We start from the raw sequence: 56604 nt of genomic DNA, 5'->3' as shown, positions 1-56604 counted from the left end.
TGGATCACCTTGACCACCGGCGCCAGGCAGTTGGTGGTGCAGGACGCGGCGGTGACGATGCGGTGCTGCGCCGGGTCGAACAGGTGCTGGTTGACCCCCATCACTACGTTGAGCGCGCCCTTCTCCTTGACCGGCGCACTGACCACCACCCGCTTCACGCCCTGGTCCAGATAGGCCTGGAGCACGGCAACAGTTTTCATCTTGCCGCTGGCCTCGATCACCAGATCGCAATCAGACCAGTCGGTGTCGGCGATGGCTTTGTTGGCAGTGACCTGGATGCGCTTGCCGCCGATCACCACGTAGTCGCCTTCGGCACTGGCTTCGTGCTGCCAGCGGCCGTGAACCGAATCGAAGTTCAGCAGATGGGCGTGGGTGGCGGCGTCACCCGCGACGTCATTGATGCGGACAAACTCGAACTCCGGCCAGTCCCAGGCAGCGCGCAGCGCCAGGCGACCGATACGACCGAAACCGTTGATACCAATTTTGATGCTCATGCTCGTGTTCTCGAAGAAATGCGTGGATCAGATAGAACGTTTGGGCATCGCTCGACTGGCTGCTCAGCCCGTGCTCAACAGCAGGCAGCGACGCGCTCGGGACGGTCGCCCATGCCTTCCAGGCGCTTCGAGTCGGGGCTCAGCCAGTGCCGGTTGGCGTCCAGCGCCGTAGTCAGCACGCGGTGTACCCAGTCGGGCAGGTTGGGATGCAGGCGGTAGTAGACCCACTGGCCCTGGCGGCGATCCGCCAATAGCCCGCAGGTGCGCAGTTGCGCCAGGTGACGGGAGACCTTCGGCTGGCTCTCATCCAGCGCACAGGTGAGTTCGCAGACACACAACTCGTCCTCGCGGGTGATGAGTAGCATCAGGCGAACGCGGGTTTCGTCAGCCAGGCATTTGAATACGGTGGTGGGGGTCAGATGGTCGGCCATAGCGGTCTCAACGTTTGGTTTTCACCAGAACGAACATCTTGATGCGTTCATGGATTTCGTGAACGGTGTGGCGGAAGGCGCCGGGCCTGCTGCTGGTCACCGGGTCTTGGAAATCATGGCCATTTTTCAGATAGATATGGTTTTTCAAATATATGATTTTTTCGAATATCAGGTAAAGCCATCAAACCGCAACAGCCGATCTAAGCAGTGATCGACTCGCCAGCAAGGTCATTAACCAGCACTGACCCGAGCACTTGTGCTTCCCTACTCCATCCAAAACATCCGGCAAACCGTATATTCGTGCATCGCCATGAACCTGACATGACAAGCGAACCAGGTTCTGTCGCACCTTGATCGCCCCAGGAATCGAGCAATAAGGAAACCCACCTTGAGCGCGCTGTTGCTGACCGGCCTGTTTGGTAGTTAGACGCTACTGCTCGCCAATCACCGCTCAAACTCGACCGGTCCGTGTGTCCGGCGAGCCGTCCCCTTGTCCGCCAGTGGATCACCGCAAGGGCGAATCCATCCGCCCTTCCCGAGTCGATCTCCCTACCCCGCCGCCGATACCGCTGCGCTGCGCGGCTTGCGAGTCATCAGGGCAAATCCGCTGATGGCGGCCAGGGCGAACAGCGACTGCAGGCCGATCATCGGCCAGGCGGTGCCATCCTGCAGGGCGCCGAGCAGGAGGCCGCTGCAGGTGGCGCCGAGCATCTGGGCGAAACCCATCAGGCCGGCGGCGAGACCCGCGCGGTGGGCATTGGGCATGACCACGCCGGCTACCGATGCAGGGATCAGCATGCCACCGCCCAGGGTCACCAGCACCTGCGGCAGCGAGAGGCCGAGCACCGATAACCCGAGCGTGGCATGCACCAGCAAGGTGGCAAGGGCCCCTGTTGCGACGAGGCTCACGCCGATGCCGACGATACGCTGCGGGCCCAGTTGCATGATCTTGCGTTGGGTGAACAACGCCCCGGCGATCAAGCCGGAAATGGTGGCCCCGAAGGCCAGGCCGTACTCGGCCGCGCTCAGCCCCAACAGGCCGATATAGACAGCCGAGGAACCGGCCACGACCGCGAACATTGCCCCGTAGGTGCCCGCCAGGGTGAACGCCAGGGCACGGCTGGAGCGCTGCTTGAGCAGATCGAAGTAGTCCCGCGCCAGGGTTGCCGGATGGCCGGCCTTGGGGTCGAGGCTGGGGTTGGATTCGCGGTAGAAGGCCAACACCGCCAGCAGCGCCAGGCTGCCAATGGTCAGCGAAGCCAGGATGGGCGCGTGCCAGCCGCCCCATTGAGTGAGCAGGCCGCCCAGCATCGGGGCCAGGGCAATGGCGCTGAGCATGCCGATCACGGTCATGGCCAGGGCCGGCGCAGCCTGGGCCTTCCACACATCGCGCACGATGGCCCGCGCCAACACCAGCGCAGCGCAAGCGCCGAGGCCCTGGGCCACGCGCCCGAGAATGAAGCCCGTCATGCTGTCGGCCAGCAGCATCCAGGCCGTGGCGATTAGGTACAGGCTCAGTCCACCGATCAGCACCGGACGACGGCCGATGCGGTCGGACAGCGGACCGAGCAGCAACTGCCCGACGCCAAAGGCGGCGACGAAGGCGGACAACGCGGCCAGGCTGGCACCATGGGCGGCGCCCAGGCCCTGCTCAATGTGGCCCAGGGCGGGAATGATCAGTTGGGTGGATATCTCGCCCATGGCGGTCAGCACCATGAGGATCACCAGCAGCAGACGTGACGGGCTCATGCGCGGACTCCTTCTTCTTCGGCTTCCAGCGCCAGGGCCATTAGTTGCCACTCCAGCGCCTGCCAGTCGTCGTTGCTGACCACGGACGGCGAACCGCAGTCCGCGACGCGTTCTACTACGTACTGTTCGTTGTTCATCGCATGCACCTCCGTTGGTCGCTTCGCCCTTGGGCTGACGATTTAAATTACGAGTGACATATATACACAAAATTAGATTATGCATATCATATTTTCGACCCACGGTATTTCCGCCCTGTGCCGCCGAACCAGAGGATCGCTCCATGAACCGTTCGCACGCCGCCCTTCTCGCCCTGATTCCTGCCGCACTGCTGGCCCTGAGTGGCTGCAACAGTCAGGCCGACACCAGCGTCTCGGCGCCGCAGCCGCGCGCTGTCCTGGTGGCCGAGGTGCAGGCCGCCGCCCAGCAGGACGCCCTCTACACCGGCGTGGTGGCAGCGCGTACCGCCAGCGACCTGGGTTTCCGCGTCGGCGGCAAGGTGATCGCCCGCAAGGTGGACCCGGGCACTCGCGTCAAGCGTGGCGACGTGCTGCTGGTACTGGATAACACCGACTTCGAACTGGCCCTGCGCGCCGCGCGTAACCGCGTTACCGCCGCCGAAGCCGAACTGCGTCAGGCACGCGATGACGAATCCCGCTACCGCCGGCTGGCCGGCACCGGCGCTGTTTCCCGCCAGATATTCGATCAGGCCGCCACACGCCTGCGGGTGGCCCAGGCCGAGCAAGCCGCGGCCACCTCCGAAGCCGCCCAGGTGGAAAACCGCCGCGCCTACTCCACCTTGAAGGCCGACGCCGACGGTGTGATCACCGACGTGCGCGTGGACCGCGGCCAGGTGGTCGCCGAAGGTCAGGTGGTCGCCAGCCTCGCCCATGACGGCGCGCGCGAGGCCGTGATCGACATCCCGGAAACCCAGCGCGCCCTGGCCAGCCACGCGGCCCGCGCCTATCCCTACGGCGCCGCGGCTGAAGCGGTGCCCGCCACCCTGCGCGAACTCTCCGCCGCAGCGGACGCCACCACGCGCACCTTCCGTGCTCGCTACACCCTGGGCGGGGAATCGGCCGCCCTGGCCATCGGCTCCACCGTCACCCTGCGCCTGGATGGCGCGGCCCAGCAAAAGCTGGTGCGCGTGCCGCTGGGCGCCCTGCACGACAAGGGCCAGGGCGCCGGTGTCTGGGTGATTGGCAAGGACAACAAAGTGGAGTTACGCCCGGTACGTGTGGTGCGTCTGGAGCAGGAAGAGGCGGTGCTGGAAGGTGGCGTGCAACCAGGCGAGCGCATCGTCGCCCTCGGTGCCCATCTGCTGAACACCGGCGACAGCATCCGCGAACTGCCGGCGCCGTCGCTGGCCCTGGAGCACTGAGATGAGCCGCTTCAACCTCTCGGCCTTCGCGGTGCAGAACCGCGCCGTCACCCTCTTCCTGATCATCGCCACCCTGGTCGCCGGCGCCATTGCCTTCAGCAAGCTGGGGCGCGCCGAAGACCCGTCCTTCACGGTCAAGACCATGACCATCACCGCCGCCTGGCCCGGCGCCACCGCGCGGGAAATGCAGGAGCAGGTGGCGGACCGCCTGGAAAAGCGCCTGCAGGAACTGGACTTCTACGACCGGGTGGAAACCATCGCCCAACCCGGCTTCGTCTCGATGAAGCTCCAGTACCTCGATTCCACCCGGCCGGGCGACATCCAGGAGCTCTTCTACCAGACCCGCAAGAAGCTCTCCGACGAGGCCAAGCGCCTGCCGCAAGGCGTGATCGGGCCTTTCTTCAACGACGAATACTCCGATGTCTACTTCGCCCTCTATGCCCTCGAAGCCGAGCAACTGCCCCACCGCCAACTGGTGCAGATGGCCGAGGAGCTGCGCCAGGGCCTGCTCAACCTGCCCGGCGTAAAGAAGGTCAACATCCTCGGCGAACAGGCCCAGCGCATCTTCGTCGAGTTCTCCTATGAGCGCCTGGCGACCCTGGGCCTCAAGCCCGAGCAGATATTCGAAGCCCTGGCCAAACAGAACGGCGTGGCTCCGGCCGGCTTCGTCGAAACCGCCGGCCCGCGCGCCTATATCCGCATGGACGGTGCCTTCGACAGCCTGAAGCTGATCGAGAATGTGCCCATCAACGCCAACGGCAAACTGCTGCGCATCGCCGACGTCGCCACGGTAAAGCGCGGCTATGAAGATCCGCCCAGCTACCGCATCCGCCACCAGGGCGAGCCGGCGCTGATGCTCGGCGTGATCATGGAGAAGCACTTCAACGGCCTGGAGCTGGACAAATCCCTGCAGGCCGAGGAAGACCGCATCCACGCCGGGCTGCCGCTTGGCGTGACCTTCGACAAGGTGTCCGACCAGGCCGAAAAGATCCGCATCGCGGTCAACGAGTTCATGCTCAAATTCTTCGTCGCCCTCGGCGTGGTCATGCTCATCAGCCTGCTGGCCCTGGGTTTCCGCGTCGGCCTGGTGGTGGCGGCAGCGGTGCCACTGACCCTGTCCATCGTCTTCGTGGTGATGCTGATGACCGGCCGCGAGTTCGACCGCATCACCCTCGGCGCGCTGATCCTGTCCCTTGGCCTGCTGGTGGACGACGCCATCATCGCCATCGAAATGATGGTGGTGAAACTGGAGGAAGGCCTGGACCGCGTGCAGGCCGCCACCTTCGCCTGGACCTCCACCGCCGCGCCCATGCTCACCGGCACCCTGGTAACCGTGATCGGCTTCCTGCCGGTGGGCTTCGCCAAGTCCGGCGCCGGGGAATACGCCGGCAACATCTTCTGGATCGTCGGCTTCGCCCTGATCGCCTCCTGGGTGGTAGCGGTGTTCTTCACGCCCTACCTGGGGGTGAAACTGCTGCCGAACATCAAACCGGTGCCCGGCGGCCATGAAGCGCTCTACGCCACCCGCCTCTACCAGCGCCTGCGCGCGCTGGTCACCTGGTGCGTCAACCATCGCAAGTCGGTCACCGCGCTGGTGGTGCTGGCCTTCGTGCTCAGCGGCCTGGGCATGGGCGTGGTGAAGAAGCAGTTCTTCCCCAACTCCGACCGCTCCGAGCTGCTGGTCGAGGTCTATATGCCGCCGGGCAGCGCGTTCAAGGCCACCGAAGCCGTGGTCGAGCAGCTGGAAAAGGCCCTGCTGGACGAACCGCAGACCAAGCTGGTTGACGCCTATGTGGGCGGCGGCGCACCGCGTTTCTTCCTGTCCCTGAATCCCGAACTGCCGGACCCGGCCTTCGCCAAGATTATCGTGCAGACGGAGAACTCAGAGGCCCGCGACGCCCTCAAGGCGCGCATGCGTGAGCGCATCGAAGCGGGTGAATTCCCTTCCGCACGCGTACGCGTCACCCAACTGCTGTTCGGCCCGCCGGTGCCCTTCCCAGTCGTGTTCCGCGTTTCCGGCCCGGACCTCGAAACCCTGCGCCAGATCAGCGAAGACGTCCGCGCTGTGGTCGCCGCCAACAGCATGACTCGCGACACCTTTGTCGACTGGGGCGAGCGCAGCAGCGCCTATCGCCTGGTACTGGACCAGGACCGCCTGCGCCTGCTCGGCTTCACCCCCAACGAAGTCAAGAATCAGCTCAACGCCCTGCTCACCGGCAACCCGGTGACCGAAGTGCGCGAGGGCACGCGCACCGTGGCCGTGATGGTTCGGGCACTGAATGCCCAACGGGAAAACCTCGGCGGCATCGAAGGCCTGACCATCACCAACTCAGCCGGCGTCTCGGTGCCGCTGGAACAGGTGGGCCGCTTCCAGCCTGTGATGGAAGAACCCATCCTCAAGCGCCGCGACCGCGAACCCACATTCGAAGTGCGCGCCGACATCGTTGCCGGCACCCAGCCACCGGACGTGGAAAAGGCCGTGTACGCCCAGCTGCAACCGCTGATCGCCAAGCTTCCGGCGGGCTACAAGGTGACCATCGCTGGCCCGGTGGAAGAAAGCGCCAAGGCCAACAAGGCGCTCGCCGTGCTGTTCCCGGTGATGATCCTGCTGACCCTGGTGGTGATCATGTTCCAGGTGCGCTCCTTCGGCGTGATGTTCATGGTCTTTGCCACCGCGCCCCTGGGCCTGATAGGCGCCATCCCGGCGCTGCTGCTGTTCAATCAGCCCTTCGGCTTCAACGCCATCCTGGCCCTGATCGGCATCGGCGGCATCCTGATGCGCAATACCCTGATCTTCACCGACCAGATCGAACAGGAGCTGGCCCACGGCCGCCCCCTGCGCGAAGCCATCATCGAAGCCACCGTCCGCCGCGCCCGCCCGGTACTGCTGACCGCCCTGGCCGCCGCCCTGGCGTTCATCCCGCTGACCTTCTCGGTATTCTGGTCATCCCTGGCCTACGTGCTGATCGGCGGCGTGCTGGTGGGCACCATGCTGACCCTGCTGTTCCTGCCGGCGCTGTGCGCGCTGGTGTTGCGCAAGGAAAAACCGATAGCCACCGCAGTGGCCCTGGCATGAGGCGGTAAACCTCCTGTAGGGGCGAATTCATTCGCCAAGGGCAACGCAGTTGCCCCTGGGGCCAGGCAGAGCAGACCTCTGGCCTGCCTGGCGAATGAGTTGGCTATGTCCGCGTTAGCTGTTGCGAGAGATTTACCATCGGGCCAAGAGCCTTGTAGGAGCTGGCTTGCCAGCGAAACGCCGCCATTCGCTGGCAATGCAGCCGCCTGCAACACGTCATGCAGACATAGCCAATGAATTCGCCCCCACAATTGCGAGAAGCTACTCCGCGCAGCAGCTGTGTACCTTGGAGGGCTCTTCTTCATAGCGGTCGTGGTAGGTCATCCAATCCATGATTTCCGCTTCGTCCCGTCCCTTGGGCAGCAGGTCAAGGAAGTTGTACGCGCCCACCAGCAGGTCCAACCCCCGGGCGTAAGTTGAATAGGTGTGGAAAATCTGCCCCGCCTCGTTGCGGTAGAACACGCTGAGCCCTGGCATGTCCTCGCCTGGGTCCTTGCTGGTGCCGTAGTTGTAACGCGCGGTGCCGGCGTCGATGTCCTCGCGCCGTGCGGCCACGCCGAAGTCCTGGTTGAAGCTGCTGCCCTGGGACGACACCCACTTGAAATTCCAGCCCATGCGCTTGCGGAACGCCTGGAACTCCTGCAAGGGCGCCCGCGACACGCAGAGCAGCGTCACATCGTGGTGTTTGAGGTGCTGGTTGGCACCGTCGATATGGTCAGCGAGGAATGAGCAACCCGGGCAGCCTTCCTTCCAGCCGGGACCGAACATGAAGTGGTAGACCACCAGCGTGCTGCGCCCGTCGAAGAGGTCGGCCAGGGTCTCCCAGCCATCCGGTCCCTCGAAGGCGTAGACCTGCTCGATGCGTACCCAGGGCAGCGCACGGCGCTCGGCACTGAGCGTGTCGCGCTCGCGGGTGAAGGCCTTTTCCTGGCGCAGCAACGCCTCGCGGGCCTTGAGCCATTCTTCGCGGGAAACCACCGGGTGATTGTCGATTTTCATGGTGCGCACTCCTGAACCAGACGTTGATAGGGAACTCGCCCAAGTGGTCGTCCGGCAAAGGGTGCGCTCGACAATGGCGCGAAGCGTTGGCGACGAGCGGTCTCGCCTCAGAAGCTGTGGCCGCGTCTGGCCTCTAGCCGCTGGACAGTGGCGCTCGGTGTTTCGCCGAACAACTTGCGGTACTCGCTGGAGAAGCGCCCGAGGTGATTGAAGCCCCAGGCCATGGCGATCTCGGAGATGTTGCGCTGCGAGCGATCCTCGAGGATGTCCTGGCGCACGGCGGTCAGCCGATGCTTCTTCAAGTACGCCATGGGCGACTGGTCGAAGTACTTCCTGAAGCCCTCGAACAGCTTGAAGCGCGAAACGCCGGCAGCTCGCTCGATATCTTCCAGGCAGATGTCCTCGCGAGCATGGGCCTGGATGAACGAGCGGGCGCGCAGCAGGTAGTGCGGCAGCTTGATCTCCAGGCGCTCGCGCAGCTCGTCCGAATAGTTGTTCGGCTGGGCCAGGATCAGACCCTTGATCAGCGCGCTTTCCAGGTCGCGGGTGAAGAACAGCTGGCCGTAGAGATCACGGCTGCGCTCCAGCTCGTCGATCAGGTGCCGGGCCATGCGCCACCAGGACGCAGCCGCGCCATCCACGGCGTCCATCTCGGCCTGGAAGCATATGGGCAAGTCCACGCTGCGCTGCAGCAGGTCTTCCAGGGTCTGCTGCATGGCCGCACGGGGAATGGCCACCTGCAACTTGTGGCAGTCGCCGCCGATGGTCAGCTCCTGGTGCTCGTGGGGCGAGACGATCACGCCCCAATCGCGATCCGAATGCAGCAGGCGACCGGATTTGGCCAGCTCCTGCTCGCCGCAGAGCGGCAGGCTGACGCTGTAGCAGTTGAGGTTCATCTCTTCACCGACGCCGATGGTGACGTCGGTGCCGTACTCCACATAGCCCAGGGTCGTGGACATCGAGGGCAGGACATTGCCGCTGTGGTGGAACTGGATGCGTTCGGGCTTCGCCACCTTCAAGTGGTGAGGGCCGCAAATGTTCGACATCCAGGAGCGGGCTCCGGCCAGATCGTAGCGATCGGCGGATATGTCTCGAAAATGAAGATGGTTCTTCGTACTCATCACGCGGCACCCAACACGGCAATTGGAGATGCGCGCTCTAGCGGCGCGTCGAGTTGAAGCACGCAAGCTCCATGCCACGCCAGCACGATCCTTCGAAGAGCAGAAAACGAGGATAGCATTGGCCAACTTTCCGGATAGAACCGTTCCTCGCGGCCCCGGACGGGTCACTCCAAAGAACCCGACCGCGCGTCTGGACGCCTCATCCCAGAGCCTTGCTGCCACGTCCTGAAGCACGCGCAGCAACGCTTCGTTGCGCGCGTTGCCTGCCTTCACCGGCGCCACTCGATGGAACACCTCCGGGCAGTCGAAAAGCCCCAGTGTTACCTGACGTGGGAAGGGCGCGCAGGCAAAGGGTTACCCGCGCAGCACCGGCGGATAGTCTTTGCCAATTTTTCGGATAGCGCGCAGCGAGCGAATCGGCTAGCCATCCGCCCTTTTCACGATTTTGCGTTACCTCGGGCCAATCCAGGCCAGGCGATCGTTACCGCGCCCCGCCAACCTGCCGGCAGAGTGGATTCAATTCCCCTTCAGGGCCTTGCCGCTATCCGCTTCCTGGACAAAGGCTATCCGCTTTTTCCGACCGCCCGAAATCCGCCGGAAACCCGGCCCCCTGCGCCTTTCGGCCAGCCGACCGGACACAAAATTTTCGGCGTGTCTTTGCCAACCAAGCGGATAGACCGGGGAAGTCCCGGCTCCTTCTAATGGCCTCCACTGTTTCGCCCGATGTGGAAGGTGCCACCCATGAATACTTCGAATAAAAACGTTGCGCAGTGGAGAGAGTACGTCAGCGGCTGCCTGGACTTCCGTCCGGCCGAAGGCGTGTACCGCATTGCCCGGGACATGTTCACCGAGCCGGAACTGTTCGACCTGGAGATGGAGCTGATCTTCGAGAAGAACTGGATCTACGCCTGCCACGAGAGCGAGATCCCCAACGTCCACGACTTCATGACGATGCGCGCCGGCCGCCAGCCGATGATCATCACCCGCGATGGCAATGGCGAACTGAACGCCCTGATCAACGCCTGCCAGCATCGCGGTGCCACCCTCACCCGCGTGGGCAAGGGCAACCAGTCCACCTTCACCTGCCCCTTCCACGCCTGGTGCTACAAGAGCGACGGCCGCCTGGTGAAGGTCAAGGCACCCGGCGAGTACCCGGAAGGCTTCGACAAGGCCACCCGTGGCCTGAAGAAAGCACGCATCGAAAGCTACAAGGGCTTCGTCTTCATCAGCCTCGACGTCACGGGCACCGACAGCCTGGAAGACTTCCTCGGCGACGCCAAGATGTTCTTCGACATGATGGTGGCCCAGTCGCCCACCGGTGAACTGGAAGTGCTGCCCGGCAAGTCCACCTACACCTTCGACGGCAACTGGAAGCTGCAGAACGAGAACGGCCTGGACGGCTATCACGTCAGCACCGTGCACTACAACTACGTCGCCACCGTGCAGCACCGCCAGCAGGTCAACGCCGCCAAGGGTGGCGCCAGCAGCACGTTGGACTACAGCAAGCTGGGTGCCGGTGATGCCGAGACCGACGATGGCTGGTTCTCCTTCAATAACGGCCACAGCGTGCTGTTCAGCGACATGCCCAACCCCACCGTGCGTCCCGGTTACGCCACCGTGATGCCGCGCCTGGTGGCGGAATACGGCCAGGCCAAGGCGGAGTGGATGATGCACCGCCTGCGCAACCTGAACATCTACCCCAGCCTGTTCTTCATGGACCAGATCAGCTCGCAGCTGCGCATCGTGCGCCCGGTGGCCTGGAACAAGACCGAGATCATCAGCCAGTGCATCGGCGTGAAGGGCGAATCCGACACCGACCGCGAGAGCCGCATCCGCCAGTTCGAGGATTTCTTCAACGTCTCCGGCCTGGGCACCCCCGACGACCTGGTGGAATTCCGCGAACAGCAACGCGGTTTCCAGGGGCGCCTGGAGCGCTGGAGCGACATTTCCCGTGGCTATGGCAAGTGGGTCACCGGCGCCACGCCGAACAGCCAGACCCTGGGCATCGCCCCGGTGATGACCGGTACCGAATTCACCCATGAAGGCCTGTACGTGAACCAGCACAGCAACTGGCAGCGGTTCCTGCTCCAGGGCCTGGACCAGAAAGCCCTGAAACTGCAGGAGGTGCAGGCATGAACCCGCAGCTGCAATACCAGATCGAACAGTTCCTCTATCGCAAGTCCGCCCTGTGCGACGCCCAGGATTGGGACACCTACCTGGAACTGTTCGACGAGCAGTGCGAGTACCACCTGCCGCAGTGGGAGTCCGAGCACCAGTACACCACCGACCCGAAGCGCGGCATGTCGCTGATCTACTACAGCAACCGCTCCGGCCTGGAAGACCGCGTGTACCGCATCCGCACCGGCAAGGCCGCCTCGACCGTGCCGATGCCTCGCACCCTGCACCAGATCAGCAACGTGCGCATCACCGAGCGTGACGACGGCCAGCTGGAAGTGAAGGCCAATTGGCACACCCTGTACTACCGGCTGGGCCAGAGCGAGCAGTTCTTCGGCCATGCGACCTACTACCTCAAGCCGGCAGGTGAGAGCTGGAAGATCACCCGCAAGCACATGGTCCTGCTCAACGACACCATCAACTCGGTGCTCGATTTCTACCACCTCTGATCCACCGGAAGTACGCGCCATGAACCACAAGGTCGCCTTCAGTTTTGCCGACGGCAAAACCCTGTTCTTCCCCGTGCAGGGCAATGAAATCCTGCTCGACGCCGCCCTGCGCAACGGCATCAACATTCCTCTGGACTGCCGCGAGGGCGTCTGCGGCACCTGCATGGGCCGCTGCGAGTCCGGCCGCTACGCCATGGACTACGTGGACGAAGAGGCACTGTCGGAGCAGGACCTGGCGCAGCGAAAAATGCTCACCTGCCAGACCCGCGTGCAGTCCGACGCTTCCTTCTATTTCGACTTCGACTCCGCACTCTGCGGTGCGTCGAAGACCGTGCAGGAACGCGGCATCGTCACCTTTGTGGAACAGGTATCGCCCACCACCGCCGTCCTCCACCTGGATGCCGGCGTCGACGGCCAGCGCCTGGACTTCCTGCCCGGCCAGTACGCACGGCTGCAGGTGCCGGGCACGGACTCGAAACGCTCGTACTCCTTCGCCAACCAGCCGAATGCCCAGAACCAGCTGCAGTTCCTCATCCGCCTGCTGCCGGATGGGGTCATGAGCAACTACATCCGCGAACGCTGCAAGGTGGGTGACGAGATCCGCTTCGAAGCCCCACTGGGTGCCTTCTACATGCGCCATATCGAAAAGCCGCTGCTGCTGGTGGCCGGCGGCACCGGCCTCTCGGCCTTCCTCGGCATGCTCGACGAGATCGCCGAGCGTGGCGGTTGCGGCCAGCCGGTGCACCTCTACTACGGCGTGCGCCAGGTGGCCGACCTCTGCGAGCTGGAGCGCATCCGGGGCTACACCGAGCGCATCCCCGGTTTCAGCTTCACCCCGGTGATCAGCGACGACGGCCAGGACTGGAATGGCAAGCGCGGCTACGTACCCGAGCACTTCGACGCTGCCGCCCTGCGCGAAGCCCCCTTCGACATGTACCTGTGCGGCCCGCCGCCGATGGTCGAGTCGGTGAAGACCTGGCTCACGGAAAACCGCATCGACAACGGCCACCTGTATTTCGAGAAGTTCACCGAGAGCAATACCTGAGCGGCACACCGCCGCCCCTGTAGGAGCGAGCTTGCTCGCGAACGCACCGCGCATTCGCCAGCAAGCTGGCTCCTACAGCCATAACAACACATTAGCGCCACCTGCTTCACCAACTGCCCACACAACAACTAGCAGGCCGGGTCACGACGGCACTGCGCAACCAAGGCGGTAACCATGAAAACGACTCTGAACCTTGCGATGCTCGGGGCCGCACTGGCCTCTTCCCTTCCCGCTCTGGCACAGGACCCTGTGCGCATCGGCTTCATCACCACCCTCTCCACCCCCGCCGGCTACCTCGGCGAGGACGCCCGCGATGCCTTCCGCCTGGCCATGGACCAGGAAGGTGGCAAGCTCGGCGGCGTGCCGGTGGAACTGGTGGTCGAGGACGACGGCCTGCAACCCGCCAAGGGCAAGCAGATCATCGACCGCATGAGCCTGGACGGCATCTCGCTCTATACCGGCGTGATGTTCTCCAACGTGCTGGCCGCCGTGGTCAACGGCGCCACCCAAGGCGACAGCTTCTACATCAGCACCAACGCCGCACCGTCCAACCTTGCCGGCGCGCAGTGCAAGCCGAACTACTTCGCTGCCTCCTACCAGAACGACGTGCCCCATGAGATGGCCGGCGTTGCCGCCAACGACCTGGGCTACAAGAAGATGGTCATTCTGGCACCCAACTACCAGGCCGGTCGCGATGCGCTGGCCGGGTTCAAGCGCACCTTCAAGGGCGAAGTCACCGAGATCTACACCAAGCTCAACCAGCTGGACTTCTCCGTGGAGCTGGCGCGCATCCGCTCGCTGAAGCCGGACGCCGTCTTCCAGTTCCATCCTGGTGGTGCCGGCATCAACTTCGCCAAGCAGTACGGCAGCTCGGGCCTGGCGAAGAGCATTCCGATGGTGGTGCCGGTGTTCTCCATGGATGAACGCATGCTTGCGGCTACCGGCAACGTGGCCGAGGGCGTGAACGTGGTCAGCGGCTGGAACCCGCAGTCCGACAACCCGGCCAACCAGGCCTTCATCAAGGCCTTTACCGAGAAGTACAACCGCGCGCCGACCATGTATGCCGCCCAGGGCTACGACACCGCGCGGTTGATCGGCTCCGCCCTCAAAGCCACCAACGGCAACCTCAAGGACGCCGATGCCTTCCGCGCCGCCTTGCGCGATGCCCGCTTCGACTCGGTACGAGGCGACTTCCGCTTCGGCAGCAACCAGCACGCGGTGATCGACTGGCACCTGCTCAAGGTCCAGGCCGGCGCCGACGGCAAGCTCGCCGAAGTGCCCGTGAAGACCATCGCCAAGGCCCAGGTGGACAGCTACGCGACCCAGTGCGCGCTCTGATCCCCACCTGATATCGCCAGCCCGCCGGCCGCACCGGCGGGCCACCACCGCAGGACTTCGCCATGCTGTTGCTCGAACAATTGCTCAACGGCCTGCAGTACAGCGCGCTGCTGTTCCTGCTCGCCTCCGGCCTGACGCTGATCTTCGGCATCATGGGCGTCATCAACCTCGCCCATGGCGCCTTCTACATGGTCGGCGCCTTCTGTGCCGCCTATACCGCCATCGCCAGCGGCTCGTTCTGGCTCGGCGGCCTCGCCGCCCTGGCGGGTGCCGCGCTCTACGGCCTGGTGATCGAAACCGGGATCATCCGCCGCCTTTACAACCGCGACCATCTGGACCAGGTGCTGGCCACCCTCGCGGTGGTGTTCTTCACCAACGAGGCGATCACCCTGCTGTTCGGCCGCAGCCCGCCGGCCATGCCGACGCCGGACTGGTACAACGCCTTCGTCGAAGTACTCCCCGGCCTGATGTACCCGGTCAGCCGCCTGCTATTCATCGGCGCCGGCCTGCTGGTGGCACTGGGCATGTGGCTGCTGATCAACCACACCCGCCTGGGGATGCTGATCCGCGCCGGCGCCGATGACCACGAGATGGTCGGCGCCCTGGGGGTGAACATCAGCCGCCTCTACACCCTCGTGTTCGTCTTCGGCTGCATGCTCTGCGGCCTGGCCGGGTTCATGGCCGCGCCACTGCTCTCGGTGGAGATCGGCATGGGCGAGAAGGTGCTGATCACCACTTTCGTGGTTATCGTCGTCGGCGGCGTTGGCTCGGTGCGCGGTGCCCTGGTGGGCGCCCTGCTGATCGGCATGGTCGACAGCCTGGGCCGCGCCTACATCCCCCAATTGCTGGACCAGCTACTGCCGGCCGAGGTCAGCGGTGCCCTGAGCGCCGGGCTGATTTCCGCCAGTGCGTACATCGTCATGGCCCTGGTGCTGCTGGTGCGCCCGCGCGGCCTGCTGCCCGCCCGCGCCTGAGGAGAACCCCATGTCCCGACGCCTCGTTATCGACCTGGCCTGCCTGGCCACCTTCGCGCTGATGCCCCTGGTGGCGGCGCTGTTCGACGAACCCTTTCTGGTCAGCCTGTTCACGCGCCTGGCCATCTACGGCATGGCCGCCGCCAGCCTGGACCTGCTGATCGGCTACGGCGCCCTGGTCAGCTTCGGCCACGCGGCCTTCTTCGGCCTGGGCGGCTATGTGGTCGGCATCATCGCCTTCCATAGCTCGCAGATGATGCCCCTGTGGGGCTGGGAGGGCAGCAACAGCGCACTCATCGTCTGGCCGCTGGCCCTGCTCTGCTGCGCCCTGCTCGGCCTGGTGATGGGCTACCTGTCGCTGCGCACCAGCGGCGTGCAGTTCATCATGATCACCCTCGCCTTCAGCCAGATGCTCTATTTCATCCTCGGCTCGCTGTCGCTCTACGGCGGCGACGACGGCATCCTGATGAACGAACGCAACGCCCTGCCCGGCCTCGACCTGAACGACGCCAACCAGTTCTATTACCTCTGCGTGGCCCTGCTGGTGGCCTGGCTGCTGTTCTGCCGCCGCCTGGTGGGCTCGCGCTTCGGCTTCGTCCTGCGCGGCCTCAAGCAGAGCGAGCGGCGCACCGTCAGCCTCGGCCTCAAACCCCTGCGCTACCGCCTCACCACTTTCGTCATCGCCGGCCTCGGCGCCGGCCTGGCTGGGGTGCTCTGGGCCAACTACGCGCTGTTCGTCAGCCCCGACATGGCCTCCTGGCAGAAATCCGGCGAGCTGATGGCCATGGTCATCCTCGGCGGCGTCGGCAGCCTGCTCGGCCCGGTGCTGGGCGCCGCCGTCTACCTCGGCCTGGAGCAGCTGCTGAGCCTGTGGACTGAACACTGGCTGCTGATCTTCGGCCCACTGTTGCTGCTGGTGGTGCTGTTCGGCCGCCAGGGTGTCTACGGCTTGCTGATGGCCGGCCGCAAGGTGCGCAAGGCATCCGGTAAAGCCAGCCCGATCGCCACCACCCGTGAGGTGCACCCATGAGCGCACAACTGTCCATCCGCGGCCTGGAGAAGACCTTCGGCGCGGTGAAGGCCACCAACGGCGCCAACCTGGAGCTGGCCGCCGGCGAGCTGCACGCCATCATCGGCCCCAACGGCGCGGGCAAGTCGACGCTGATCTCGCAGATCGCCGGGGAGATCCGACCGGACAAGGGGCAGATCCTCTTCGCCGGCCAGGACATCACCGCCGTGCCGGCCCATGAACGGCCGCGCCTGGGCCTGGCGCGCTCCTTCCAGGTCAGCCAGCTGTACCCGGACTTCACGCTGCTGGAAAACGTCGCCGTGGCCATCGCCGCCCGCGAAGGCAAGACCTTCGGCATGTGGAACCCGCTGTCCCGCGACCGCCGCCTGCTCGATCCGGCGCGCACCTACCTGGACCAGGTCGGCCTCGGCCCGCGCGCCGAGAACCTGGTCAGCGAGTTGTCCCACGGCGAACGCCGCCAGCTGGAACTGGCCCTGGCACTGGCCCAGGAAGCGTCGGTCCTGCTGCTGGACGAACCCATGGCCGGCATGGGCGCGGAAGAATCCGCGCGCATGACCGAGCTGCTGCAGTCGCTCAAGGGCCGATACGCCATCCTGCTGGTGGAGCACGACATGGATGCCGTGTTCGCCCTGGCCGACCGCATCACCGTACTGGTGTATGGCCAGACCATCCTCACCGGCACCGTCGAAGAAGTCCGCAGCAACGCGCAGGTCCGCGCCGCCTACCTGGGGGAAGAACATGCTTGAAGTCAGTGGATTGCAGGCCGGCTACGGCCTTAGCCAAGTGCTGTTCGACATGCACCTGAGCATCGAACAGGGTCAGGTGGTCTCGCTGATCGGCCGCAACGGCATGGGCAAGACCACCACCGTGAAATCCATCATGGGCCTGCTGAAACCCAGCGCCGGGAGCGTCCGCATCCACGGCCAGGAGATGCGCGGCGCCTTGCCCTACCGCATCGCCCAGGCGGGTCTCGGCCTGGTGCCGGAGGGCCGCCGCGCCTTCGGCAGCCTGAGTGTGAAGGAGAACCTGCTGGCCACCGCCACCAAGAGTGGCAAGTGGGACTTGGCGCGCATCTACGCGCTGTTCCCGCGCCTGGAAGAGCGCCAGGACCAGCTGTCGAAGACCCTCTCCGGCGGCGAGCAGCAGATGCTGGTGGTGGGCCGCGCGCTGATGACCAACCCGCAACTGCTGATCCTCGACGAAGCCACCGAAGGCCTGGCCCCGGTGATCCGCGAGACCATCTGGAGTTGCCTCGCGACCCTCAAGGCCGAGGGCGAAACCATCCTGGTCATCGACAAGAACCTCAAGGAGATGGCGCGGGTGGTGGACCGCCACCACATCATCGAGAAGGGCCGACAGGTCTGGCAGGGCACGCCGGATCAACTCGCCGCGACACCGGAGTTGTCGCACCGATACCTGGGCGTCTAGCTCGCCCTTGAATCCGGCCCGTAGTCACGACGGGCCGGACACCCCGATGCAACCAGCCTCCCATCGGCGCCCTCGAAGGCCGGCGGCGGACGGTTGCGCCCAGAAAAACCAGAAGAAGAAGAGCCTTGCGATGATCTACAAGTCCCGTGCGTTCCCGATCCTTTTGAGCACCCTCCCGCTTTCCGCCCTGGCTGCAGAATCCGGCTTCATCGCGGATTCCACCGCCACCCTGCAACTGCGCAACTACTACTTCAGCCGCGACTTCTCCGACATCGTCGGCCCGAACCAGCAGTCCAAGGCCGAGGAATGGGCCCAGGGCTTCATCCTCAACTTCAAGTCCGGCTATACCCCTGGCCCGGTGGGCTTCGGCATCGATGCCATCGGCACCCTCGGCATCAAGCTCGACAGCAGCCCCGACCGCGTCAACACCGGCCTGCTGCCGGTGCAGGAAGATGGCGAGGCCGCAGACGACTACAGCCGCCTCGGCGTGGCCGGCAAGATGCGCGTGTCGAAGACCGAGCTGAAAGTCGGCGAGCTGCAACCCAACCTGCCGGTGCTGATGTTCAGCGACATCCGCCTGCTGCCGCCCAGCTACCAGGGCGCCAGCCTCATCTCCAACGAGATCGCCGGCCTGACCCTGCAGGGTGGCCACCTGACCGGCACCCACCTGCGCAACGAGGCCGGCGACGACAAGCTCCAGGCCCAGATCGGCTACCAACCGCAGCGCCAGGCCGCAAGCGATGCCTTCAACTACGCCGGCGCCGACTACGCCTTCAATGGCAATCGCACCACCGTGGGCGCCTGGTACGCGCAACTGGAAGACATCTACGACCAGCGCCTGATCAGCCTCAAACACGCCGAGCCGGTGGGCGACTGGGTACTGGGCGCCAACATGGGCTTCTACGATTCTTCCGAGGACGGCAAGAAACTGATCGGCGAAGTCGACAACCAGGCCTTTTATTCGCTGCTCTCGGCCAAGCGCGGCGGCCACACCTTCTTCGTCGGCTACCAGGGCATGTACGGCGACCAGGGCTTCCCCAAGGTGTTCGCCAACATCACCCCGCTGGGCAACGAGGTGCCGACCTACGAGTTCGCCTCGGCCGACGAGCGCTCATGGCAGGTGCGCCATGACTACGACTTCGCCGCCCTCGGCATCCCCGGCCTGACCACCACTGTGCGCTATATCAAGGGCGACAACGTCGACACCGGCAAGGGCTTCGAAGGCGAGGACTGGGAGCGCGACCTGGACATCGGCTACGTGATCCAGAGCGGCTCCCTCAAGGGCCTGGGCGTGCGCATCCGCAATGTCACCGCCCGCTCCAACTACCGCACCGACATCGACGAGAATCGCCTGATCCTCAACTACACCCTGGCGCTGTTCTGACCCATCCGACACCTATGGCTCTCGAACGGAGCGCCTCGGTGGGTCACCGGCACGGCCGGCTTTACCTGTAGGGGCGAATTCATTGGCTATGTCTGCTTTAGCTGTTGCGATGTGAGGCGGACGGCTCTAGCACGGGGTGTGCAGACCTTCGTGCCAGCCTGAGGCATCCCTCTTCCGAACGCGGCCCGCCCCGACCCCTCGCCCGCAGGCGGGAGAGGGGTTACGCGCGCCGGCGAGCGCCAAACAGTCATGAAGCCCACAGCGGCCTGAAACTGAGCAAAGACGGTGGGGCAACGACTCTGCCCCTTCAGGAGGCCGAGCGTAATCGTTGCAGAGGGGGACGAGCGGCATGGATGCCGCGAGAGGCGTGCGGGGCCATGGATGGCCCCTCACGCCGGCCCCCCCGGCGCGACGATGGAGCGAAGGGACTCGCCCGGGAGGGCGAAACCAGAAACATCCACAAAACTCGACAATCAACCGGACTCAAACCGTCCTGGCAACACTTAACGCAGACAGAGCGAATTCATTCGCCAAGGGCAGCGCAGCTGCACCGGCACGCTTCACAGGGCAGACCTTCGGCCTGCTTGGCGAATGAATCCGCACCTACAACGGTGGGAACGACCTAGGCGCTCAACCCCATCACCTCCAGCACCGCCCGATACAACGGCGTACCTGGCTGGCCCAGCTCCAGCACCACATCGAAATGATTCTTGCCCGGCGCAGCCACGAAGCGCCCGGACAACCCGCGTGCGGTCCAGGCGTCGAGGAACTCGTGGGACTGGCGGGCGAACTCCGCCGTCTCCAGCGCGCCGTAGCTGACCACCAGCTCGGCCCCTCTTGTCGGCAGGTGGAAGGCCGGGCTGTTGCGCCACGCCGCCGCGTCGTCCATGGCCATCCAGCCGTTGATGTGGGTGTCCAGAAGCGGCCGCAGGTCGAACAGCCCGCTAACCGGCAACGCGCCACGCAGCACCGTATCCGGCACGCCATAGCTCGCATGCCAGCCGCCGGACAGCAGCATGCCGGTCAGGTGTCCGCCGGCCGAGCTGCCGCTGGCGTACAACCGCTGCGGGTCGCCGCCGAACTCGCCGATGTGCCGATGCAGCCAGGCCAGGGCACGGCGGGTCTGGTCGACTATATGGTCCAGGGTCACGGCCGGCGCCAGGTCGTAGTCCAGCACCACCACGCAGGCACCGGCGGCGGTCAGCGCTGGCGCCATGAACGCCGAGTCGGCCTTGGACAGGGCCCGCCAATAGCCACCGTGGATGAACAGCAGCACCGGGGCATCCGGGCGGCTGGCGGGGAAGATATCCAGCCGCTCCCCCGCGCCCGGACCATAGGCCACATCCTTGAAACACGGCAGGCTCGCGTGGGCCTGGTCACTCAGGGCGCGGTACTGGCGCGGGTACTGGTCGAAGTCCTCGACGCTGGCGCGGGCGTTGTATTGCACGTCGTAGTAGGCGGCCAGTTCGGCCGGGTCGTTGGGGCGGGTCATGGGCACCTCCGTTGGTCGTCCGTGGATTAGGCGGCAATCGGTGGCGCGGGGATATCCGGATAGTCGGGGATGGTTATCCGGGGAGTTGGAGTAGTTGTTCGTGGCAAGACCGAGCTCGGGACCCATGACCCTCACCCCTGCCTTCTCCCTGAGGGAGAGGGGGTTGTCCGTGCAGGATTGGTAGTGAGTGCCCGGCGCAAGTCACCCCTCTCCCTTCTCGAGAGGGGACGGGGGGTGAGGGAAGCAGAGTTCGGCATGGTTCCGAAACCAACTGCCCATAAAAAAGCCGGCCAAACGGCCGGCTCAAATGGCGGAGGAACCAGCCTCCCCCACCAATTCGGTGACTCAGGCTTCGGCGCGTACGCGGTCGCGGATCGCTTCCTGCTCCGGAGTCAAAGCGGGTTGCAGCTCGAAGTTGAACTCGATCTCCGCGAAGCGATCCTTGGCGCCACGGGCAGCGGCGGCAGCGGCGTCTTCGGTGAAGCGCACTTCACCCACCAGGCCGTCACGGGTGGCGTAGGCGAAGTCGTCCCACAGGTACTCGTCGCCGGACAGGTTGATCTGGGTGGTCAGGTGGCGGTAGCCGGGCGCGGAGATGAAGAAGTGGATGTGCGCCGGACGATTGCCGTGGCGGCCCAGCAGGTTCAGCACTTCCTGGGTGGTGCCATCCGGCGGGCAGCCGTAGCCGGACGGCACGATGCTGCGGGCGCGGTAGCGGCCCTCACTGTCGGTGACGATGCGGCGGCGCAGGTTGTAGTCCGACTGGGTGGTGTCGAAGTAGGAGTAGGTGCCCTTGGTGTTGGCGTGCCAAAGGTCGACCACCGCACCAGCAATGGGCTGGCCTTCGGTATCGAGCACGCGGCCTTCGAGGAACATCACGGTGCCCGGGTCGGTGCCGTCGTCCATGCGGGTTTCGCCTTCGGACAGCGGCGCGCCGGCCACGTACAGCGGGCCTTCGATGGTACGCGGGGTGCCACCGCTCAGACCGGCCTGCTCGTCCTGGGCATCCAGCAGCAGGTCGAGGTAGTGCTCAAGGCCCAGGCCCGCCACCAGCAGGCCGGCTTCACCGCGAGCACCCATACGGTTGAAGTAATCCACCGCCTTCCAGAATTCCTCGGTGGTGACTTCCAGGTCTTCGATGATCTTGATGGTGTCGACCAGGATGCGGTTGACCAGCTTCTTCATGCGCTGGTTGCCCTGATCGTTGTTGAAGCCGCTGGCTTCCTGGAAGAACTTCTGGACGCTTTCGGTGCTGGACAGTTTGATAGTCATGGCTATTTCCTCATCTTGTTGTTATCGGCGCGAAACGATCAGCGATCGTCTTCGTGAATCGACGACGGGTGGCGGCAGAGACCGTCCACCTCGATCTCCATGTAGGGGAACAACGGCAGCTGCATCAGGGTGTCGTGTAGCTCCTCGACGCTGGCGAGGTCGAAGACGCTGTAGTTGGCGTAGTGCCCGGCGATGCGCCACAGGTGGCGCCACTTGCCTTCGCGCTGCAGGCGCTGGGCCAGTTCTTTCTCATCGGCCTTGAGCTTGGCGGCCTTGGCCGGGTCCATGTCGACCGGTAGCTTCACGGTCATTTTTACGTGGAACAGCATGGGATCGAACTCCTGTTTACTTGCGGCGGAAGAACGCCAGGCGCTCTTCGTCCAGGGCGAGGCCAAGGCCGGGGGTGCGCGGCACATGAAGCTGGAAGTCGCGGTAGACCGGCGCTTCGCTGACGATTTCCTCGGTCAGCAGCAGCGGGCCGAACAGCTCGGTGTGCCAGGTCAGTTGCTTGAGGGTGACGAAGGCATGGGCCGACGCCAGGGTGCCGATGGAGCCTTCCAGCATGGTGCCGCCATACAGGGCGATACCGGCCGCCTCGGCGATCTGCGCGGTGCGCAGCACGGCACGCGGGCCACCGTTCTTGGCGATCTTCAGGGCGAAGATGCTAGCAGCGCCGTCGGCGGCCAGGCTGAAGGCGTCTTCGACGCTTTCGATGGATTCGTCGGCCATGATCGGCGCCGGACTGCGCTGGTTCAGGCGCACCTGGCCGGAACGGTTGATGCGCGAGATGGGCTGCTCGATCAGGTCGATGCCGTTGTCGCCGAGGATGCGGCAGGCACGCAGGGCGACGGATTCGTCCCAGGCCTGGTTGACGTCGACACGCACGCTGGCGTTGTCGCCCAGGGCCTGTTTGATGGCGATCACGTGCTTGAGGTCGCGGTTCACATCGCCCGCGCCGATCTTCAACTTGAAGATGCGGTGACGGCGGATTTCCAGCATGTGCTCGGCTTCGGCGATGTCCTTGGCGGTGTCGCCGCTGGCCAGGGTCCAGGCCACTTCCAGGCCATCCCGAACACGGCCGCCGAGCAGCTCGCTGACCGGCAGGCCGAGGCGTTTGCCCTGGGCATCCAGCAGCGCGCTTTCCAGGCCGGACTTGGCGAAGGTGTTGCCCTTGGCGGCCTTGTCCAGGCGCAGCATGGCGGCGTTGATGTTGCTGGCGTCCTGACCGATCAGCAGCGGCGCGAGGTGGCTGTCGATGTTCTGCTTGATGCTCTCGGGGCTCTCATTGCCGTACGCCAGGCCACCGATGGTGGTGGACTCGCCAAGACCTTCGACGCCATCGGAACAGCGCAGGCGGATCACCACCAGCGTCTGGTTCTGCATGGTGTGCATGGCCAGCTTGTGCGGGCGGATGGTCGGCAGGTCGACGATGATCGTCTCGACGCTTTCGATCAGAACTTGGCTCACTTCAATACCCATCAGGTTCGCTTCATCTGGTCCCGATAGTGGCCGCGACAAATCGCGAGGTCCAATATAGAGTTTGTCTAGCTCGATACCTCCAGGGTATCGAACAACCTGAAACGCTATCGCCCCGGAGTCACCATGGAGCTTCGCCACCTGCGCTACTTCCAGGCGCTCGCCGAAACCCTCAACTTCACCCGCGCGGCCGAACGCCTGCATATCGCCCAGCCGCCGCTGAGCCGGCAGATCCAGCAGCTCGAAGAGGAACTGGGCGTGGCCCTGCTGGAGCGTGGCAGACCCCTGCGCCTGACCGAAGCGGGGCGCTTCTTCCATGAGCATTCCAGCACCCTTCTCGAACAGCTGACCAAGGTCTGTGACAATACCCGCCGCATTGGGTCAGGTGAAAAAGCCTGGCTCGGCATCGGCTTCGCACCTTCCACGCTCTACGGTGTGCTGCCCGATCTGATCCGTCGTTTGCGCAGCGATGCGGGCCTGGAATTGGGCTTGTCGGAAATGACCACCCTGCAGCAGGTGGATTCGCTCAAGGCCGGGCGCATCGACGTAGGCTTCGGCCGCATTCACATCACTGACCCCGCCATCCAGCAGCAGGTGCTGACTCTGGACCCGCTGGTCGCCGCCCTGCCCGCCGGGCATCCGTTGTTGCCCGGCCCGGTGAGCCTGACCGACCTGGCGCAGGAGCCTTTCGTGCTCTATCCGGGCAACCCGCGGCCGAGCTATGCCGACCACGTGCTCGCGCTGTTCGCCGCCTACGGCCTGCAGATAGAAGTGGCGCAGTGGACCAACGAACTGCAGACCGCCATCGGCCTGGTCGCCGCCGGCATCGGCATCACCCTGGTGCCGGCCTCGGTGCAGGTGCTGCACCGCGCCGATATCGGCTACGCCACCCTGCAGGAAGCCCAAGCCACCTCCCCCATCATCATCAGCCGTCGCGTGGGCGACGCTTCGCCGGCGCTGACCCACTGCCTGGCGCTGATCGAAGAGCTGTCGGAGGGGCATATCGGTTAGCCAAACCGCAAGAAAAAAAAGCCCGCAAAGGAGTGGAACGGGCCGAGGTAAAGCGTGAAAAAATCTGCTATCGCAGTGGCGAGAACGTAGCCGGCAGGTAAATCGTGGAGTGCATTTCGCGCAACTGTGGCCCGGAGTTCTCCGGCGGCCAGACACCGTCCTCGACCGCTCGCGTGCGGACGTCCAGCCGCTGCTCCAGGGTGGCGTAAGGCCAGATGTGCAGGTAGCGCGGCGTGCGTCCGTCGGTGGCGTAGAAGGCCGCGTAGACCTGTGAATAACCCTCGCCTGTACGCGGCCCGACGGCCTTCTTCCAGCCCTCCAGGGTGGGGGTCAGGCCGGAGGGAATCAGGTTGTATTCCCGCAGTTCGTAGAAGGGACCGTGGGCGCCCGGCGCGAGGGGTTCGAGGAAGGGGAACAGGCTGTAGTTCTCCACCTTCATGTCGAGCATGAATTCCTCGATACCGAATGCATCCCGCGCCAGCAGGTAGCGCTCGCGCTCGGTCTGGCGCGCCTGTTCGTCGCTGAAGCCGCGCAGCACGGCGACCTGGTTCAGTGGGCCGATATCCGAAGACCAGCAGCCGACCAGGCTGCAGCCCGGCGCCGCCTCGGCGAGGGTCCGTTCCAGGCGTGCCAGTGCCGCGGCCGGCGTGCGTACCCGGAGGGTGAAGGTGATGAGTTCGTAGAGTCGCATCAAAGATCTCGCTGCCAGGGCCCGAGGCGGGGCCGACCGTTTCCGGCCGGCCCCGTGCGGCTCAGAACTTGAAGGTGTAGGTGGTGATCAGGCGGTTCTCCTGGTAGTCCGGGCCCGAGGCGCTGCCATTGCCATAGCGGGTTTTCACGTCGATGTTGCGCCACTCGACGCCGACGCCCTTGAGCGGGCCGCTCTGCACCACGTAGCTGAGGAAGAAGTTGCGTTCGCTCTCGACGTTCTGGTCCAGGGCGTTGTTGCCACGGTCGATGCCGGTGCCGCGCAGGTAGCGGGTCATCAGCTTGAGGCCGGGCACGCCGTAGGCGGCGAAATCGAGGTCGTAGCGCAACTGCCAGGAGCTTTCGTTGGGCTTGACGAAGCCGACGGTGGACCAGTTCACCAGGTAGGGCTGCGGCGCGTACCCGTTCAGGGTCGGGAAGGTGCTCTCGCCGAGCATGCGCTGGTAGCCGACGCCGATGGCGTGGGCGCCCTTGCGCAAGGTGGTCATGGCACCGTAGGACTGGTTATCGATGTCGCCGTAGAGTGCCTTGCCGTCTTCGCTGTTGTCGAAGTAGCGCAAGTCGGTCTTCAGGCCGTAGCCGTTGCCGAGGTCGGTGTTGTGGGTCAGGCCGGCGTAATGCTGCTGGTAGATGTCTTCGAGCTGGCCATAGAAGTAGGTGGCGGAGAGGCTCGGATTGAAGGCGTAGGTCGCCCCACCGAAGTTCAGCCCATCACTGGTGCGACGTGGGCCATTGGGGCCGGTGAACAGGTACATCTTTTCGCGGTTGGACGACTCGCGACTGCTGATTTCGGTGAAGCGGCCGGCGGTGAAGGTCAGTTTGTCCAGTTCACGGGATTCGAGCAGGAAGCCGTGGTAAGTGGTGATCAACTGACGGCTGTCGTCGTAGAAGGCAACCGGCAGCATCGGGCGGTGTTCGCCCACCTTCAGCTCGGTCTTGGAATAGCGCATCTTGCCAGTCAGTGCGGCGCGACCGTAATCACGCGCCTGCTCACCCTTGCTGTCGTCGTAGGGAATGATGCTATCCGGGCCGCGTCCACCGCCGCCGTCCAGGCGATAGGCATATTGCCCGGAAAGGTCCAGCCCGAACTGCAACGGGCCTTCGGTATATCCGGAGATAGCGCGAAAATCAAAACCCTGAGTCCAACTACCGATTCGTGACTGCGGAGCATTGTCTTGTTTGAAGTCACGGTCGATATAAAAGTTACGCAGCCCGAGACTGATCTGCCGATCCTTCACGAAATCCGCCTGGGCGGACATCGGCACGAGCATTCCCATCAGGCCCGCGGCAGCTACGCCGCTGGCCAGCCAGCTTTTCTGAAACATGGACGTGATCCTTTATTACATGTGCACGCAAAGCACATTGAGTGGGAGCAGATTAATGAGCGAAAGAGCAACTCAGGCAGTTAATCCGCAGTGTTGTTTTTATGACCACTTACTGCAAAAAGGCGTAACAAGGCCCGTTACCCGAACATGTACGGGCGCCCTCGATTTCTAGTTATGGATACAACTTGTAACTGGATGAATAGAAACTTCACCCAGTATTTCGGCATCAGCCGAAATCCTTTCCCGCATCGCGAATGAATTCGCTCCTACACCCAGCCGAGGCACGTTCGCCGTAGGAGCCAGCTTGCTGGCGAACCTCCCCCTTCACGGTTTTTCGCGAGCAAGCTCGCTCCTACGAAAATGCGCAGGACATCGGAATCAGCACGCCGAGCGCGAGGCATCTCCCAGGCGGTGGTAGGCGCGGTTGAAGTACACCAGGCCTTCCTGGCTCTTGCCGTGACGAATGCCCAGCACTTCGCAGTAGAAAATGGTGTGGGAACCCACCTCATGGGCTTGGGCGATGCGGCAGTCGAAGCTCACCAGGGCGTCGTCCAGCAGCGGCGAACCGCTCTCCAGGGTGCTCCAGCTGGCGCGGGCGAAGCGCTCGTCGGGGCTCAGTTCGCGGTTGGCGAACACGGCGGAGATCTCCTTCAGTTCGGCGGTCAGCACGTTCACGCTGAGCACGCCGTTCTGCTTGAAATGGCCATTGGCGAACGAGGAGCGATTCATGCACACCAGCAGCGTCGGCGGCTGGTCGGTGACGCTGCACACTGCCGAAGCGGTGAAGCCGAAGCGGCCTGCAGCACCATCGGTGGTGATGACTGAAACGGCGCCGCCCAACAGCGCCATGGCATTACGGAATCCAGTGGTATCGACCATGGTCTTGCCCCTCGGGTGTCAGATGTCCAGCACCAGTTTTTGTGACTTGGCCCGCGAGCAGCAGACCAGGATCTGGTCGTTGGCGGCCTTTTCTTCATCGGTCAGGTAGACGTCGCGGTGGTCCGGCTCGCCTTCCAGCACGTCGCACAGGCAGGTACCGCAGACGCCCTGCTCGCAGGAGATCTCGATCTTGATGCCGACGCCGGCCAGCGCGTCGACGATGCTCTGCCCCTCAGCCACCTGCACGGTCTTGCCGCTGCGCGAGGCGACCACTTCGAAGCCGTCACCACTGGCGTCCACTTCGACCTGGAAGTACTCGCGGTGGATGTGATCGTCGGCGTAACCGGCCTTGCCGGCTTCGGCAATCACCCAGTCCATGAACCCGGCCGGGCCGCAGACATAGACATGAACGTCGTCGCCCGGCTTACCCAGCACGGTGGGCAGGTCGAGCTTCTGCTCGGCGCCCTCGTCGTCGAAGTGAGTGTGCACACAGGCAGCGAAGTCAGCGTTTTCCAGCTCTTCGAGGAAGGCCGTGCGGTTGCGCGAACGACCACAGTAGTGCAGCTCGAAGGCGCGGTCCTGCGCGGTGAGCTCGTGGGCCATGGCGATCATCGGGGTAATGCCGATGCCGCCGCCAATCAGGATCGAACGGCCGGCGTCGGCAGCCAGCGGGAAGAGGTTGCGCGGTGCGCCGATGGCTACCTCGCTGCCTTCCTGCAGCAGTTCGTGGACGGCAATCGAACCACCACGGGAAGCCGGGTCACGCAGCACCCCGAGGCGGTAGACGGAGGCATTCGCCGGGTCGCCACAGAGGGAGTACTGGCGCACCAGCCCGGGCTTGAGGTGGATATCCACATGGGCGCCGGCCTCGAACGCCGGCAGGGGTTTGCCCGTCGGGTCGGCGAGGTCGAGGATCACCACGCCCTCGCCCTGCTCCACCCGCTTGCGGACCACCAGATTCAACACTTGCTCACTCATACCGGCCTTCCCGCACCTTTGAGGTGCTGCTTGTTCTCGTTCGTTGTTACCCACCGCACTGCACGCACGGCCTTGCTTTGTCGCGTCAAGCACTTAGCGCATGAACAGTCCACCGTTCACATCCCAGGTCGCCCCGGTCGTGAAATAGGCTTCCGGACGCGCCAGCTGCACCACCAGGTCGCCGAGGAAATCCGCATCGCCCAGGCGCTTGACCGGAATACTGGCGAGCAGGCCTTCCATGCGTTCGGCCGGCACCGCCGCACGTACCGCGGGCGATTCGATCGGCCCCGGCGCGATGGCGTTGACGGTCACGCCTCCAGCCGCCAGCTCCTTGGCGAAGATCTTGGTCAGGGTGACGATGGCGCCCTTGGAGGCGGCGTAGTGCGCGCCCGTGGCGGTGCCACCGTTCTGCCCGGCAAGGGAGGCCATGTTGACGATCCGCCCGTAGCCGGCCGCCGCCATGTGCGCGCCGAACACCTGGCAGCCGACGAAGACGCTGCGGGTGTTCAGGCTGAGGACACGGTCGAATTCTTCCGGGCTGATCTGCATCACAGGCGTGGTCATGGTCATGGCGGCGTTGTTCACCACCACGTGCAGCGCACCGAAGCGCTCCAGCACCGCCGCCAGCGCCGCCTCGAAGTCGGCCTTGGCGGCCACGTCGAGCTTCAGCGCCAGGCTGCGCTGGCCACTGGGGTCGAGCCCGTCGGCGGCGGCCTGGGCACGCTCCAGCGACAGGTCGCTGATCACCACGGCGTAGCCGGCGGCGAACAAGCGGCTGGCGATGGCGAGGCCGAGGCCCTGGGCGGCGCCGGTAACCAGTGCTACTTGGGTCATGGCCGGCGCCTCAGAGGATGTAGCCGATGCCCGCGAGGGTATCGGTGGAGTTGATCAGCTGGATCAGCTTGCGCTGGATCTTGAAGCACTCGCCTTCGCGCTTGAGCTGGAAGGTGATGTCGGCGGTGTAGTGTTTGAGCACGTCCTTGCGGAACTCCCGCAGGTTCTGCGCGCAGCGCACGGTGACCACGCCATCTTCCTCGCCGAGCACGCGGAAACGCGACAGGGCGCGCACGGTGCGGGCACGCGGGCTGGTGGAGATGGACTCGCCGCCGATCAGGCGCTGCACGCGTAGCTGGCGCATGTGGTGGTCGTCGTAGGCGTAGTTCAGGGTGTTCTCGAAATCGGTTTCGTTGGGGTCGATGGGGATGATGTAGGTCCCCTTGTCGGTCCACAGGTTCAGCCAGGCGTCGAACTCGCCGTGGTCGAGCATGTCCGCTTCCTGCCAGATGAAGGCGCTAACGTGATTAAGCAATTCAAGGTTCATCGTTCTGTTCTCTTAAAAAGTGCGTTGCGTAGCGACGCCAACCCTTTTCCTTCTCCCGCTTGCGGGAGAAGGTGGCGCGAAGCGCCGGATGAGGGTCACACCGACATCATCTTTTTCCACTGCTGATAAGCCGCGCGCATGCCAGTTTCGGCGCTCACGTCGCTGATCAGGCCGTCCTCGCTCGGCTTCTCGCCGGGCAGGCCGCGGTTGAGCATGATCCAGAGGTCGGTGCCCGCCTGGGCGCCCTTCTGTACGCGCTCCCAGGCCTCGGAATCGTCCGGGGTGCCGAAGCCCATGGGGCCCTGGAAGTGTTCGTGCAGGCGCAGACGGTAGCGGTTGGCCACGGCCGGGCCGCCGTCCATGGTGATCACCGCGTGGTGGATTTCGGTCTCGTTCACCGAGACCGGCTGCAGCACACGGAAGAAGGCCATGGAGCAGGCCACGTTGGGGAACAGGTTGAGGTTGAAGCCGGAACCGCCGACCGCGCGGACGATGCGGCGCACCTGCTGCTCCTCGATGCCTTCGCTACGCAGTTCGTCGGCCAGGGCCTCGAAGCGCTCGGGGATCGGCTTGTCCAGGTCGGCTTCCAGGTCCACCAGGTCGGGGATCATCACCATCACGCTGTGGCCGTTTCCGAGGTCTTCGACGTAGCCCGGGCCTTTGACGAAGTCGAAGAGTTCCAGGGTCTGCTCGTCCACCGAGGACAGGAACGACTTGTGCACCAGCGGGAAGTGGTAGGCGTCGGTGGTGTTTTCCAGCTGGATCTTCCAGTTGCCGGGGAAGCGGAAACGGTGCTCGCCGGAGATCTTCACGCCGTAGCCGGCGCCCTGCTTCATGAACAGGTCGATCCATTTCTTCGCCGGGCCGAGGAAGTCCACCAGCGGCTCGATATCGTCCTTGAAGGTGGCGAAGATCATGCCGTTGTATTGCTCGACACGCAGGCTCACCAGCGGCAGCTCGCCCTTGTCCAGGCAGTCGGCGTAGCTCTCCGGGTGCGGCACGCCGCGCAGGCTGCCGTCCAGGGCGTAGCTCCAGCCGTGGTAGGGGCAGACGAAGCTGTTGGTCTTGCCCTTCTTGTGCTCGCAGACGGTGGCACCACGGTGGCGGCAGCGGTTGAGCAGGACGTGCACGTCCTTCTTGCGGTCACGCACGACGATCACCGGCTGCTTGCCGATGTAGGTGCTCTTGTAGCTGCCGCCTTCCGGAATCTCGCTGGCGTGGGCGACCCAGATCCAGGTGCTGTAGAACACCTTCTCCAGCTCTTCGTCAAAGAGGCGGGCATCGGTGTAGAGGGAGGTGTGCACGCGGTCGTGCAGCACCAGGTCGGCCGGCGAGCTGGCCAGGTTCACGGTTTCGATCAGGTTGGTCACGATCACTCCTCGTCGGCGCAACACGCCGACTCACAGAAATTTCTTGTTAACGGCATTCGTAGGAGCGAGCTTGCTCGCGAATGGGGCTTACCCGCGGGTTCGCGAGCAAGAACTCGGCGTCCCCCTCGCTCCTACAAAGGCGATGCCAGTCGGCTGGTTCATCGTTATTTGCCCGGCACCGGCAGGTGCGCGGAGTCGTTCCAGGCTTCCACCGGGCGGCTGAACAGGTTCTCGGTCTGGAAATGCGCCATGCGCCAGGCCCCCTCCTCCTCGCGGAACTTCACCGTCAGGCGCGCCGCATTGAGGTGCGAGGCGCCGCTGGTGAAGGTGGAGGTCTGCAACATCACCCAGCTGCCATCTGCGTTGTCGCCGTTCACACGGATCAACTCGGAGCAGAGGAAGTGCACGTTCAGGGCGAAGTGCGCCGGCTCCACCATGTAGGTGGCGAACATGGCGCGGATCGCCTCACGGCCCTGGTAGCCACCGAAGCTCTTGGCGTACTTGGCACCCTTGCCTTCCCAGACGGCATCGGCGGTAAAAAGGCCGGCCAGCTCATCCAGTGGCGTACGGGCATCCAGCGCGTCACACAGCTCCATGTAGCGGTTCATGCAGGCGCGTACGGCGTGCTCGCTTTCCAGTTGGCGCAGGCGTTGCTCAAGGGCTTGGCTCATGGCGGTCACGCGCGCTGGATGATCAGTTCGCGGCCGGTGCGGGCCTCGACCTTGGCGTAGCGCCAGAGCTTGTAGGTGCCGTCGCCCACCGCCGTGGTGCGGAACAGGTTGCAGGCGGCGTGGACGGTTTCGATGTCCGGCACGTCGGCCAGCAGGTAGGTAGTCCAGGGGTAGCCACTGGAAGGGCCGACCATGCTCTGGTCGTCGTCCATGTTGCCGAACACCTTCACGCCGGGCAGGTCGTGGATGCCGTTCCACATTTCGCTGAAGGCGGCCCACACCTGCAGTTGTTCCTCGCGCGGGGCGTCGAAGAAGTTCTGGTTGATACCCATGCAGAACAGGACGCGCAGGGCTTTTCTCTCGCTCATCGAAATCACCGATCAGTCAGTTGGAATTCACAGGTAGCCGGGCAGCGGCTTGTTGCCGAAGAAGATCGCGCCAGCGTTCTGGTAGGTCATGTCGCCCATGAAGGCGTGCTGAGTGATCACCAGGGTGTCGTTGACGAAGCGCGACAGCGGGTTGTCGCGGTACACACCCGTCATGCCGGAGAGCATCTGCGCACTGCGCGCCACTTCGGCAGACACGCGTGTGGCGTGGGTCGAGGACAGGCGCAGCAGGTTAGTCTGCTCCACGCTCACGGCGTCGCCGGCCAGCACGGTTGCCCAGGCGCTTTCCATTGCCTCGTAGAACCAGGCGCGGGCGGCGCGCAGCTCGGCTTCGGCCTTGGCCATTTGCATCTGCGCCAGGGGGCGGTCGGCCAAGGCGGGAGCACCGGTCACGGAGAAACGGCCGCTGGCCATGCCGCTGAGGTAGTCCAGCGCGGCGCGGGCAACGCCCAGGCCGACCACGGACAGCACCTGGGTGGCGAACGACAGCGAGGGGTAGCGGAACATCGGCTCGTCGAGGTTGGCCGGACCGCCGCGAACGAAGGTCCAGTCCTCGGGGACTACCACGCCCTCGATCACCACGTCATGGCTGCCAGTGCCGATCAGGCCGACGACGTCCCAGGTCTCCTCGATCTTCACTTTCTCGCGCGGCATCACCGCCAGACGCGGCAGGCCGACGGTGTCGCCATTCTTCGGGCTGATGCCGACACCGATCAGGGTGGCGCCCATGCAGCCGCTGGAGAACTTCCAGCGCCCGTTCACTTCCAGCCCGCCTTCGACGAAGGCAGCCGGCTGCGGCGGGAAGATGCCACCGGCGAAGACCACGTCCGGGCCGTTGGCGTAGACCTTTTCCAGGGTCGCCAGGGGCAGCGCCGCCAGGTACACCGGGTTCATGCCGAAGCTGGCGACCCAGCCGGCGGAACCGTCGGCGGCGGAGATGTCCTCCACCATCTGGCAGAACTCCATGGGCGAGCGCTGGTCACCGCCGAAGCGGGTGGGCACCAGCGCGCGATAGACGCCAAGTGCCTTGAAGCGCTCGATCACGTCCTGGGAAATGAATTTCTGCCGGTCGAATTCCTCGTGCCGGGCACGCTCGCGGATGTCGGCGAGCAGCGCCTGGAATCCTTCACTCGCGGTAATCGGGGCGGGGTGCTGGTAATCCAGCGCGCTTAGCGAAGACATGGGGCTCTCCAGGTGGGCTTTGTGGTTATTGTTCGAGGCGCCGCACAAGCTCGCGGGCGACTGCGCAGAGCAGTTCATCCGCGCCCTTGGCGGCAACGAGTTGCAGGCCCACAGGCAGTTTCGAGGCGCCCTCGAAGGGGATGCTCAGTGCCGGGTGGCCAGTGAGGTTGAACGGCCGCACGAAAGCGGTCATGCCGATGGCCGCGCGGGTGTCAAAGGCCTCCGCCACCAGGGCCGGGTAGTTCGGCATGGTCGGCAGGGCGAGGATCGGGCAGCGCGCCAGGGCGGCGTCGACCTCGGCGGTGAAGGCGGCGCGAATGGCTTCTGCATCAGCGAGGGTGGCGTCTGTGGTGCTCTGGGCAGCCAGCAGGCGGGCCGCGACATCGGCGCCCACCAGGCCGGTTTCCACCAGGTGGCCGCAGGCGTTCCAGGTTTCCCGATTGATGACGGCCAGGCCCGCGTCATAAGCGGCTTGCATACCGGGCAGCGGGGCGCTGTGCAACTCGAAATCCGAGGCTTCCAGCACGGCGTCCAGGGCCGCCTGCACTTCCGGGTTGGCCTCGACCGGCACTACGCCGATGCAAATGCCGCTGACGTCGGGCAGCGCCCTGAAGGACGGGTCGATGACCGCCATGGCTTCGATCACCAGATCAATGCTGGCGGCGAAGGGACCGACGCAGTCCAGGGAGGTTTGTGCAGGCATCACACCGGCGCGGCTGACGCGGCCGAAGGTGGGCTTGAGGCCGAACACGCCGCAACAGGCGGCGGGTACGCGCACCGAACCGCCGGTGTCGGTACCCAGCGAAAAGTCGCAGAGGCCCGCGGCGACGGCAGCGGCCGAACCACTGGAGGAACCACCGGGAATGCGGCCGGGATAGCGCGGGTTCTCTGCGGTACCGGTCCAGACATTCAGGCCGGTGGTGCCGAACGCCAGTTCATGCAGGCTGGTCTTGCCGGTGATGCGGGAGCCCGCGTCCAGCAGCGCCTGGACCACATCGGCATGACGCTCAGCGTCCGGCGCTTCTTCCAGCGCACGACTGGAGGCACGGGTCGGGTGGCCGGCGATATCGATGGTGTCCTTCACCATCACGGTTCGCCCCGCCCCCCCCAACTCCAGCTTCTCGACCACTATCGTCATTTGCTTCACCCATTGGCGTTCTTGTTGGTGCTCGATCGAGCCCCTGTCCGGGGTGTCGATCGCGTAAATCTAAAATCGGAAGAATTACGTGAAATGTCAATTGAATTATCACAGGAAAAAGAGTGTGTATTTTCGGTGCATTCTTGAGTACCCAAGCACCAGTAACGTGCAGTTCTGTAACAGAGGCAAAATGGAAAATTCACGCAGCACAATCACATAAATCGTTATTTTTCAGTTATTTATTATTTTAATGAGATTGATTCTTACCTTTTTAAAGGAAACACCCATCTTTTTTCGCATCTACAGATGTGCGTTTATCGAACGGAATGTTTGCACTTCGTCGCAAAAAAACCAGTAAAAAAACAGAGCTTTTAAAGCCATAAATTTCACTGATTTAAACGCAAAAAGCGCTATGCAAAAGACTGCTGCAAGGCCGATTGCCACTGGTGCGAGAGGGGTTTTTCGGAAGTGTCCGATGGAGGCACCAGAAAGCGCTGACTTGATGGAAAAACAGGCAGGGCGAGCAGGTCCCCGCCATCACCGCACCGGCACGGAGCAGGTTTTCTGGCACGGGAGCTGCACTTTGGTTTCCCGCCGAGCGGGATACCCGTCGGTAGCGCCTCGTGGCGCCAGAACAACAAGAAGGCGGCAAGCCATCCGCGCATCGGTCCCTAGCAGCCGGCGCGCACTGCGGGTCCTTGCCTCTCCAATAGCCTTGCAACCCCGGAGTACGTCATGCACTTCAAACAAGCCGTGTCCACCCTGCTCCTCAGCGCCGCCTGCCTGTCGTTCGCACAGGCCGAAGTGAAGGTCGGCGTCATCACCTCCTCCACCGGTCCCATCGCCCTCGTCGGGCTGCCGCAGAAGAATTCCGTGCCGCTGCTGCCCACCCAGGCCGGCGACCAGCCGGTGAAGTACATCGCCCTGGATGACGGCAGCGACCCCACCGCCACCGTCAAGGCACTTAAAAAGCTGATCAGCGAGGAAAACGTGGACGCCATCATCGGCCCGAGCGGCTCGCCCAACGCCATGGGCGTGATCCAGTTCGTCGCCGAAGCAGGCGTACCCTTGTTGGCCCCGGTGGGCACCGCCGCTGTGGTGCTGCCGATGAACGAGCAGAAGAAGTGGGTGTTCAAGACCACCCAGAACGACGACCTGATCGCCAAGGCCCTGGTGGAGGACATGACCACCCGTGGCGTGAAGACCCTGGGCTTCATTGGCACCGCCGACCCCTACGGCGAGAACTGGTCCAAGGTGATGGGCGCCATGGCGGCCGAGCACGGCATCAAGCTGGTGGCCAATGAGCGCTTCCAGCGCCAGGACACCTCGGTCACCGGCCAGAGCCTGAAAGTGCTCGCCTCCCGCCCGGACGCCGTACTGGTGGCCGCCCCCGGCAGCGCCGCGGTACTGCCGCAGACCACACTGTTCGACCAGGGCTATCGCGGCCAGATGTACCAGACCCACGGCGCCGCCCTGCCGGACTTCCTCAAGCTCGGTGGCAAGAAGGTGGAAGGCACCATCCTGGCTGCGAGCCTGATGCTGGTGCTCGACCAGATGCCGGACAGTCACCCGTCCAAGACCATCGCAGGCGAGTACGTGACCGCCTACGAAAAGCTCAACGGCAGCAAGCCGGCCACCTTCGGTGCCAACACCTTCGACGCCGGCCTGCTGCTGCAGAAGGCCATCCCGCTGGCCGCCGCCAAGGCCGCGCCGGGCACCCCGGAGTTCCGCGCCGCCCTGCGCGATGCGCTGGAGGCAAGCCACGAGGTCCCCGCTACCCAGGGCGTCTACAACATGACGCCGGATGACCACAGCGGCTTCGACGAGCGCGGTCGCGAACTGATCCAGGTAAAGAACGGCACCTGGACCCTGCTCGGCCGCAACTGATCGCAGCCCGCACGGCTATCCACACTGCAACAAGAGTTCCCACCATGAATTTCCAGATTGCCCTGCTGCTCGGCCAGGACGGCATCACCAACGGCGCCATCTATGCGCTGTTGGCGCTGTCGATCCTGCTGGTCTTCACCGTGACGCGCATCCTGCTGATCCCCCAGGGCGAGTTCGTCACCTACGGCGCGCTGACCATGGCCGCCCTGCAGGCTGGCCAGCCCACCGCACTGGTCTGGCTGCTGCTCGCCCTCACCCTGGCCGACTGCGCCATGGACCTGTATGACGCCACCCGCGCCAGCCGCGGCTTCCGCTTCCCCAGGCGGATCGTCCTCAAGCTCGCCTACGCCCTGGCCATGGTGGGTCTGATCCGTGGCCTGCCCCTGGCGGACCTGCCCATGGCGATCCAGGCACTGTTGACCCTGGCGCTGGTGGTGCCCCTCGGACCGCAGCTCTATCGCCTGGTGTTCCAGCCCCTGGCCTCGGCCAGCGCCCTGGTGCTGTTGATCGTCTCCATCGCCGTGCATGTGTCCATGGTGGGCATCGGCCTGCTGATGTTCGGCCCGGAAGGCGCGCGCACCGCGCCCTTCTCCGAGGCTGGCCTGACCGTAGGCCCTGTGACCTTCAACAGCCAGACGCTCTGGGTGATCGCCGTGTCCCTGGCGCTGATCATCAGCCTGTTCCTGTTCTTCGAGCGCAGCCTTTATGGCAAGGCCCTGCGTGCCACCGCAGTGAACCGCCTGGGCGCACGGCTGATGGGCATCTCGCCGACGCTGGCCGGCAAATCCACCTTCGCCCTGGCCACCTTCATCGGCGCGCTGTCGGGCATCCTCATCGCCCCCATCACTACCCTCTATTTCGACTCGGGTTTCGTCATCAGCCTCAAGGGTTTCGTCGGCGCCATCATCGGCGGCCTGGTGAGCTACCCGGTGGCCGCCCTGGGCGCCCTGGGCGTGGGCCTGATCGAGGCGTTCTCGATGTTCTGGGCCAGCACCTACAAGGAGATCATCGTCTTCACCCTGATCATCCCCTTCCTGCTCTGGCGCTCCCTCACCAGCCGTCATGTGGAGGACGATGAATGAAACCGCGCACCCTGATCCTCGCCCTGGTGGCCGTGCTCGGCGTCGCGCCGCTGCTGCTGCCGCCCTTCTACGTCACCCTGCTGAACTACATCGGGCTCTACACGCTGGTGGTCCTCGGCCTGGTGCTGCTCACCGGCGTCGGCGGCATGACCAGCTTCGGCCAGGCCGCGTTCGTCGGCCTCGGTGCCTATACCAGCGCCTACCTGACCACGGTGCAGGACCTGCCGGGCTGGCTGGCCTGGGCCAGCGCCTCACCCTGGCTGACCCTGCTGGTGGGGCTGGTCCTGACCGGCGCGGTGGCCCTGCTGCTCGGCGCCCTGACCCTCAAGCTGTCCGGTCATTACCTGCCATTGGGCACCATCGCCTGGGGGCTGTCGCTCTACTACCTGTTCGGCACGATGGAGTCCCTTGGCGGCCACACCGGCGTCAGCGGCCTGCCCTCCATCTCCCTATTCGGCTGGGAGCTGAACAAGGGCGAGGAAATCTACTACCTGATCTGGGCGGTGCTGCTCTGCGCCATGCTGGTCACCCAGAACCTCCTGGACTCCCGCGAAGGCCGCGCCATCCGCGCCCTCAAGGGCGGCCAACTGATGGCCGAGTCGATGGGGGTGAACACCTTCCGCTCCAAGCTGGTGATCTTCGTCATCTCCGCCCTCTTCGCCGCCGTCTCGGGCTGGCTCTATGCCCACACCCAGCGCTTCGTGAACCCCACGCCCTTCGGTCTGCACATGGGCATCGACTACCTGTTCATGGCGCTGATCGGCGGCGTCGCCAGCGTCTGGGGCGCACTGCTCGGCTCCGGTGTGCTGACCCTGCTCAAGCAGTGGCTGCAGGACCTGCTGCCGCAACTCTTCGGCAGCACCGGCAACTACGAGGTGATCGTCTTCGGGCTGATCATCATCCTGCTCATGCAACGTGCGCCCGGCGGCCTCTGGCCCCTGCTGCTGCGCCTGGTGCCGGCGTCCTGGAAACCACGCAAGGTGATCAGCGTCGGGGCCGCCGCCGAGCTGCCGCGCCGCGATCTGCCTGGGGCCGGTGAAGTGCTGCTGGAAGCCCGCAATGTGACCCGTCGCTTCGGTGGCCTGGTGGCCAACAACGACATGAACCTGGACGTGCGCGCCGGGGAAATCCTCGCATTGATCGGCCCCAATGGCGCCGGCAAGAGCACCCTGTTCAACCAACTCTCCGGTGTGGATACGCCCACCTCCGGCGAGGTGCTGTTCCGCGGTCAGCGCATCAACGGCATCCCTTCGCGCAACATCGCCGCCATGGGCATGAGCCGCACCTTCCAGCATGTGAAGTTGCTGCCGGAAATGAGCGTGCTGGAGAACGTCGCCATCGGCGCCCACCTGCGCGGCCACAAGGGCGTGCTCAGCGCCGCGCTGCGCCTGGACCGCGCCGAGGAAGCCGAGCTGTTGGCCGAAGCCCGCCGCCAGCTGGAGCGCGTCGGCCTGGGCGACTACCTCGATGCCGAAGCTGGAAGCCTGGCCCTCGGCCAGCAGCGCATCCTCGAAATCGCCCGCGCGCTCTGCGCCAACCCCTGCCTGCTACTGCTCGACGAGCCCGCCGCCGGCTTGCGCCACAAAGAGAAGGAAGCCCTCGGCATGCTGCTCAGCCGTCTGCGCAGCGAAGGCATGGCGATCCTGCTGGTGGAGCACGACATGGACTTCGTCATGGGCCTGGTGGACCGGGTGGTGGTGATGGAGTTCGGCCAGCGCATCGCCCACGGGCTGCCGGCCGACGTACAAAAAGACCCGGCCGTGCTGGAAGCCTATCTCGGAGGAGCCGAGTGATGAACATGCCGATTCAAGACCTGAAGCAGCCGCAAAACCTCGTGGCCAACGCTGTGCTGGAGGTCCGTGATCTCAGCGTCGCCTACGGCAAGGTGGAGGCGCTTGGCAGCGCCAGCCTCACCGTCGGCCAGGGGCAGATCGTTACCGTGATCGGCCCAAACGGCGCCGGCAAGACCACCCTGCTCTCGGCCATCATGGGTGTGCTCGGCTCCCGTGGCCGGGTCGAGTTCGACGGCAGCCTGGAAGCGGTGCCGGAAGTGGAAGTGATGGTGTCGCGCGGCCTCGGCCTGGTGCCAGAGAAGCGCGAGCTGTTCGGCAGCATGACCGTCGCCGACAACCTGCTGCTCGGCGCCTTCCAGCGCCACCGCAGCGGCAAGCGCGACCACGGCGAAACCCTGAAGGAGGTCTACGACCTCTTCCCGCGCCTGCGGGAGCGCCGCGACCAGTTGGCCGCCACCCTCTCCGGCGGTGAGCGGCAGATGCTCGCCGTGGGCCGCGCGTTGATGGCAAAGCCCAAGCTGCTGATGCTCGACGAACCCAGCCTGGGCCTGGCGCCGCTGATCACCCGCGAGATCTTCCGCATCATCACCACCCTGCGCCAGCAGGGGGTGTCCATCCTGTTGGTGGAGCAGAACGCCCGCGCCGCGCTGCGGGTGGCCGACTACGCCTACGTGCTGGAAACCGGACAGATCGCCATGCAGGGCCCGGCCGCCCAGTTGGCCGACGACCCGCGCGTGATCGAGGCCTACCTCGGCCTGGCGAGCAAGCACCAGGAGATGCTCGCCAGCTGACGCACCGGCCCGGCCGCCATGGCCGGGCCTTCAAGGAGGAACCATGAACCACTCACCCCGTATCTGCATCGCCGGGGCGGGCGCCATCGGCTGCACCCTGGCCGCACGCCTGGCCGACACCGGCAACGCGGTCTCCGTCCTGGCCCGGGGCGCCACCCTGGCAGCCATCCGCGCGAACGGCATCCACCTGGACGACCTCGACGGCCACCACTTCGTCCGCGTCCCTGCCAGCGACCGCGCCGACGACCTCGGCCCCCAGGACATCGTCTTCCTCTGCGCCAAGGCCGACGCCCTGCCCGCCCTCGCCGCCGACATCCAGCCGCTGCTGCACGCCGACAGTCTGGTGGTACCGGTGGTCAACGGCCTGCCCTGGTGGTACTTCCACGGCCTGGAAGGCCGCTTCGCCGGCCAGCACATCCGCGCCGTGGACCCGCAAGGCCTGCTCGCCGAACGCATCGACCTTGTCCGGGTGATCGGCTGCGTGGCCTTCATCACCGCGCAATGCCCGGCTCCCGCCGTGGCCGAGGCGCAAAACCCGCACCTGATGATCTTCGGCGAGCCCGATAACCGCCTCACATCCCGCCTGGAACAGCTGCGGACGGTGGTGGCGGGATCGGGAATCGAAGCCCGCGCCAGCGAGCGCATCCGCGATTCGGTCTGGACCAAGGCCATCGCTAACCTCAGCTCCAACCCGTTGTCGGTGATTACCGGCGCCACCCTGGAACAGATCTATGGCCAGGCCGACCTGCGTCAGCTCGCCGGCGACTGCCTGCACGAGACGTTGCTGACAGCGGCGGCCTATGGCGCACGCATCGAGTTCGATCCGCAAACCTTCCTCGACCTGGGCGCCGGCATGGGCGCGGTGCGCACATCGATGCTCCAGGACTATGACAAAGGCCGCCCCCTGGAGCTGGCCGCCATCGGTGACTCGGTACTGGAACTGGCCGAGCGCCTTGAACTGCCGATGCCCATCACTCGCCATCTGGTCGCCCTGGCGCGCTTTCGCGCCGACCAGCCACGCCCCTGACCGGAGCCTTCCATGAACGCCATCGCCCCCATCACCCAGCCCAGCCACTGCAGCGACGAAGAGTGGGCCCTGCGCGTCCAGCTCGCCCACTGCTATCACCTGGTGGACTACTTCGGCTGGACCGAAACCATCTTCAACCACATCTCCGCGCGCCTGCCCGGCCCGGCCCACCACTACCTGGTGAACCCCTTCGGCCTCAACTACACCGAGGTCACGCCGGCCAACCTGCTCAAGGTGGACCTGCACGGCCGCAAGCTGGAGGAGTCCCCCTTCGATGCCAACCCCGCCGGCTTCGCCCTGCACAGCGCGGTGCATGGTGCGCGGGACGATATCCATTGCCTCATTCACACGCACACCACGCCCATCTCCGCGATCGTCCAGAAGCAGTCCGGGTTCTCCCACGACAACTTCTACGGCGCCCAGCTCCACGGCCGCATCGGCTACCACGAGTTCGAGGGCATCACCCTGTTCGATGACGAAAAGGTTCGGATGATCAAGAGCCTCGGGGACAAGCACATCCTGGTGCTGCGCAATCACGGTATCGCCGTGGGCGAGAGCAGCATCGCAAACACCTTCTTCCTGCTCTGGACCGTGCAGCGCGCGGCGGAGATCCAGTGTGCAGCCGGCGCCCTCGGCGGCGAGGACCACCCGCTGCCCGTGGCCATCCAGGCGAAATGCACCGACCTCACCGCCATGCTGATCCGCGAAAGCGGCTTCGCCACCAAGTTCTTCGATGCCATGGTGCGCAAGATGCACACCAGTCGCGGCCCAAGCTGGTAAGCAGGAGCTGCGGATGAACACCCAGGACTTCATCGAACCGCCGATCTCGCGACTGGACCCGCACGGTCGCCTGCTCCAGTGCAACGACGCTTACCTGGCGCTGTGCGGCTACCGCCGGGACCAGTTGCTGAACCAGGCCTTCACCCGCATCAACCACCCGGGCATGCCCGAACAGGTGATCGAGCGGATGTGGCGCACCCTGCGCGCCGGCGTGCCCTGGAACGGCCCGCTGATGGGCCAGCACCAGGAGGGCGGCACCTTCTGGAGCGACCTCTACGTGGTGCCGTTGTTCGACGGCGGCCAACTGGTGGCACTCGGCACCGTCTACCACCCCATGGAACGGGAGACCTGCCGACGCGCCGATGCCCTCTACGCCCGACTGCGCCGGGGCTTGAGCGCCGAAGCCCCCTGGCAACGCGGCCTGCGCCTGGCCCGGGAGCACAGCCTGGCGCTGCTGGCCGCCCTCGGCGTCGGCTCGGTCACCGTCGCCGGCGCCCTGTCGTCCCCGGAGGCGCTGGGACTGCTGGCGGGCATCAGTGCCATCACCCTGCAGGCGGCCCACAATCGCCGGCGCGGTACCCGGGGCGGCCTGGCGCGTTATCCACAGGTCTACAGCGACCCGCTGCTGGCTTCGGCCTACAGCAAGCGCGGTGGCATCGACGCCGAACTGGACATGGCCCTGGGCAACCTGCAGCTACGCCTGCGCACGGTAATGGCGCGCATCCACATCAACGGCGACATCCTGCGCAGCCGCGCCGGGGAATCGTCGGCACTGGTCGCCGGCGAAGCCGGACAACTGGAACGCCAACTGGAGGAAACCGAGCAGTCCGCCGCTGCGGTGCAGCAGATGAGCAGCACCATCCAGGAACTGTCGCGCAACCTCCAGGACAGCGCCGAGGCGACCCAGGCCGTCGATCGCCTGGCCTGCGACGGCGACCGGCTGGCAGCCGACAGCCAGGCCTCCATGAAGACCCTGAGCGGCTCGGTGGAAGCCATCGGTGACGCGGTGGGCCAACTCGCCGAGTCCATCGAATCCATCAGCGGCATCGCTGAGGTGATCCAGAGCATCGCCGATCAGACCAACCTGCTCGCCCTGAACGCCGCGATCGAGGCGGCCCGGGCGGGGGAATCGGGCCGGGGCTTCGCCGTGGTGGCCGATGAGGTACGCACCCTCGCCTCCCGGACCCGCGACTCCACCGGGCAGATCCAGCAGTCCATCGAACGCCTGCGCAACGGCAGCGCCGACGCCCTGGCCACCGCCCGGCGCGGCGAGGCGGCGGCTCAGCAATCCAGCCGCGACGTGGCAGAAGTGCGCGAGGCGCTGCGGCGCATCAGCGGCGAGGTCGGACAGATCAGCGGCATGAGCCTGCAGATGGCCAGCGCGGTGGAGGAACAGGGTCAGGTAGCCGAAGAAATCAACCGCCAGATCGCCCGCATCGCCGGCCTCGCCCAGCAGAGCGCCGGCCAGGCGCAACGCAGCACCCAGATCGGCCAGGAGCTGCACCAACTGGCCCACTCCCAACTCGACCTGGCGCAGCGTTTCCTGCAGGGCTGAAGCCGAGGGATGCCCGCGGGAGCATCAGACACCTGGGGAATTGTCGGTACAGGAAAACCGGTGCCGGCATTACCAACTGCTGACTAGAACTTTGCGGCCATGATCTTGCGGACCTGCACCCTGTAATGCCTGCAGCGGCGGCTGAACAAGGGGGGACTTCGCGGCGATCAAAGCCACCTACGACAGCCTGCGGGAACAGCGCTGCATCGCCCTCGGCAACGGCCTCAATGCCTCGGAACTGGTGACCAGATACACAAGCCCTGACGACTACATCGCCTGGGCGGGGGAATACCTTAACGTCAAGGAGTGACGCTGCGGCCTCGTCTGAACGAGCCTCCGGTGAGCCATGTGCATCGAGCGGCGCCACAGCGTCAGGAAGATGAAACGTCACCAAGCCGGAGCGGTTGATAATCCCGCTCGCACTCTTCCGCATCTCTCCGGGGCGGCCCGTAACGCCAATCAGGATCAAGCCGGGCACAGATCACTGTCGACAGCCCACGCGCAACCCCCTATAACTCTTCCCCTGTCAGCCGGAACCTTTGCCCCACGTCGCATGATCACCCCGAAGAAGCGCCTCAACCGTTACAACCCCGCCAGTGACGATTTCAAGAAGGAGGAATTCCCCTTCTACTGGATCGCCCGCGTCTATGGCCGCTACAACATGGCCATGGAAAAGACCCTGAAGAAGATCGACCTGGACATCCCGCGCTGGCGAATCCTCTTCATCCTCAAGGAGAACGGCCAGTCGAGCATCTCGGAGATCTCCGAGCACGCCATCGCCAAGCTCTCCACCGTCACCAAGATCGTCTACCGCATGAAGGAGGACGGCCTGGTGGACACCGCCCCCTGCAGCAACGACGGCCGCGTCACCCAGGTGACCATTACCGAGAAGGGCCGGCACATGGTGGAAGAAATCCAGGTCAACACTGCGCATATCTTCACTAACAGCTTCAAGGACCTCAGCGCAGCCCAGATCGCCAAGCTCAACGGCACGCTGGAGAAGATCTACGCGAATCTGCCGGAGGATTGAGTCTCCAGTGGGGAAATCCCTGTGGGGGCGAATTTGTTCGCCAAGGGGTACGCAGTGCCCCATTGGTCCTTGAAGGGCAGACCTTCGGCCTGCTTGGCGATTGAAATCGCCCCTACAAGGATTCCCTCAGCCCCGCGCGAATGCCGCTGCTTTCGCAATCAGCTCAGCCTCCGGCCGCACGCCGGTGTAGAGCACGAACTGCTCCACCGCTTGCAGCACGATCACTTCGGCGCCGGTGATTACGGGCTTGCCCAACTCTCGGGCCAGTTGGATCAGCGGGGTTTCCACCGGCAGGGCCACCACGTCGAAAATCCAGTCGGCCGCGTGCACCTGCTCGCGGGTGAAGGCCAGGGCCGTGGCTTCGGGGCCGCCTTCCATCCCGAGCGGGGTCACGTTGACCAGCATCTGCGGCTTTTCATCACCCAGTTCCGCCCGCCATTCATAGCCACAGCCTCGGGCCAGCGCAGGGCCGGTGTCCGGGTTGCGGGCAACGATGGTGCCGTGGCGCAAACCACTGTCGCGAAAGGCGCTGGCCACGGCCTTGGCCATGCCGCCACTGCCGCGCAGGGCGAAGTGGATGTCTTTCGGCACGGCGTGGCTCGCCAGCAGGCTGGCCACCGCGCTGTAGTCGGTGTTGTAGCCCTTCAGCCAGCCGTTGTCGGCGACGATGGTGTTCACTGACTGAATGGCTGCGGCCGAGGCGTCCAGCTCATCCAGCAGCGGGATGCAGGCTTCCTTGAACGGCATGGACACCGCCGAGCCGCGAATGCCGAGGGCGCGGATACCGCCGATGGCGGCCGGCAGGTCGCGAGTGGTAAAGGCCTTGTAGACGAAGTCCAGGCCCAGGGCTTGGTAGAGGTAGTTCTGAAAGCGCGTGCCAAAGTTGCCGGGACGGCCGGACAGCGACATGCAGAGTTGGGTGTCCCGGCTGATGGTGCGGGGCATTGGAATCTCCGTTAACCGAATTCGAGCAGGGCACCTGCTGGGATGGTCAGAAAATGTAATCCGTGGTCAGGAAGTTCGATTCGCGGTTGCGGATGACCTCGCTGACCAGTTCCTTGTTGTCCGCCTGGAATTTGGTGGCCACCAAGGTGCGGATCGAGAACACGCGCAGGGCGTCATGTACCGACAGCGTGCCCTCGGCTGAGTTCTTCCGCCCGTTGAAGGGGAAGGTGTCCGGGCCGCGCTGGCACTGGGCGTTGATGTTGATGCGACCCACCTGGTTGGCGAAGGCGTCCACCAGACGACCGACCTGCGCCGAGTCGTTACCGAACAGGCTGAGTTGCTGGCCGTAGTCGGAATGCAGGACGTAGTCGATCACCTCTTCCAGTTCACGGTAAGGCACCACAGGGATCAGCGGGCCGAACTGTTCTTCGTTGTAGAGGCGCATGGCCGGGCTCACCGGGCTCAGCACAGCGGGATAGAAAAAGCTCTGCCGGTGGCTGCCGCCGCCCGGGTTGACCACCTTGGCGCCCTTGGTCACGGCATCCGCCAGCAGAGTGTTGAGGTAATCGACCTTGCCCGGTTCGGGCAGCGGGGTCAGGGCAACGCCGTCTTCCCAGGGCATGCCCGGCTTGAGCGCGGCCAGCTTGGCGCAGAACTTGTCGAGGAAGGGTTCGAGCACATCCTCGTGGACGAAGAGGATTTTCAGCGCCGTGCAGCGTTGGCCATTGAACGACAGCGCACCGGTTATGGCTTCGCTGACGGCGTTGTCCAGGTCCACCTTGGGTAACACGATGCCGGGGTTCTTCGCATCCAGGCCCAGGGCCGCGCGCAGACGGTGGGGGCGCGGGTGAAGTCTCTTCAGGTCGGCGGCGCCAGAGTGGGTGCCAATGAAGGCGAACACGTCGACCTTGCCGCTGGCCATGATGGCGCTGACGGTTTCCCGGCCACGGCCGTAGATGATGTTGATGACGCCGGCCGGGAAGCTGTCGCGGAAGGCCTCCAGCAGCGGGCGGATCAGCAGCACACCGAACTTGGCCGGCTTGAACACCACGGTGTTACCCATGATCAGTGCCGGGATCAGCGTGGTGAAGGTCTCGTTCAGCGGGTAGTTGTAGGGGCCCATGCACAGCGCCACGCCCAGGGGCACGCGACGGATCTGGCCAAGCGTGCCCTGCTCCAGTTCGAAGCGGCTGGAGCGGCGGTCGAGCTCCTTGAGCGCCTCGATGGTGTCGACGATGTAGTCGCAGGTGCGGTCGAACTCCTTCTCGGAATCCTTGAGGTTCTTGCCGATCTCCCACATCAGCAACTTGACCACCGCGTCGCGCTGCTCACGCATGCGGGCGAGGAACTTCTCCACATGCTGGATGCGCTCGGCCACGCGCATCGTCGGCCACAGCCCCTGACCATGGTCATAGGCGTCAACGGCGGCCTCCAGGGCTGCCAGCGCGGCGTCGGCGTCCAGCAGCGGCGTGCTGCCCAGCACCACCTGTTCATCACCCTTTTCGGTGGCCAGGAAGATCGGGCTGCGCACAGCGGCCAGGGGGCCATCCCAACGAATCAGCTCGCCGTTGACGAGGTATTCGCGCTGTTCGATCGGCGCACCGGGGCGGTAGCGCTCGGGAATCTGGTCGGCAGTGGGGAACAGGGCTTCGAGCTTGTTGTTGTGGGTCATTGCACTTTCCTCTGGATCGGAACCACTGGAAGTCGGTTTTAACGCGGTTTTTTGATTAGGTAAATCGTTTCAGCAAACCGTTTGGCGGAATCCGTTCCCAGATGGGAATCGGGTTCGACGGGGGTTACGGAGCTACCGGGGTGAAGAACCCTGTAGGGGCGATTTCAATCGCCAAGCAGGCCGAAGGTCTGCCCTGCAAAGCCCATGGGGGCACTGCGTGCCCCTTGGCGAATGAATTCGCCCCTACAAAAAAACTTCGCCCCCAAGAAAGCCTGAGCGGGCCTCAGTGCAACAACTCCAACGCCGCGGCCGTGGCTTCCTGGATGCGCAGCCAGTCGCCATTGCGTATCCAGTCCTTGTCCATCATCCAGGTGCCGCCCACGCACATCACATTGGGCAGGGCCATGTAGTCGTGCAGGTTGTCGGGGTTGACCCCGCCAGTTGGGCAGAAGCGGATGCCGGGGAAGGGTCCGCCGAAGGCTTTCAGGGCTTTCACGCCGCCGCAGATTTCCGCCGGGAACAGCTTGAAGCGACGATAACCGAGGGCGTAGCCGAGCATGATTTCTGACGCGCTACTGATGCCAGGCAGCAGCGGCAGCGGGCTGTAGACGCCGGCACGCAACAGCTCGGCGGTGCAGCCGGGCGTGACGATGAACTGCGAGCCAGCGGCCTCGGCTTCGGCCAGCATCCATTCATCCAGCACGGTGCCGGCACCGACACAGAGTTCCGGGCGCTGTTCGCGCAGGGTGCGGATGGCGGAGAGGCCATGCTCGGAGCGTAGGGTCACTTCCAGGGTGCGCAGGCCTCCGGCGGCCAGGGCATCGGCCAGGGGCAGGACGTCCTGCTCGCGCTCAATGGTGATCACCGGGAGGATGCGCGCCGCACCGCAGAGGATATCGATCAGGGCCGCCTTGTCGGCCATGCTCGGCACGGCTTCGCGACTGGCGGCCCGATGGGTGGGGAGACTGGTCATAGGCGTTCCTTCGGGCTCAGGGGCACCAGTGGATTTCCAGGGGACGGCGGAGAAAGGCGCGAATCGGCATGGCCGCCACGTCATCACCCGCCAGCGCGTCGGCCAGGGTGGCCAGCTTGGCCTGGCCTTGTACGGCCAGCAGGGTCAGGTGTGCGCTGGCCAGCAACGGCAGCGTCAGGGTCAGGCGCTGGCGCGGTACGCTGGGCGCCTGCATCGGCAAGCAGCGTTGTGCGCAGTCGGCATTCAGCGCCTGATCCAGATTCGGGCTGGACGGGAACAGCGAGGCGGTGTGGCCGTCCTCGCCCATGCCCAGCACCAGCACGTCGATAGCGCCCAGCCGGGCCAGGGCCGCGTCGGCGAGGCGGGCAGACTCTTCCAGACTCGGCGCACTGTGATAGAGGCCGACGAAGCGTGCGTTGGAGGCCACGCCCTGCAGCAAATGGCGGCGTACGAGACCTTCGTTGCTGTCGGGGTGGCTGACCGGCACGAAGCGCTCGTCGGCCAAGCTGACAGTCACCTTCGACCAGTCCAGCGCCTGCGCGCAGAGCCGCTCGAAGAAAGCTACCGGGCTGCGCCCACCGGATACCACCAGCACGGCCGAGCCGCGGGTTTCGATGGCCGCGCGCAGGGCGTTGGCCACGGTGATGGCCAGTTCACCAGCCAGTTGTTCAGGGCTGCCGAGGCTGAGCCCGGTGACCTGCTTCGGCAGGTCGAGATTACAGATCGCCATACCAGCTCCTGCCATCACGGGTGATCAATGCGATGGAGGCCACCGGCCCCCAGGTTCCCGCCGCGTAGGGCTTGGGTGCGTCGCCCTGCTGGCGCCATCCGGCGATCAGCTGGTCGCACCACTTCCAGGCGTACTCGATTTCATCCTTGCGCACGAAGAGGTTCTGGTTGCCCTTCATCACTTCCAGCAGCAACCGCTCGTAGGCATCTGGAATCCGCGCGCTGCGGTAGGTGTTGGAGAAACTCAGCTGCAGCGGGTCGCTGCGCAGCTGCATGCCCTTGTCCAAGCCCTGGTCCTTGGTCATCACCTGCAGGGAAATGCCTTCGTCCGGCTGCAGGCGGATGATCAGGCGGTTGCTGATCAGCGGCCGCTGCTCGGGGGCGAAGATGTAGTGCGGCGGCTCTTTGAAGTGTATGACGATCTGCGAAAGCTTCTGCGGCATGCGCTTGCCGGTACGCAAGTAGAAGGGCACGCCGGACCAGCGCCAGTTGCGGATTTCGGCGCGCAGGGCAACGAAGGTCTCGGTGTCGCTGTGGGTGTTGGCGTTGTCTTCTTCGAGGTAGCCGGGCACCGTCTTGCCGAGGATGTTGCCGGTCACGTACTGGCCGCGTACCACTTGCTGGCCAAGCTGCTCCTGGGCGATGGGCGCCAGGGCTTTCAGCACCTTCACCTTCTCGTCGCGGATGCTGTCGGCGGAGAGGTCGCTGGGCGGGTCCATGGCGATCAGGCAGAGCAGTTGCAGCAGGTGGTTCTGGATCATGTCGCGCAGCTGGCCGGCCTGGTCGAAGTAGCCCCAGCGACCTTCGATGCCCACTTGCTCGGCCACGGTGATTTCCACGTGGGAGATGTGGTGCTGGTTCCACTGGGTCTCGAACAGGCTATTGGCAAAACGCAGGGCAATCAGGTTCTGCACCGTCTCCTTGCCCAGGTAATGGTCGATCCGGTAGGTGCGGTTTTCCGGGAAGTGCGCCGCCACGGCGTCATTCACTGCACGGGAGGACTCCAGGTCATGGCCGATGGGCTTCTCCAGCACGACGCGGGTGCGCTCGGCCAGTCCCGTGGCGGCCAGGCCCGCGCAGATGGCGCCGTACACGGCGGCCGGCGTAGCGAAGTAGGCGATCAGCCGGGCAACCGGCCCCAGCTTGTCGGCCAGGGCCGGATAGGCGCTGGCGTCGAGGAAGTCCATGGTCAGGTAATCGAGCCGCGCCAGGAAGCGCTGTACCGCGCCCTCCTCCACTTCAGTAGCCGACACGTAGCGGCGCAGGTGATCGCCGATGGCGGTGATATGCGAGGCGGGTTCGCCGTTCTCGCGGCCCAGGGCGAGGATGCGCGTGTCGGCCGGCAGCAAGCTGGCGCGGTCCAGTTGATAGAGCGCGGGAAACAGTTTGCGCAGGGCCAGATCACCCAGGCCGCCGAAGAGGACCAGGGTGCAGGGTTCGACAGGTTGCGAGGTCATGGTATTTGTTCTTCTATCAAACATAAGCGTATGAATACACCCAGTTAAGCGTTACATCAAGACAAAATGTAGTAATAAAACTACATTTTCCGACATACGAGATTGCGGTGGCTCAGCCTGGATGCGCTCAGTACGATAAGCCACCGATTGCAGGCCCCTTCCCAGGAATCCCAATGGACCGCGTGCACAACCTGCTGGAACAGATCCAGAACCGCCTCGACGAACTCAACAAGGCCGAGCGCAAGGTCGCCGAAGTCATCCTGCGCGACCCGCAGCAGGCCACGCGCTACAGCATTGCCGCGCTGGCCCAGGCCGCGCAGGTCAGCGAGCCGACGGTGAACCGCTTCTGCCGCTCCTTCGGCGTCAACGGCTACCCCGAACTCAAGATGCAACTGGCCCAGAGCCTGGCCAGCGGTGCCGCTTACGTGAGCCAGGCGGTGTCCGCCGACGACGGCCCCGAGGCCTACACGCGGAAGATCTTCGGCAGTGCCATCGCCTCCCTGGATAGCGCCCTGCAGAGCCTCGACCCGCAACTGATCAGCCGCGCGGTGGACCTGATGATCCAGGCCCGGCAGATCCACTTCTTCGGCCTGGGTGCCTCGGCCTCGGTGGCCCTGGACGCCCAGCACAAGTTCTTCCGCTTCAACCTCGCGGTGTCGGCCCATTCCGACGTGTTGATGCAACGGATGCTGGCTTCGGTGGCACATACCGGCGACCTCTTCGTGATCATTTCCTACACCGGCCGCACCCGTGAGCTGGTGGAAGCGGCACGCCTGGCACGGCAGAACGGCGCATCGGTACTCGGCCTCACAGCAGCCAACTCGCCGCTGGCCAAGGCCAGTACCCTGAGCCTGGACATTCCCCTGCCGGAAGACACCGACATCTACATGCCGATGACCTCGCGCATCATCCAGCTCACTGTGCTCGATGTGCTCGCCACCGGCATGACCCTGCGCCGCGGCGTCGACTTCCAGCCGCATCTGCGCAAGATCAAGGAGAGCCTGAACGCCAGCCGCTATCCGGCGGATGAGGAGCCGTCCTGAGGCAACCCTCACCCCCGCCCCCTCTCCCAGAGGGGGGAGACAAGCGGCCCGCGCAGGCTTCAATCACAGCACGGACAGCTCCCTCTCCCGCTTGCGGGAGAGGGCTGGGGTGAGGGCAACGGAGCCCAGCCCCGCACATCATCCAACCCACGCCTTCAAACCCAATCGCGCTTCCTTCCCTGCCACCAGTTGCACGCTGTCCTCGCCGCAGGCCGCGCCCTGCACGGAAAGAAAGCCCAATCCTTCGGCCCAGCTCACTTCGGAAAGCGGCCGGCTGCCGGGATGCCAGACTACGGTGTTCGGATTCGTCACGCCCTCGATGCACAGGCGCCGCTGCCAACCGGCATCCTGGATCTTCACGCGGCCGCCCTGCTGGAACACCCGGTGGCAGCCATCGATCACCCGTAGCTCACCGTCCTGCCGGCACGCCTCGCGGTTCAGCAGGTCGCGACCTTCGGCGCCGTCCAGCCCCAGCAACCCGACCCGCGCCACATCGCTGACTCGCCAATAGGCGTGCAGGGCGTGGCTGAGCACGCAGGGCTCGCTGTCACGGTGTCGGGTGACCAATTGCAGGCTCATACGCTCGCCCAACTCGGCCACCAGCTCCACCTGCCAGTCGTGCAGGTCGAGACGCCAGTTCAGGCGTACGCCGTCGGTGTCGGCCTCCTTGTGGATAAGTCGCCAATCCGACAGCCTCGCCCAACCGTGGTGCGGCCAGCCACCTTCCATGGGGTGACGACCGAACCACGGCCAGCAGACCGGCACGCCACCACGAATGGCACCGATGCGCGGCCAACGCGCCGCACACCAGAGCAACGGACGTTCGCCGGATGGCTGGAAGTGCAGCAACTGGCCGCCCTGGCGGCTGAACACCGCCGAACAGCGCGGGTGCTCCACCAGCAGCAGCTCGCGCCCCTGATGCTCGGCCCAGCGAAACGGTTGCCCATTCGCCGGACGCAACAGGCCGGCAAGGGGATGGTCAGCCCCCTCCCCCGCCTTCACCAGGCACGGCCCGCGACGGCGGATTTCACCGGCGGCCATCGTCGTTCCCGGTCATTTCCACCAGTACTCCAGTTGCACACCGAAGTTGGAGCCGTGCAGCGCATCGCCGAAGGCGCCGGTATCCGACAGCGCCGAGCCCGCTGCCAGTTCGCTGGCCGCGCGCTGGGCGGCTTCGTTCCAGCTGGCGTAGGTGTAGTAGAGGCGGATTTCCGGACGCTCCCAAAAACCAGGACCGGCCGGCGACCAGGTGGGCGCGACGGTGAACTTGGTCAGCTTGCGGGTGCCGCCCGGGGCTTCAACCTGATCGCGGCCCAGTTCGGTGACCAGCTTGAACTGCTCGGTGATCGCATAGCTCGGACGCACGCCGATGGACAACCAGTTCTGGTCGTCGCCATCGGGGCGCTTGTCCTTCTGGTAGATCACCTCGAACTGGCCACCGAAGCGCGGGGTCACCTGCCAGTCGAAGAACTCCACCACGCGCCAGCTCTGGTTGGCGTTGTCCAGGGTCGGATCGCCGGTGTAGCCCAGGGCAGTACCCGGACCACGCCCGTATTGCAGGGCGAAAGTGTTCACCCCGCCGAGGAATTCCTTCTGCTTGTGCTGCGCCGCCACCGACCAGCCGCTGTGGGCGTCCGTGCTGTCGGGCTTGGAGAGGTAGCTGACGCCCAGCTCCACTTCGCCGCCAGCGTTGGTCTGGAAGCCCGCGACGTTGAAGTCATGACGGTTGATGTAAGGGTCCTGGTCGTAGTTGTCCTTGCGCGAGAACACATAGCTGTACCTGAGGTCGCCGATGGCCACTTCGTCGAAGCCGAAGCCGGTCGCGCTCTGGTTCCAGTAGTAGAAGTCGGAGATGTGGATGTCGTTGCGCTTGTAGAAACGGCGCCCCGCCCAGAAGGAGCCGCCGCCCAGCACCGGCATGTTGCTCCACTCGGTGTACATCTGGTTCATCCGTGCGAAGCCGTGGTCGCCGGTGAACTCGGGTGTATGGCCATATTCGTTGTAGAGCTGCGCCATGCCTTCGACGCTGACCACCGAACCGTCATCGAGCTTGAGCAGGTCCTGGCGCAGGTCCAGTTCGATGTACTGCTCGCATTCGTTCCCCAGACGGTACTTCGATTGCGCCCCCGGCAGCTGGAAGCAGGATTGTGTGCCGCCCTCGCTGGAACCGCCGGCGCCGCTGCGCATGTAGCCAGTGAATTCCACCGCCTGCGCCACACCGGAAACCGCGAAAAGCGCGCAGGGCAGTACCCACAAACCTTTGATCGTCGTGCTCATGTCCACTCCAGATTTTTATTGTTGTACGTCGTTGGATCGTCTTTCCCGGTAGCCCGGATGCAATCCGGGAAGGCCGTCCCAGCCAATCCCCGGATTTCATCCGGGCTACGGTTCAACGCCCCTTGAGCTGCGCCACCTTGGCGCGCTCAGGGCTGCGGACCTTTCCCGGCGCGCACAGCCGCTCGCCACTCTGCGCGTCGAACAGCAGCACCTTGTCGGGCGCGAACTGCAGGTCGAGGGTGTCGCCCACTCCCACCGGCGCATCGGGGGCCAGGCGGCAGCAGGCCTTGGTCTGGTTGATCTCGACGAAAGCCAGCAGGTCCGGCCCGGTGGGCTCCAGGACCTGCACTTCGGCACGAATGGCGGGCAGGTCGCTGGCGCCGACCAGGATCTGCTCCGGGCGGATGCCGAGGATCAGTTCGCGTCCTTCCAGCTCGCCATCGGCGTCGCCCAGGGGCAGTTCGCAGTGGCCGTCGGCGCTATCCAGCAGACCGACCAGGCGGCCGTCGCGACGCTGCAGGCGCAGGGGGATGAAGTTCATCGGCGGCGAGCCCATGAAGCCGGCGACGAAGAGGTTGGCCGGGTCGTTGTAGATCTCTCGCGGGGTGCCGAACTGCTGGATGATGCCGTCCTTCATCACCGCCACCTTGTCGCCCAGCGTCATGGCCTCGATCTGGTCATGGGTGACATAGACGGTGGTGGTCTTCAGCCGCTGGTGCATCAGCTTGATCTCGGTGCGCATCTCCACCCGCAGCTTGGCGTCGAGGTTCGACAGCGGCTCGTCGAACAGGTAGATCTTCGGCCGCCGCGCCAGCGCCCGACCCATGGCCACGCGCTGCTGCTGGCCACCGGAGAGCTGACCCGGCTTGCGATGCAGCAGGTGCTCGATCTGCAGCAGCTTGGCCACGCGCGAAACCTCGGCGTCGATATCGGCCTCCGGCATCTTGCGGATCTTCAGGCCGAAGGCGATGTTCTCGCGCACGTTCATGGTCGGGTACAGGGCGTAGGACTGAAACACCATGGCGATGTCCCGATCCTTGGGGCTCATGCCGCTGATGTCCTGGCCATCGACCATGATTGCGCCACCGCTGATGCTCTCCAGCCCGGCGATGCAGTTCATCAGGGTGGATTTGCCGCAGCCCGAGGGACCGACGAGGATCAGGAACTCGCCGGAGTCGATGGACAGCTCGATGTTCTTCAGGGTGTCCGCCAGGCCGCTGCCGTAGGACTTGTTGACGTTGCGCAGTTCGAGGGTTGCCATGTCACTCTCCACTTTTTGAAAGCGTCGCGAGCGAAGGTCAGGCAAGGCGGAATCAGGCGAGGAAGCGGAGTTTAGGCCGCCAAATGAGCGTTCCGAGCCTGATTCCAACGCAGCATGACCGAGCGCAGCAGCTTTCAACCTTTGACGGCGCCGGCAGTGAGCCCGCGCAGGAAGTATTTGCCGGCCAGCACGTAGACCAGCAGGGTGGGCAGGCCGGCGATCATCGCGGCGGCCATGTCGACGTTGTATTCCTTAGCTCCGGTGCTGGTGTTCACCAGGTTGTTCAGGGCCACGGTGATGGGTTGGGTATCACCGCTGGCGAACACCACGCCGAAGAGGAAGTCGTTCCAGATCTGGGTGAACTGCCAGATCAGGCAGACCATGATGGTCGGCACCGACATGGGCAGCAGGATGCGCCCGAAGATGGTGAAGAACCCCGCCCCGTCGAGCCGTGCCGCGCTCACCAGGGCGTTCGGGATGCTCACGTAGAAGTTGCGGAAGAACAGCGTGGTGAAGGCCAGGCCGTAGACCACATGCACCAGCACCAGGCCACCGGTGGTGTTGGCCAGGCCGAACTGGCCGAGGGTGAAGGACGCCGGCAGCAGCACCACCTGGAACGGCAGGAAGCAGCCGAACAGCAGCAGTCCGAAGAACAGCTGCGATCCGCGGAAACGCCACATGGACAGCACGTAGCCATTCAGCGCGCCGAGCAGGGTGGAGATGATCACTGCCGGCACGGTGATCTTCACCGAGTTCCAGAAGTAACCGCCAACGCTGGCCCAGGCCTTGGCCCAGCCCACCAGGGTGAACACGTCGGGCAGCGACAGCAGGTTGCCGGTGCGGATATCGTCCGGCGTCTTGAAGCTGGTCAGCAGCATCACCACCAGCGGCACCAGGTAGACGGCACAGGCAACGAACAGCGTGGCGTGGATGGCCAGGCGGCTGAAACTGAAGGTGGGTTTTCCGGCCAGGCTAGTCATGGCGCTTGTTCCTCAGTTCGGAGTACAGGTAGGGCACCAGGATCGCCAGCACCGCGCCGAGCATGAGCATCGCGCTGGCGGCGCCGAGGCCCATCTGGCCGCGGGTGAAGGTGTGGGCGTACATGAACATCGCCGGCAGGTCGGAGGCGTAGCCGGGGCCGCCGGCGGTCATCGCCGCCACCAGGTCGAAGCTTTTGATGGCGATGTGAGCGAGGATCATCAGCGCACTGAAGAACACCGGACGCAGGCTCGGCAGGACGATGCGCAGGTAGATGGTCGGCAGGCTCGCCCCATCCACCTGGGCGGCGCGGATGATCGACTGATCCACCCCGCGCAGGCCGGCGAGGAACAGCGCCATGACGAAGCCCGAGGACTGCCACACGGCGGCGATCACCAGGCAATAGACGACCCGGTCCGGGTCCACCAACCAGTCCAGGCGAAAGCCCTCCCAGCCCCAGTCGCGCAGCAGCTTGTCCAGGCCGAGGCCGGGGTTGAGCAACCACTTCCAGGCGGTCCCGGTAACGATCATCGACAGCGCCATGGGGTAGAGGTAGACGGTGCGGATGAAGCCTTCGCGGCGGATGCGCTGGTCCAGCAGTACCGCCAGGAACACGCCGATCACCAGGCTGATGACGATGAACATCCCGCCGTAGACCAGCAGGTTCTGGCTGGCGACCCACCAGCGGTCGTTGTCCAGCAGGCGCTCGTACTGCTGCAGCCCGACGAACTTGTAGCTGGGCATGAAGCGCGAGTTGGTGAAGGACAGCAGGAAGGTCCAGAGGATGTAGCCGTAAAAGCCGACCAGCACGATCAGCACGCTGGGCGCCAGCACCAGCCTGGGTAGCCAGCGTTGCAGTGCGTCCAGCGGCGAGGCCTTGGCGAAGACTGCGGTTGAAGACATGGATAACTCCGTAATTGCAGGTTGCGCGGACAGCCCCCTCTCCCTCTGGGAGAGGGTTGGGGTGAGGGAAACCACAAGCGGGCGCCAGACCGGGGGGGGGGGGGGGGGGGGGGGGGGGGGGGGGGGGGGGGGGGGGGGGGG

Annotated in this window: 52 protein-coding genes and 2 pseudogenes (1 of these 54 only partly in view); 22 read left to right on the top strand and 32 right to left on the bottom strand. The window is 64.9% G+C overall.

Annotated elements, in window-relative coordinates; translation table 11 throughout:
* The 5 genes and pseudogenes from AAHM40_RS19675 to AAHM40_RS19655 all read right to left on the bottom strand — a co-directional run.
* Positions 1–494, bottom strand: the start of a protein-coding gene (locus tag AAHM40_RS19675; protein WP_342246137.1) for an ArsJ-associated glyceraldehyde-3-phosphate dehydrogenase. It extends 511 nt beyond the left edge of the window; the window shows 494 of its 1005 coding nt (coding positions 1–494); it begins with the start codon at positions 492–494; its stop codon lies off the left edge, out of view.
* A gap of 74 nt (positions 495–568) precedes the next feature.
* A complete protein-coding gene (locus tag AAHM40_RS19670) occupies positions 569–925 on the bottom strand; it encodes a metalloregulator ArsR/SmtB family transcription factor (RefSeq protein ID WP_342246136.1) in 357 nt (118 codons plus the stop codon).
* Positions 926–932: 7 nt separating this feature from the next.
* Positions 933–1040 (bottom strand): annotated as a pseudogene (locus AAHM40_RS19665) (arsenate reductase ArsC); the annotation flags it as partial.
* 434 nt (positions 1041–1474) lie between these two features.
* On the bottom strand, positions 1475–2674 hold the full coding sequence (locus AAHM40_RS19660; protein WP_342246135.1) for an MFS transporter: 1200 nt from the start codon (positions 2672–2674) through the stop codon (positions 1475–1477).
* A complete protein-coding gene (locus tag AAHM40_RS19655) occupies positions 2671–2811 on the bottom strand; it encodes a hypothetical protein (RefSeq protein ID WP_342246134.1) in 141 nt (46 codons plus the stop codon). Before AAHM40_RS19655 ends, AAHM40_RS19660 begins: the two co-directional genes overlap by 4 nt.
* 143 nt (positions 2812–2954) lie before the next feature.
* Here AAHM40_RS19655 and AAHM40_RS19650 point away from each other — a divergent pair, with 143 nt between their 5' ends.
* Positions 2955–4052: an efflux RND transporter periplasmic adaptor subunit gene (locus tag AAHM40_RS19650; protein WP_342246133.1), complete on the top strand. Its 1098-nt coding sequence runs from the start codon at positions 2955–2957 to the stop codon at positions 4050–4052.
* Position 4053: 1 nt separating this feature from the next.
* The gene (locus tag AAHM40_RS19645; protein WP_342246132.1) at positions 4054–7128 is read left to right on the top strand and encodes an efflux RND transporter permease subunit; all 3075 of its coding nucleotides are present in this window, start codon (positions 4054–4056) and stop codon (positions 7126–7128) included.
* Between the two features lie 261 nt (positions 7129–7389).
* Here the strand turns inward: AAHM40_RS19645 and AAHM40_RS19640 are convergent, their stop codons facing one another.
* Entirely contained in the window at positions 7390–8127 is a 738-nt protein-coding gene (locus tag AAHM40_RS19640; RefSeq protein WP_342246131.1) for a DUF899 domain-containing protein, read from the bottom strand.
* A 107-nt stretch (positions 8128–8234) separates the two neighbouring features.
* Positions 8235–9248, bottom strand: a complete 1014-nt coding sequence (locus AAHM40_RS19635; RefSeq protein WP_342246130.1) for an AraC family transcriptional regulator — start codon at positions 9246–9248, stop codon at positions 8235–8237.
* Between the two features lie 741 nt (positions 9249–9989).
* Between AAHM40_RS19635 and antA the strand changes: the two genes are divergently transcribed.
* The 9 genes from antA to AAHM40_RS19590 all read left to right on the top strand — a co-directional run bounded on the left by antA (position 9990) and on the right by AAHM40_RS19590 (position 19071).
* Positions 9990–11384, top strand: coding sequence for an anthranilate 1,2-dioxygenase large subunit (gene antA, locus AAHM40_RS19630; RefSeq protein WP_342246129.1), 1395 nt, complete (start codon positions 9990–9992; stop codon positions 11382–11384).
* Entirely contained in the window at positions 11381–11872 is a 492-nt protein-coding gene (gene antB, locus AAHM40_RS19625) for an anthranilate 1,2-dioxygenase small subunit (RefSeq protein WP_342246128.1), read from the top strand. The genes antA and antB overlap by 4 nt, the downstream gene beginning before the upstream one ends.
* 19 nt (positions 11873–11891) lie before the next feature.
* Entirely contained in the window at positions 11892–12917 is a 1026-nt protein-coding gene (gene antC, locus AAHM40_RS19620) for an anthranilate 1,2-dioxygenase electron transfer component AntC (RefSeq protein WP_342246127.1), read from the top strand.
* Positions 12918–13091: 174 nt separating this feature from the next.
* Positions 13092–14255 carry an ABC transporter substrate-binding protein gene (locus AAHM40_RS19615; protein WP_342246126.1) on the top strand — a complete coding sequence of 388 codons (1164 nt, stop codon included), beginning with the start codon at positions 13092–13094 and terminating at the stop codon, positions 14253–14255.
* Positions 14256–14317: 62 nt separating this feature from the next.
* Positions 14318–15229 (top strand): branched-chain amino acid ABC transporter permease, encoded by a 912-nt coding sequence (locus AAHM40_RS19610; RefSeq protein WP_342246125.1) that lies wholly within the window; start codon positions 14318–14320, stop codon positions 15227–15229.
* Between the two features lie 10 nt (positions 15230–15239).
* Positions 15240–16259, top strand: a complete 1020-nt coding sequence (locus AAHM40_RS19605; protein ID WP_342246124.1) for a branched-chain amino acid ABC transporter permease — start codon at positions 15240–15242, stop codon at positions 16257–16259.
* The gene (locus tag AAHM40_RS19600; RefSeq protein WP_342246123.1) at positions 16256–17005 is read left to right on the top strand and encodes an ABC transporter ATP-binding protein; all 750 of its coding nucleotides are present in this window, start codon (positions 16256–16258) and stop codon (positions 17003–17005) included. Before AAHM40_RS19605 ends, AAHM40_RS19600 begins: the two co-directional genes overlap by 4 nt.
* On the top strand, positions 16998–17687 hold the full coding sequence (locus AAHM40_RS19595) for an ABC transporter ATP-binding protein (protein WP_342246122.1): 690 nt from the start codon (positions 16998–17000) through the stop codon (positions 17685–17687). Before AAHM40_RS19600 ends, AAHM40_RS19595 begins: the two co-directional genes overlap by 8 nt.
* Before the next feature lie 130 nt (positions 17688–17817).
* Positions 17818–19071: an OprD family porin gene (locus AAHM40_RS19590; RefSeq protein ID WP_342246121.1), complete on the top strand. Its 1254-nt coding sequence runs from the start codon at positions 17818–17820 to the stop codon at positions 19069–19071.
* 622 nt (positions 19072–19693) lie between these two features.
* On the opposite strand, the gene AAHM40_RS19585 is transcribed toward AAHM40_RS19590, so the two are convergent.
* From AAHM40_RS19585 to AAHM40_RS19570, 4 genes are all read right to left on the bottom strand, one after another.
* On the bottom strand, positions 19694–20563 hold the full coding sequence (locus tag AAHM40_RS19585) for an alpha/beta hydrolase (protein ID WP_342246120.1): 870 nt from the start codon (positions 20561–20563) through the stop codon (positions 19694–19696).
* A 345-nt stretch (positions 20564–20908) separates the two neighbouring features.
* Entirely contained in the window at positions 20909–21835 is a 927-nt protein-coding gene (catA, locus tag AAHM40_RS19580; RefSeq protein WP_342246119.1) for a catechol 1,2-dioxygenase, read from the bottom strand.
* 38 nt (positions 21836–21873) lie between these two features.
* Complete coding sequence (gene catC / locus AAHM40_RS19575) at positions 21874–22164, bottom strand: muconolactone Delta-isomerase (protein WP_028628792.1); 291 nt, start codon at positions 22162–22164, stop codon at positions 21874–21876.
* A gap of 16 nt (positions 22165–22180) precedes the next feature.
* The gene (locus tag AAHM40_RS19570) at positions 22181–23302 is read right to left on the bottom strand and encodes a muconate cycloisomerase family protein (protein ID WP_342246118.1); all 1122 of its coding nucleotides are present in this window, start codon (positions 23300–23302) and stop codon (positions 22181–22183) included.
* 135 nt (positions 23303–23437) lie between these two features.
* Here AAHM40_RS19570 and AAHM40_RS19565 point away from each other — a divergent pair, with 135 nt between their 5' ends.
* Entirely contained in the window at positions 23438–24322 is an 885-nt protein-coding gene (locus AAHM40_RS19565) for a LysR family transcriptional regulator (RefSeq protein WP_342246117.1), read from the top strand.
* Between the two features lie 67 nt (positions 24323–24389).
* Here the strand turns inward: AAHM40_RS19565 and AAHM40_RS19560 are convergent, their stop codons facing one another.
* The 11 genes from AAHM40_RS19560 to AAHM40_RS19510 form a co-directional block, all read right to left on the bottom strand.
* Positions 24390–25013, bottom strand: a complete 624-nt coding sequence (locus AAHM40_RS19560; RefSeq protein WP_342246116.1) for an NIPSNAP family protein — start codon at positions 25011–25013, stop codon at positions 24390–24392.
* A 61-nt stretch (positions 25014–25074) separates the two neighbouring features.
* Positions 25075–26355, bottom strand: coding sequence for an OprD family porin (locus tag AAHM40_RS19555; RefSeq protein WP_342246115.1), 1281 nt, complete (start codon positions 26353–26355; stop codon positions 25075–25077).
* Positions 26356–26733: 378 nt separating this feature from the next.
* A complete protein-coding gene (locus AAHM40_RS19550) occupies positions 26734–27234 on the bottom strand; it encodes a flavin reductase (protein WP_280286561.1) in 501 nt (166 codons plus the stop codon).
* A gap of 18 nt (positions 27235–27252) precedes the next feature.
* Entirely contained in the window at positions 27253–28212 is a 960-nt protein-coding gene (locus AAHM40_RS19545; RefSeq protein ID WP_342246114.1) for a PDR/VanB family oxidoreductase, read from the bottom strand.
* A gap of 93 nt (positions 28213–28305) precedes the next feature.
* Entirely contained in the window at positions 28306–29046 is a 741-nt protein-coding gene (locus AAHM40_RS19540; RefSeq protein ID WP_342246113.1) for an SDR family NAD(P)-dependent oxidoreductase, read from the bottom strand.
* A 10-nt stretch (positions 29047–29056) separates the two neighbouring features.
* Complete coding sequence (locus AAHM40_RS19535; protein ID WP_342246112.1) at positions 29057–29533, bottom strand: aromatic-ring-hydroxylating dioxygenase subunit beta; 477 nt, start codon at positions 29531–29533, stop codon at positions 29057–29059.
* A gap of 95 nt (positions 29534–29628) precedes the next feature.
* Positions 29629–30903 (bottom strand): aromatic ring-hydroxylating oxygenase subunit alpha, encoded by a 1275-nt coding sequence (locus AAHM40_RS19530; RefSeq protein WP_342246111.1) that lies wholly within the window; start codon positions 30901–30903, stop codon positions 29629–29631.
* Between the two features lie 164 nt (positions 30904–31067).
* Complete coding sequence (locus AAHM40_RS19525; RefSeq protein ID WP_342246110.1) at positions 31068–31574, bottom strand: nuclear transport factor 2 family protein; 507 nt, start codon at positions 31572–31574, stop codon at positions 31068–31070.
* 5 nt (positions 31575–31579) lie between these two features.
* Positions 31580–31942: an IacB protein gene (locus AAHM40_RS19520; protein ID WP_342246109.1), complete on the bottom strand. Its 363-nt coding sequence runs from the start codon at positions 31940–31942 to the stop codon at positions 31580–31582.
* Positions 31943–31969: 27 nt separating this feature from the next.
* Complete coding sequence (locus AAHM40_RS19515) at positions 31970–33142, bottom strand: acyl-CoA dehydrogenase family protein (protein WP_342246108.1); 1173 nt, start codon at positions 33140–33142, stop codon at positions 31970–31972.
* 25 nt (positions 33143–33167) lie between these two features.
* Complete coding sequence (locus tag AAHM40_RS19510; RefSeq protein ID WP_342246107.1) at positions 33168–34280, bottom strand: amidase; 1113 nt, start codon at positions 34278–34280, stop codon at positions 33168–33170.
* A 735-nt stretch (positions 34281–35015) separates the two neighbouring features.
* Between AAHM40_RS19510 and AAHM40_RS19505 the strand changes: the two genes are divergently transcribed.
* The 9 genes and pseudogenes from AAHM40_RS19505 to AAHM40_RS19465 all read left to right on the top strand — a co-directional run bounded on the left by AAHM40_RS19505 (position 35016) and on the right by AAHM40_RS19465 (position 44225).
* Complete coding sequence (locus AAHM40_RS19505; RefSeq protein WP_342246106.1) at positions 35016–36167, top strand: ABC transporter substrate-binding protein; 1152 nt, start codon at positions 35016–35018, stop codon at positions 36165–36167.
* Positions 36168–36211: 44 nt separating this feature from the next.
* Positions 36212–37249, top strand: coding sequence for a branched-chain amino acid ABC transporter permease (locus AAHM40_RS19500; protein WP_342246105.1), 1038 nt, complete (start codon positions 36212–36214; stop codon positions 37247–37249).
* The gene (locus AAHM40_RS19495; RefSeq protein WP_342246104.1) at positions 37246–39042 is read left to right on the top strand and encodes a branched-chain amino acid ABC transporter ATP-binding protein/permease; all 1797 of its coding nucleotides are present in this window, start codon (positions 37246–37248) and stop codon (positions 39040–39042) included. The genes AAHM40_RS19500 and AAHM40_RS19495 overlap by 4 nt, the downstream gene beginning before the upstream one ends.
* Positions 39042–39833, top strand: a complete 792-nt coding sequence (locus AAHM40_RS19490; protein ID WP_342246103.1) for an ABC transporter ATP-binding protein — start codon at positions 39042–39044, stop codon at positions 39831–39833. The genes AAHM40_RS19495 and AAHM40_RS19490 overlap by 1 nt, the downstream gene beginning before the upstream one ends.
* Positions 39834–39876: 43 nt before the next feature.
* Positions 39877–40860: a ketopantoate reductase family protein gene (locus AAHM40_RS19485; RefSeq protein WP_342246102.1), complete on the top strand. Its 984-nt coding sequence runs from the start codon at positions 39877–39879 to the stop codon at positions 40858–40860.
* Positions 40861–40872: 12 nt separating this feature from the next.
* Complete coding sequence (locus AAHM40_RS19480) at positions 40873–41640, top strand: class II aldolase/adducin family protein (protein WP_342246101.1); 768 nt, start codon at positions 40873–40875, stop codon at positions 41638–41640.
* 13 nt (positions 41641–41653) lie between these two features.
* On the top strand, positions 41654–43195 hold the full coding sequence (locus tag AAHM40_RS19475; protein ID WP_342246100.1) for a methyl-accepting chemotaxis protein: 1542 nt from the start codon (positions 41654–41656) through the stop codon (positions 43193–43195).
* 157 nt (positions 43196–43352) lie between these two features.
* Positions 43353–43505 (top strand): annotated as a pseudogene (locus AAHM40_RS19470) (isocitrate lyase/PEP mutase family protein); the annotation flags it as partial.
* Between the two features lie 243 nt (positions 43506–43748).
* Complete coding sequence (locus AAHM40_RS19465) at positions 43749–44225, top strand: MarR family winged helix-turn-helix transcriptional regulator (protein WP_137822911.1); 477 nt, start codon at positions 43749–43751, stop codon at positions 44223–44225.
* A gap of 126 nt (positions 44226–44351) precedes the next feature.
* On the opposite strand, the gene AAHM40_RS19460 is transcribed toward AAHM40_RS19465, so the two are convergent.
* The 5 genes from AAHM40_RS19460 to zwf form a co-directional block, all read right to left on the bottom strand.
* Positions 44352–45170, bottom strand: coding sequence for a shikimate 5-dehydrogenase (locus AAHM40_RS19460; protein WP_342246099.1), 819 nt, complete (start codon positions 45168–45170; stop codon positions 44352–44354).
* A 46-nt stretch (positions 45171–45216) separates the two neighbouring features.
* Positions 45217–46842: an NADP-dependent glyceraldehyde-3-phosphate dehydrogenase gene (locus tag AAHM40_RS19455; protein WP_342246098.1), complete on the bottom strand. Its 1626-nt coding sequence runs from the start codon at positions 46840–46842 to the stop codon at positions 45217–45219.
* A 283-nt stretch (positions 46843–47125) separates the two neighbouring features.
* Positions 47126–47815, bottom strand: a complete 690-nt coding sequence (locus AAHM40_RS19450; RefSeq protein ID WP_342246097.1) for a bifunctional 4-hydroxy-2-oxoglutarate aldolase/2-dehydro-3-deoxy-phosphogluconate aldolase — start codon at positions 47813–47815, stop codon at positions 47126–47128.
* A 16-nt stretch (positions 47816–47831) separates the two neighbouring features.
* On the bottom strand, positions 47832–48545 hold the full coding sequence (pgl, locus tag AAHM40_RS19445; RefSeq protein WP_342246096.1) for a 6-phosphogluconolactonase: 714 nt from the start codon (positions 48543–48545) through the stop codon (positions 47832–47834).
* Entirely contained in the window at positions 48532–50001 is a 1470-nt protein-coding gene (zwf, locus tag AAHM40_RS19440) for a glucose-6-phosphate dehydrogenase (protein WP_342246095.1), read from the bottom strand. Before zwf ends, pgl begins: the two co-directional genes overlap by 14 nt.
* A gap of 182 nt (positions 50002–50183) precedes the next feature.
* Between zwf and AAHM40_RS19435 the strand changes: the two genes are divergently transcribed.
* Positions 50184–51044 carry a MurR/RpiR family transcriptional regulator gene (locus AAHM40_RS19435; protein ID WP_171016547.1) on the top strand — a complete coding sequence of 287 codons (861 nt, stop codon included), beginning with the start codon at positions 50184–50186 and terminating at the stop codon, positions 51042–51044.
* A gap of 138 nt (positions 51045–51182) precedes the next feature.
* Here the strand turns inward: AAHM40_RS19435 and AAHM40_RS19430 are convergent, their stop codons facing one another.
* The 5 genes from AAHM40_RS19430 to AAHM40_RS19410 form a co-directional block, all read right to left on the bottom strand.
* Complete coding sequence (locus AAHM40_RS19430) at positions 51183–52085, bottom strand: D-hexose-6-phosphate mutarotase (protein ID WP_342246094.1); 903 nt, start codon at positions 52083–52085, stop codon at positions 51183–51185.
* A gap of 12 nt (positions 52086–52097) precedes the next feature.
* On the bottom strand, positions 52098–53321 hold the full coding sequence (locus AAHM40_RS19425) for a carbohydrate porin (protein WP_446731596.1): 1224 nt from the start codon (positions 53319–53321) through the stop codon (positions 52098–52100).
* A gap of 112 nt (positions 53322–53433) precedes the next feature.
* On the bottom strand, positions 53434–54582 hold the full coding sequence (locus tag AAHM40_RS19420) for an ABC transporter ATP-binding protein (protein WP_342246093.1): 1149 nt from the start codon (positions 54580–54582) through the stop codon (positions 53434–53436).
* Between the two features lie 134 nt (positions 54583–54716).
* Positions 54717–55562 (bottom strand): carbohydrate ABC transporter permease, encoded by an 846-nt coding sequence (locus tag AAHM40_RS19415; protein WP_342246092.1) that lies wholly within the window; start codon positions 55560–55562, stop codon positions 54717–54719.
* Positions 55555–56463, bottom strand: coding sequence for a carbohydrate ABC transporter permease (locus AAHM40_RS19410; RefSeq protein WP_342246091.1), 909 nt, complete (start codon positions 56461–56463; stop codon positions 55555–55557). Before AAHM40_RS19410 ends, AAHM40_RS19415 begins: the two co-directional genes overlap by 8 nt.
* Positions 56464–56604 lie beyond the last annotated feature (141 nt).

Source organism: Pseudomonas sp. OTU5201 (genome assembly GCF_038440135.1).
In the GTDB taxonomy this organism is placed as follows: Bacteria; Pseudomonadota; Gammaproteobacteria; order Pseudomonadales; family Pseudomonadaceae; genus Metapseudomonas; species Metapseudomonas resinovorans.
This window is presented reverse-complemented; position numbering and strand designations above follow the sequence as displayed.

Bases quoted from the DNA above. Each gene is read 5' to 3' on its own strand.
- AAHM40_RS19670 (WP_342246136.1), bottom strand. From the start codon at position 925: ATGGCCGACCATCTGACCCCCACCACCGTATTCAAATGCCTGGCTGAC.
- AAHM40_RS19660 (WP_342246135.1), bottom strand. From the start codon at position 2,674: ATGAGCCCGTCACGTCTGCTGCTGGTGATCCTCATGGTGCTGACCGCC.
- AAHM40_RS19655 (WP_342246134.1), bottom strand. From the start codon at position 2,811: ATGAACAACGAACAGTACGTAGTAGAACGCGTCGCGGACTGCGGTTCG.
- AAHM40_RS19650 (WP_342246133.1), top strand. From the start codon at position 2,955: ATGAACCGTTCGCACGCCGCCCTTCTCGCCCTGATTCCTGCCGCACTG.
- AAHM40_RS19645 (WP_342246132.1), top strand. From the start codon at position 4,054: ATGAGCCGCTTCAACCTCTCGGCCTTCGCGGTGCAGAACCGCGCCGTC.
- AAHM40_RS19640 (WP_342246131.1), bottom strand. From the start codon at position 8,127: ATGAAAATCGACAATCACCCGGTGGTTTCCCGCGAAGAATGGCTCAAG.
- AAHM40_RS19635 (WP_342246130.1), bottom strand. From the start codon at position 9,248: ATGAGTACGAAGAACCATCTTCATTTTCGAGACATATCCGCCGATCGC.
- antA (WP_342246129.1), top strand. From the start codon at position 9,990: ATGAATACTTCGAATAAAAACGTTGCGCAGTGGAGAGAGTACGTCAGC.
- antB (WP_342246128.1), top strand. From the start codon at position 11,381: ATGAACCCGCAGCTGCAATACCAGATCGAACAGTTCCTCTATCGCAAG.
- antC (WP_342246127.1), top strand. From the start codon at position 11,892: ATGAACCACAAGGTCGCCTTCAGTTTTGCCGACGGCAAAACCCTGTTC.
- AAHM40_RS19615 (WP_342246126.1), top strand. From the start codon at position 13,092: ATGAAAACGACTCTGAACCTTGCGATGCTCGGGGCCGCACTGGCCTCT.
- AAHM40_RS19610 (WP_342246125.1), top strand. From the start codon at position 14,318: ATGCTGTTGCTCGAACAATTGCTCAACGGCCTGCAGTACAGCGCGCTG.
- AAHM40_RS19605 (WP_342246124.1), top strand. From the start codon at position 15,240: ATGTCCCGACGCCTCGTTATCGACCTGGCCTGCCTGGCCACCTTCGCG.
- AAHM40_RS19600 (WP_342246123.1), top strand. From the start codon at position 16,256: ATGAGCGCACAACTGTCCATCCGCGGCCTGGAGAAGACCTTCGGCGCG.
- AAHM40_RS19595 (WP_342246122.1), top strand. From the start codon at position 16,998: ATGCTTGAAGTCAGTGGATTGCAGGCCGGCTACGGCCTTAGCCAAGTG.
- AAHM40_RS19590 (WP_342246121.1), top strand. From the start codon at position 17,818: ATGATCTACAAGTCCCGTGCGTTCCCGATCCTTTTGAGCACCCTCCCG.
- AAHM40_RS19585 (WP_342246120.1), bottom strand. From the start codon at position 20,563: ATGACCCGCCCCAACGACCCGGCCGAACTGGCCGCCTACTACGACGTG.
- catA (WP_342246119.1), bottom strand. From the start codon at position 21,835: ATGACTATCAAACTGTCCAGCACCGAAAGCGTCCAGAAGTTCTTCCAG.
- catC (WP_028628792.1), bottom strand. From the start codon at position 22,164: ATGCTGTTCCACGTAAAAATGACCGTGAAGCTACCGGTCGACATGGAC.
- AAHM40_RS19565 (WP_342246117.1), top strand. From the start codon at position 23,438: ATGGAGCTTCGCCACCTGCGCTACTTCCAGGCGCTCGCCGAAACCCTC.
- AAHM40_RS19560 (WP_342246116.1), bottom strand. From the start codon at position 25,013: ATGCGACTCTACGAACTCATCACCTTCACCCTCCGGGTACGCACGCCG.
- AAHM40_RS19555 (WP_342246115.1), bottom strand. From the start codon at position 26,355: ATGTTTCAGAAAAGCTGGCTGGCCAGCGGCGTAGCTGCCGCGGGCCTG.
- AAHM40_RS19550 (WP_280286561.1), bottom strand. From the start codon at position 27,234: ATGGTCGATACCACTGGATTCCGTAATGCCATGGCGCTGTTGGGCGGC.
- AAHM40_RS19545 (WP_342246114.1), bottom strand. From the start codon at position 28,212: ATGAGTGAGCAAGTGTTGAATCTGGTGGTCCGCAAGCGGGTGGAGCAG.
- AAHM40_RS19540 (WP_342246113.1), bottom strand. From the start codon at position 29,046: ATGACCCAAGTAGCACTGGTTACCGGCGCCGCCCAGGGCCTCGGCCTC.
- AAHM40_RS19535 (WP_342246112.1), bottom strand. From the start codon at position 29,533: ATGAACCTTGAATTGCTTAATCACGTTAGCGCCTTCATCTGGCAGGAA.
- AAHM40_RS19525 (WP_342246110.1), bottom strand. From the start codon at position 31,574: ATGAGCCAAGCCCTTGAGCAACGCCTGCGCCAACTGGAAAGCGAGCAC.
- AAHM40_RS19520 (WP_342246109.1), bottom strand. From the start codon at position 31,942: ATGAGCGAGAGAAAAGCCCTGCGCGTCCTGTTCTGCATGGGTATCAAC.
- AAHM40_RS19515 (WP_342246108.1), bottom strand. From the start codon at position 33,142: ATGTCTTCGCTAAGCGCGCTGGATTACCAGCACCCCGCCCCGATTACC.
- AAHM40_RS19510 (WP_342246107.1), bottom strand. From the start codon at position 34,280: ATGACGATAGTGGTCGAGAAGCTGGAGTTGGGGGGGGCGGGGCGAACC.
- AAHM40_RS19505 (WP_342246106.1), top strand. From the start codon at position 35,016: ATGCACTTCAAACAAGCCGTGTCCACCCTGCTCCTCAGCGCCGCCTGC.
- AAHM40_RS19500 (WP_342246105.1), top strand. From the start codon at position 36,212: ATGAATTTCCAGATTGCCCTGCTGCTCGGCCAGGACGGCATCACCAAC.
- AAHM40_RS19495 (WP_342246104.1), top strand. From the start codon at position 37,246: ATGAAACCGCGCACCCTGATCCTCGCCCTGGTGGCCGTGCTCGGCGTC.
- AAHM40_RS19490 (WP_342246103.1), top strand. From the start codon at position 39,042: ATGAACATGCCGATTCAAGACCTGAAGCAGCCGCAAAACCTCGTGGCC.
- AAHM40_RS19485 (WP_342246102.1), top strand. From the start codon at position 39,877: ATGAACCACTCACCCCGTATCTGCATCGCCGGGGCGGGCGCCATCGGC.
- AAHM40_RS19480 (WP_342246101.1), top strand. From the start codon at position 40,873: ATGAACGCCATCGCCCCCATCACCCAGCCCAGCCACTGCAGCGACGAA.
- AAHM40_RS19475 (WP_342246100.1), top strand. From the start codon at position 41,654: ATGAACACCCAGGACTTCATCGAACCGCCGATCTCGCGACTGGACCCG.
- AAHM40_RS19465 (WP_137822911.1), top strand. From the start codon at position 43,749: ATGATCACCCCGAAGAAGCGCCTCAACCGTTACAACCCCGCCAGTGAC.
- AAHM40_RS19460 (WP_342246099.1), bottom strand. From the start codon at position 45,170: ATGCCCCGCACCATCAGCCGGGACACCCAACTCTGCATGTCGCTGTCC.
- AAHM40_RS19455 (WP_342246098.1), bottom strand. From the start codon at position 46,842: ATGACCCACAACAACAAGCTCGAAGCCCTGTTCCCCACTGCCGACCAG.
- AAHM40_RS19450 (WP_342246097.1), bottom strand. From the start codon at position 47,815: ATGACCAGTCTCCCCACCCATCGGGCCGCCAGTCGCGAAGCCGTGCCG.
- pgl (WP_342246096.1), bottom strand. From the start codon at position 48,545: ATGGCGATCTGTAATCTCGACCTGCCGAAGCAGGTCACCGGGCTCAGC.
- zwf (WP_342246095.1), bottom strand. From the start codon at position 50,001: ATGACCTCGCAACCTGTCGAACCCTGCACCCTGGTCCTCTTCGGCGGC.
- AAHM40_RS19430 (WP_342246094.1), bottom strand. From the start codon at position 52,085: ATGGCCGCCGGTGAAATCCGCCGTCGCGGGCCGTGCCTGGTGAAGGCG.
- AAHM40_RS19425 (WP_446731596.1), bottom strand. From the start codon at position 53,321: ATGAGCACGACGATCAAAGGTTTGTGGGTACTGCCCTGCGCGCTTTTC.
- AAHM40_RS19420 (WP_342246093.1), bottom strand. From the start codon at position 54,582: ATGGCAACCCTCGAACTGCGCAACGTCAACAAGTCCTACGGCAGCGGC.
- AAHM40_RS19415 (WP_342246092.1), bottom strand. From the start codon at position 55,562: ATGACTAGCCTGGCCGGAAAACCCACCTTCAGTTTCAGCCGCCTGGCC.
- AAHM40_RS19410 (WP_342246091.1), bottom strand. From the start codon at position 56,463: ATGTCTTCAACCGCAGTCTTCGCCAAGGCCTCGCCGCTGGACGCACTG.